Source organism: Streptomyces sp. NPDC048590, assembly GCF_043199535.1.
Classification (GTDB): Bacteria; Actinomycetota; Actinomycetes; order Streptomycetales; family Streptomycetaceae; genus Streptomyces.
On the sequence record NZ_JBICWC010000009.1, the window covers coordinates 167548 to 224850 of the forward strand.

47 protein-coding genes (1 of these 47 only partly in view) are annotated in these 57303 nt (G+C 71.5%); 18 read left to right on the plus strand and 29 right to left on the minus strand.

Features of this window, described 5'->3' with window-relative positions:
* From secG to uvrA, 10 genes are all read right to left on the minus strand, one after another.
* Positions 1-127 carry the 5' portion of a preprotein translocase subunit SecG gene (secG, locus tag ACGFNN_RS25760; RefSeq protein ID WP_031094498.1) on the minus strand. Its footprint begins 110 nt before the window's first position, so the window shows 127 of its 237 coding nt (coding positions 1-127); it begins with the start codon at positions 125-127; its stop codon lies off the left edge, out of view.
* 138 nt (positions 128-265) lie between these two features.
* A complete protein-coding gene (gene tpiA / locus ACGFNN_RS25765; protein WP_362542859.1) occupies positions 266-1042 on the minus strand; it encodes a triose-phosphate isomerase in 777 nt (258 codons plus the stop codon).
* 6 nt (positions 1043-1048) lie between these two features.
* Positions 1049-2260 carry a phosphoglycerate kinase gene (locus tag ACGFNN_RS25770; RefSeq protein WP_362542862.1) on the minus strand — a complete coding sequence of 404 codons (1212 nt, stop codon included), beginning with the start codon at positions 2258-2260 and terminating at the stop codon, positions 1049-1051.
* 112 nt (positions 2261-2372) lie between these two features.
* Positions 2373-3383 carry a type I glyceraldehyde-3-phosphate dehydrogenase gene (gap, locus tag ACGFNN_RS25775; RefSeq protein ID WP_362542866.1) on the minus strand — a complete coding sequence of 337 codons (1011 nt, stop codon included), beginning with the start codon at positions 3381-3383 and terminating at the stop codon, positions 2373-2375.
* A 606-nt stretch (positions 3384-3989) separates the two neighbouring features.
* Positions 3990-4979, minus strand: a complete 990-nt coding sequence (gene whiA / locus ACGFNN_RS25780) for a DNA-binding protein WhiA (RefSeq protein WP_362542869.1) — start codon at positions 4977-4979, stop codon at positions 3990-3992.
* Positions 4970-6004: a uridine diphosphate-N-acetylglucosamine-binding protein YvcK gene (gene yvcK, locus ACGFNN_RS25785; protein ID WP_362542872.1), complete on the minus strand. Its 1035-nt coding sequence runs from the start codon at positions 6002-6004 to the stop codon at positions 4970-4972. Before yvcK ends, whiA begins: the two co-directional genes overlap by 10 nt.
* Positions 6001-6966 (minus strand): RNase adapter RapZ, encoded by a 966-nt coding sequence (gene rapZ / locus ACGFNN_RS25790; protein WP_393559332.1) that lies wholly within the window; start codon positions 6964-6966, stop codon positions 6001-6003. Before rapZ ends, yvcK begins: the two co-directional genes overlap by 4 nt.
* Positions 6963-9026: an excinuclease ABC subunit UvrC gene (gene uvrC / locus ACGFNN_RS25795; protein ID WP_393559334.1), complete on the minus strand. Its 2064-nt coding sequence runs from the start codon at positions 9024-9026 to the stop codon at positions 6963-6965. Before uvrC ends, rapZ begins: the two co-directional genes overlap by 4 nt.
* A gap of 119 nt (positions 9027-9145) precedes the next feature.
* The gene (locus ACGFNN_RS25800; RefSeq protein WP_393559336.1) at positions 9146-9574 is read right to left on the minus strand and encodes a Rieske (2Fe-2S) protein; all 429 of its coding nucleotides are present in this window, start codon (positions 9572-9574) and stop codon (positions 9146-9148) included.
* Between the two features lie 235 nt (positions 9575-9809).
* A complete protein-coding gene (uvrA, locus tag ACGFNN_RS25805; protein WP_393559338.1) occupies positions 9810-12827 on the minus strand; it encodes an excinuclease ABC subunit UvrA in 3018 nt (1005 codons plus the stop codon).
* Positions 12828-13002: 175 nt separating this feature from the next.
* On the opposite strand from uvrA, the gene ACGFNN_RS25810 reads away from it, so the two are divergent.
* Positions 13003-13689: a maleylpyruvate isomerase family mycothiol-dependent enzyme gene (locus ACGFNN_RS25810; protein WP_393559340.1), complete on the plus strand. Its 687-nt coding sequence runs from the start codon at positions 13003-13005 to the stop codon at positions 13687-13689.
* A 10-nt stretch (positions 13690-13699) separates the two neighbouring features.
* Entirely contained in the window at positions 13700-14356 is a 657-nt protein-coding gene (locus ACGFNN_RS25815; RefSeq protein ID WP_393559342.1) for an MBL fold metallo-hydrolase, read from the plus strand.
* Positions 14357-14424: 68 nt separating this feature from the next.
* Here the strand turns inward: ACGFNN_RS25815 and ACGFNN_RS25820 are convergent, their stop codons facing one another.
* The 5 genes from ACGFNN_RS25820 to ACGFNN_RS25840 form a co-directional block, all read right to left on the minus strand.
* Positions 14425-15435, minus strand: a complete 1011-nt coding sequence (locus tag ACGFNN_RS25820) for a TerC family protein (protein WP_393559344.1) — start codon at positions 15433-15435, stop codon at positions 14425-14427.
* Between the two features lie 265 nt (positions 15436-15700).
* Positions 15701-17638 carry a TerD family protein gene (locus tag ACGFNN_RS25825; RefSeq protein ID WP_393559345.1) on the minus strand — a complete coding sequence of 646 codons (1938 nt, stop codon included), beginning with the start codon at positions 17636-17638 and terminating at the stop codon, positions 15701-15703.
* A 118-nt stretch (positions 17639-17756) separates the two neighbouring features.
* Complete coding sequence (locus ACGFNN_RS25830; protein ID WP_362542899.1) at positions 17757-18335, minus strand: TerD family protein; 579 nt, start codon at positions 18333-18335, stop codon at positions 17757-17759.
* Between the two features lie 131 nt (positions 18336-18466).
* Positions 18467-20590: an excinuclease ABC subunit UvrB gene (uvrB, locus tag ACGFNN_RS25835; RefSeq protein ID WP_393559347.1), complete on the minus strand. Its 2124-nt coding sequence runs from the start codon at positions 20588-20590 to the stop codon at positions 18467-18469.
* 38 nt (positions 20591-20628) lie between these two features.
* Positions 20629-21504 carry an MHYT domain-containing protein gene (locus ACGFNN_RS25840; protein WP_393559349.1) on the minus strand — a complete coding sequence of 292 codons (876 nt, stop codon included), beginning with the start codon at positions 21502-21504 and terminating at the stop codon, positions 20629-20631.
* Between the two features lie 214 nt (positions 21505-21718).
* Between ACGFNN_RS25840 and ACGFNN_RS25845 the strand changes: the two genes are divergently transcribed.
* The 5 genes from ACGFNN_RS25845 (at position 21719) to ACGFNN_RS25865 (ending at position 26487) form a co-directional block, all read left to right on the plus strand.
* Positions 21719-22591 (plus strand): glycerophosphodiester phosphodiesterase, encoded by an 873-nt coding sequence (locus ACGFNN_RS25845; RefSeq protein ID WP_393559350.1) that lies wholly within the window; start codon positions 21719-21721, stop codon positions 22589-22591.
* A 47-nt stretch (positions 22592-22638) separates the two neighbouring features.
* Positions 22639-23184 carry a methylated-DNA--[protein]-cysteine S-methyltransferase gene (locus ACGFNN_RS25850; RefSeq protein ID WP_393559351.1) on the plus strand — a complete coding sequence of 182 codons (546 nt, stop codon included), beginning with the start codon at positions 22639-22641 and terminating at the stop codon, positions 23182-23184.
* 104 nt (positions 23185-23288) lie between these two features.
* The gene (locus ACGFNN_RS25855) at positions 23289-24575 is read left to right on the plus strand and encodes an MFS transporter (RefSeq protein ID WP_393559352.1); all 1287 of its coding nucleotides are present in this window, start codon (positions 23289-23291) and stop codon (positions 24573-24575) included.
* A 68-nt stretch (positions 24576-24643) separates the two neighbouring features.
* The gene (locus ACGFNN_RS25860) at positions 24644-25597 is read left to right on the plus strand and encodes a pseudouridine-5'-phosphate glycosidase (RefSeq protein WP_393559353.1); all 954 of its coding nucleotides are present in this window, start codon (positions 24644-24646) and stop codon (positions 25595-25597) included.
* On the plus strand, positions 25591-26487 hold the full coding sequence (locus ACGFNN_RS25865; RefSeq protein WP_393559355.1) for a carbohydrate kinase family protein: 897 nt from the start codon (positions 25591-25593) through the stop codon (positions 26485-26487). The genes ACGFNN_RS25860 and ACGFNN_RS25865 overlap by 7 nt, the downstream gene beginning before the upstream one ends.
* 134 nt (positions 26488-26621) lie before the next feature.
* Here the strand turns inward: ACGFNN_RS25865 and ACGFNN_RS25870 are convergent, their stop codons facing one another.
* Positions 26622-27260, minus strand: coding sequence for a uridine kinase (locus ACGFNN_RS25870; protein WP_393559357.1), 639 nt, complete (start codon positions 27258-27260; stop codon positions 26622-26624).
* A 34-nt stretch (positions 27261-27294) separates the two neighbouring features.
* On the opposite strand from ACGFNN_RS25870, the gene ACGFNN_RS25875 reads away from it, so the two are divergent.
* Entirely contained in the window at positions 27295-27660 is a 366-nt protein-coding gene (locus ACGFNN_RS25875) for a nuclear transport factor 2 family protein (RefSeq protein ID WP_365522622.1), read from the plus strand.
* 100 nt (positions 27661-27760) lie between these two features.
* On the opposite strand, the gene ACGFNN_RS25880 is transcribed toward ACGFNN_RS25875, so the two are convergent.
* Positions 27761-28429, minus strand: a complete 669-nt coding sequence (locus ACGFNN_RS25880) for a winged helix-turn-helix transcriptional regulator (protein WP_393559359.1) — start codon at positions 28427-28429, stop codon at positions 27761-27763.
* Between the two features lie 84 nt (positions 28430-28513).
* Between ACGFNN_RS25880 and ACGFNN_RS25885 the strand changes: the two genes are divergently transcribed.
* The 3 genes from ACGFNN_RS25885 (at position 28514) to ACGFNN_RS25895 (ending at position 30794) form a co-directional block, all read left to right on the plus strand.
* The gene (locus ACGFNN_RS25885) at positions 28514-29725 is read left to right on the plus strand and encodes a pyridoxal phosphate-dependent aminotransferase (RefSeq protein WP_393559361.1); all 1212 of its coding nucleotides are present in this window, start codon (positions 28514-28516) and stop codon (positions 29723-29725) included.
* Positions 29722-30342, plus strand: a complete 621-nt coding sequence (locus ACGFNN_RS25890; protein WP_393559363.1) for a peptidase — start codon at positions 29722-29724, stop codon at positions 30340-30342. Before ACGFNN_RS25885 ends, ACGFNN_RS25890 begins: the two co-directional genes overlap by 4 nt.
* Before the next feature lie 143 nt (positions 30343-30485).
* Positions 30486-30794 carry a hypothetical protein gene (locus ACGFNN_RS25895; RefSeq protein WP_393559365.1) on the plus strand — a complete coding sequence of 103 codons (309 nt, stop codon included), beginning with the start codon at positions 30486-30488 and terminating at the stop codon, positions 30792-30794.
* Positions 30795-30812: 18 nt separating this feature from the next.
* Here ACGFNN_RS25895 and ACGFNN_RS25900 read toward each other — a convergent pair whose 3' ends face one another.
* The 3 genes from ACGFNN_RS25900 to ACGFNN_RS25910 all read right to left on the minus strand — a co-directional run bounded on the left by ACGFNN_RS25900 (position 30813) and on the right by ACGFNN_RS25910 (position 36496).
* Entirely contained in the window at positions 30813-32084 is a 1272-nt protein-coding gene (locus ACGFNN_RS25900) for an SWIM zinc finger family protein (RefSeq protein ID WP_393559367.1), read from the minus strand.
* Positions 32081-34966, minus strand: coding sequence for a DEAD/DEAH box helicase (locus tag ACGFNN_RS25905; protein WP_393559369.1), 2886 nt, complete (start codon positions 34964-34966; stop codon positions 32081-32083). Before ACGFNN_RS25905 ends, ACGFNN_RS25900 begins: the two co-directional genes overlap by 4 nt.
* A gap of 363 nt (positions 34967-35329) precedes the next feature.
* Positions 35330-36496, minus strand: a complete 1167-nt coding sequence (locus ACGFNN_RS25910; protein ID WP_393559371.1) for an SPFH domain-containing protein — start codon at positions 36494-36496, stop codon at positions 35330-35332.
* 241 nt (positions 36497-36737) lie between these two features.
* On the opposite strand from ACGFNN_RS25910, the gene ACGFNN_RS25915 reads away from it, so the two are divergent.
* The gene (locus ACGFNN_RS25915) at positions 36738-37097 is read left to right on the plus strand and encodes a hypothetical protein (RefSeq protein ID WP_393559373.1); all 360 of its coding nucleotides are present in this window, start codon (positions 36738-36740) and stop codon (positions 37095-37097) included.
* Here the strand turns inward: ACGFNN_RS25915 and ACGFNN_RS25920 are convergent.
* Both ACGFNN_RS25920 and ACGFNN_RS25925 read right to left on the minus strand, forming a co-directional pair.
* Complete coding sequence (locus tag ACGFNN_RS25920; RefSeq protein ID WP_393559375.1) at positions 37079-37546, minus strand: DoxX family protein; 468 nt, start codon at positions 37544-37546, stop codon at positions 37079-37081. The two genes, ACGFNN_RS25915 and ACGFNN_RS25920, sit on opposite strands and share 19 nt — an antisense overlap.
* A gap of 144 nt (positions 37547-37690) precedes the next feature.
* On the minus strand, positions 37691-38413 hold the full coding sequence (locus ACGFNN_RS25925; protein WP_393559377.1) for a class I SAM-dependent methyltransferase: 723 nt from the start codon (positions 38411-38413) through the stop codon (positions 37691-37693).
* A gap of 164 nt (positions 38414-38577) precedes the next feature.
* On the opposite strand from ACGFNN_RS25925, the gene ACGFNN_RS25930 reads away from it, so the two are divergent.
* On the plus strand, positions 38578-38877 hold the full coding sequence (locus ACGFNN_RS25930; protein WP_393559379.1) for a DUF6343 family protein: 300 nt from the start codon (positions 38578-38580) through the stop codon (positions 38875-38877).
* Positions 38878-38892: 15 nt separating this feature from the next.
* Here the strand turns inward: ACGFNN_RS25930 and ACGFNN_RS25935 are convergent, their stop codons facing one another.
* The 4 genes from ACGFNN_RS25935 to ACGFNN_RS25950 all read right to left on the minus strand — a co-directional run bounded on the left by ACGFNN_RS25935 (position 38893) and on the right by ACGFNN_RS25950 (position 42536).
* Positions 38893-39261 (minus strand): tetratricopeptide repeat protein, encoded by a 369-nt coding sequence (locus ACGFNN_RS25935; RefSeq protein ID WP_362542959.1) that lies wholly within the window; start codon positions 39259-39261, stop codon positions 38893-38895.
* Positions 39262-39332: 71 nt separating this feature from the next.
* Positions 39333-39935: a dephospho-CoA kinase gene (gene coaE, locus ACGFNN_RS25940; protein WP_393559380.1), complete on the minus strand. Its 603-nt coding sequence runs from the start codon at positions 39933-39935 to the stop codon at positions 39333-39335.
* Positions 39936-39992: 57 nt separating this feature from the next.
* Entirely contained in the window at positions 39993-40931 is a 939-nt protein-coding gene (locus ACGFNN_RS25945; RefSeq protein WP_393559382.1) for a PAC2 family protein, read from the minus strand.
* Between the two features lie 81 nt (positions 40932-41012).
* The gene (locus tag ACGFNN_RS25950) at positions 41013-42536 is read right to left on the minus strand and encodes a flavin monoamine oxidase family protein (protein ID WP_393559612.1); all 1524 of its coding nucleotides are present in this window, start codon (positions 42534-42536) and stop codon (positions 41013-41015) included.
* 427 nt (positions 42537-42963) lie between these two features.
* On the opposite strand from ACGFNN_RS25950, the gene ACGFNN_RS25955 reads away from it, so the two are divergent.
* Entirely contained in the window at positions 42964-43926 is a 963-nt protein-coding gene (locus ACGFNN_RS25955; protein WP_393559384.1) for a right-handed parallel beta-helix repeat-containing protein, read from the plus strand.
* Between the two features lie 117 nt (positions 43927-44043).
* Here the strand turns inward: ACGFNN_RS25955 and rpsA are convergent, their stop codons facing one another.
* Positions 44044-45555, minus strand: a complete 1512-nt coding sequence (gene rpsA / locus ACGFNN_RS25960) for a 30S ribosomal protein S1 (protein WP_014156844.1) — start codon at positions 45553-45555, stop codon at positions 44044-44046.
* A 400-nt stretch (positions 45556-45955) separates the two neighbouring features.
* Here rpsA and ACGFNN_RS25965 point away from each other — a divergent pair, with 400 nt between their 5' ends.
* Both ACGFNN_RS25965 and hrpB read left to right on the plus strand, forming a co-directional pair.
* Positions 45956-46768 (plus strand): class I SAM-dependent methyltransferase, encoded by an 813-nt coding sequence (locus ACGFNN_RS25965; protein WP_393559386.1) that lies wholly within the window; start codon positions 45956-45958, stop codon positions 46766-46768.
* 103 nt (positions 46769-46871) lie between these two features.
* Positions 46872-49373 (plus strand): ATP-dependent helicase HrpB, encoded by a 2502-nt coding sequence (hrpB, locus tag ACGFNN_RS25970; RefSeq protein ID WP_393559387.1) that lies wholly within the window; start codon positions 46872-46874, stop codon positions 49371-49373.
* Positions 49374-49471: 98 nt separating this feature from the next.
* On the opposite strand, the gene ACGFNN_RS25975 is transcribed toward hrpB, so the two are convergent.
* Both ACGFNN_RS25975 and polA read right to left on the minus strand, forming a co-directional pair.
* A complete protein-coding gene (locus tag ACGFNN_RS25975; RefSeq protein WP_393559389.1) occupies positions 49472-51136 on the minus strand; it encodes a lytic transglycosylase domain-containing protein in 1665 nt (554 codons plus the stop codon).
* Positions 51137-51445: 309 nt separating this feature from the next.
* Complete coding sequence (polA, locus tag ACGFNN_RS25980; RefSeq protein WP_393559391.1) at positions 51446-54157, minus strand: DNA polymerase I; 2712 nt, start codon at positions 54155-54157, stop codon at positions 51446-51448.
* A gap of 215 nt (positions 54158-54372) precedes the next feature.
* On the opposite strand from polA, the gene ACGFNN_RS25985 reads away from it, so the two are divergent.
* Both ACGFNN_RS25985 and ACGFNN_RS25990 read left to right on the plus strand, forming a co-directional pair.
* Positions 54373-56652: an FdhF/YdeP family oxidoreductase gene (locus ACGFNN_RS25985; protein WP_393559392.1), complete on the plus strand. Its 2280-nt coding sequence runs from the start codon at positions 54373-54375 to the stop codon at positions 56650-56652.
* A gap of 73 nt (positions 56653-56725) precedes the next feature.
* Complete coding sequence (locus tag ACGFNN_RS25990) at positions 56726-57196, plus strand: PaaI family thioesterase (protein WP_393559393.1); 471 nt, start codon at positions 56726-56728, stop codon at positions 57194-57196.
* Positions 57197-57303: the final 107 nt, after the last annotated feature.

Here is a 57303-nt window from a genome sequence, read left to right on the forward strand (position 1 = left end):
CGACGGACGACTGCATCCCGCCGCCGAACATGTCGGAGAGGCCGCCGCCCTTCCCCTTGTGCATCAGCACCAGCAGCATCAGCAGCAGGCTGAAGACGATCAGGGCGATCTCGAACGCCAAAACCACGGCTGGTCCCTACTTTCCGGAATTCCTAGGACTGCATGTACGAACGGCGGGGGCCCGGGGGTCACCCCCCTCGGCCCCCGCAAGGGTACGACGGATCCGCGTCACCGCATACTCACCCGGTGACGGGAACGGACGATCCTACTGGTCGCGGAAGCGGACGATCTTGACGAACTCGTCGGCGTCGAGCGCCGCGCCGCCGATCAGCGCACCGTCCACATCGGGCTGGGCCATGATCGCCGCGACGTTGCCGGACTTGACCGAGCCTCCGTACTGGATGCGCACGGCGTCGGCCAGCTCCTGCGAGTACAGCTCGGCGAGCCGGCGGCGGATCGCGCCGCAGACCTCCTGCGCGTCCTCGGGGGTGGCGACCTCGCCGGTGCCGATGGCCCAGACCGGCTCGTAGGCGATCACGATGGTCTCGGCCTGCTCGGCCGGGATGTCCTTGAGCGCGCCGTCGAGCTGCGCCAGCGTGTAGGAGACCTGGTCACCGGCCTTGCGGATGTCCAGGCCCTCGCCGACGCAGAGGATCGGGGTCAGGCCGTGCTTGAACGCGGCCTTCACCTTGGCATTGCAGATCTCGTCGTTCTCACCGTGGTACTGACGGCGCTCGCTGTGGCCGACGGCCACGAAGGAGCACTTCAGCTTGGCGAGCATCGGGCCGGAGATCTCTCCGGTGTACGCGCCGGAGTCCTGCGCCGAGATGTCCTGGGCGCCGTACTTGATCTTCAGCTTGTCGCCGTCGACCAGCGTCTGGACGGAGCGCAGGTCGGTGAAGGGCGGCAGGACGGCGACCTCGACCGCGTCGTAGTCCTTGTCGGCCAGGGCGAAGGCGAGCTTCTGGACGTGGGCGATGGCCTCGAGGTGGTTGAGGTTCATCTTCCAGTTGCCCGCCATCAGCGGGGTGCGGGTGGTCATGAAAGGTCAGTCCTCCAGTGCGGCGAGTCCGGGAAGCGTCTTGCCCTCGAGGTATTCGAGGCTGGCGCCGCCGCCGGTCGAGATGTGTCCGAACGCGTTCTCGTCGAAGCCCAGGATGCGGACGGCGGCGGCGGAGTCGCCGCCACCGACGACGCTGAAGGCCGGGGAGTCGACGAGCGCCTGGGCGACGGCCTTGGTGCCCTCGGCGTAATCGGGGTGCTCGAAGACGCCCATCGGTCCGTTCCAGAAGACGGTGGCCGCGTCGGCGAGCTTCGCCGCGTACAGCTTGCGGGTCTCGGGCCCGATGTCCAGGCCCTCCTGGTCGGCGGGGATGGCGTCGGCGGCGACCGTCGTCGGGTTGGCCGGAGCCTTGGTCTTCAGGTCCGGGAACTCACGCGAGACCAGGACGTCGACGGGGAGCACGAACTCCACACCGAGCTCCTCGGCACGCTTGAGGTATCCCTGGACGGCCGGAACCTGGTCCTCCTGGAGCAGCGAGATACCGACCTCGTGGCCCTTGGCCTTGAGGAAGGTGTACGCCATGCCGCCACCGATCAGGATGCGGTCGGCCTTCTCCAGCAGGTGGTCGATGACTCCGAGCTTGTCGGAGACCTTGGCACCGCCGAGCACGACGGCGTAGGGGCGCGCGACGTCCTCGGTGAGCTTCTTCAGGACGCCGACCTCGGTGGCGATGAGGCCTCCCGCCGCGTGCGGCAGCCGGGCCGGGAGGTCGAAGACCGAGGCGTGCTTGCGGTGGACGGCACCGAAGCCGTCGCCCACGTAGACGTCGGCGAGCTCGGCGAGCTGGTCGGCGAAGGCTCCGCGCTCGGCGTCGTCCTTGGACGTCTCGCCGGCGTTGAAGCGGAGGTTCTCGATGACGGCGACCTGGCCGTCGGTGAGGGCGGCGACCGTGGCGCGGGCGGACTCGCCGACCGTGTCGGTCGCGAAGGCGACCTCGGTGCCGAGCAGTTCACCCAGCCGGGCCGCGGCCGGGGCCAGCGAGAACGCCGGGTCCGGGGCACCCTTGGGGCGGCCCAGGTGCGAGGCGACGATGACCCGCGCGCCGGCGGCGGCGAGCTCGGCCACCGTCGGCCGGACGGCGCGGATGCGGCCGTCGTCGGTGATCGTGGTGCCGTCGAGCGGCACGTTGAGGTCGGCGCGGACGAATACCCGCTTACCCGCGACCCCTTCGGCGAGAAGTTCGTCGATCGTCTTCATCTGTTCCCATACTCCTTGGAAGGACGGATGAGCATGCGAGGGGGCTCGGACGGCGCCCCGTCGCGCCGTCCGAGCCCCTCACATCACACCTGGATGCCTGTCGATCCTAGGATCAGAGCTGGCCACCGACGAAGACGGTCAGGTCGACGAGGCGGTTGGAGTAACCCCACTCGTTGTCGTACCAGCCGAGGATCTTCACCGAGTTGCCCTCCTGGACCATGGTCAGGGAGGAGTCGAAGGTGCAGGACGCCGGGTCGCTGACGATGTCCGACGACACGATCGGGTCCTCGGTGTAGGCCAGGAAGCCCTTCAGGTCGCCGTCCTCGGAGGCCTTCTTGAACGCGGCGTTGACCTCGTCCTTGGTGACCTCGCGCTCCAGGGTGACGACGAGGTCGGTGGCGGAGCCGGTGGGGACCGGGACGCGCATCGCGATGCCGTCGAGCTTGCCCTTGAGCTGCGGGAGGACCAGGGCGGTCGCCTTGGCGGCGCCCGTCGTGGTCGGGATGATGTTCTCGGCGGCGGCGCGGGCGCGGCGCAGGTCCGAGTGCGGGAAGTCCAGGATGCGCTGGTCGTTCGTGTACGCGTGGACCGTCGTCATCAGACCCTTGACGATGCCGAAGTTCTCGTCGAGGACCTTGGCCATCGGCGCCACGCAGTTGGTGGTGCAGGAGGCGTTGGAGATGACGTGGTGGTTGGCCGCGTCGTACTTGTCCTGGTTGACGCCCATCACGATGGTGATGTCCTCGTCCTTGGCCGGAGCCGAGATGAGGACCTTCTTGGCGCCACCGGCGATGTGCTTCTCGGCGTCGGCCTTCTTCGTGAAGATGCCGGTCGACTCGATGACGATGTCGACGCCCAGCTGACCCCAGGGGATGTCGGCCGGGTTGCGCTCGGAGAGCACCTTGATGGTGTGGCCGTCGACGGTGATGGTGTCGGCGGTGTGGCTGACCTCGGCCTTGAGACGACCCAGGATGGTGTCGTACTTCAGCAGGTGCGCCGTGGTCGCGGTGTCACCCAGGTCGTTGACAGCCACGATCTCGATGTCCGCACCCTGCTCCAGCAGCGCGCGGAAGTAGTTACGACCGATGCGGCCAAAGCCGTTGATGCCTACGCGGATCGTCACGAACCGATCTCCTCGTTAGGAACGCCGGTTTCGATGCCGGCGAGTTTTATTAGGGATGTCCCCGACCGCCTCCGACCCTACCTCTCCGAAGGCCCCGGAGTGACATCGAGAGGGGAGCCCTGAAGAGGTATCTCCCTACTCCCGAGTAGGACTGCCGTATTCCGGCAGCGGGGCGGACACCGGCCGCCTTCCCCCTCGGCACCGTCACCACGCGTCAACACCCGCCACCACCCGGCCCCTTGCGCGGAAAGGGGAGCCTCCCGTGATGTCACCGGGAGTCACCGACGTGCCTTCCCTCCGTCCGCTTCCGGCCATGGCACGCCCGCCGGGAATCTCCCTGCCCGCACACGTCCGGGGTGTACGGACGATGAACCGCAGGGGCACGCTCAATTGTGCGGATCAGTACTCAATCGATAAAAGCACCCGGTCGCCCGCTGTTTTCGGTCGTACCCACGGTGAACTTCGGAAGCCGGGCCCGCTCATTCGTGCGGCCACGGAGCGCCCGGGCCATTCCGGAAACCTTTCGCCAAATTCGGGAATGGCCCCGCCCCACCGGGTTTACCCGGTGGGGCGGGGCCTCTCCTGTGGCACGGTGCCGGCCGGCTCTCAGCCCACCAGGCCGTCGGCCATCTCCTCGCTGAGGGTGGACTCCGTACCGGGGATGCCGAGGTCCTGGGCCCGCTTGTCGGCCATGGCCAGCAGCCGCCTGATCCGGCCCGCCACCGCGTCCTTGGTCAGCGGAGGGTCGGCGAGCGCTCCCAGCTCTTCCAGGGATGCCTGCTTGTGCTCCATGCGCAGCCGTCCGGCCGCGGCGAGGTGCTCCGGGACCTCGTCCCCGAGGATCTCCAGGGCGCGCCCCACACGGGCGCCTGCGGCCACCGCGGCACGGGCGGAGCGGCGGAGGTTGGCGTCGTCGAAGTTGGCGAGCCTGTTGGCGGTGGCGCGTACCTCCCGCCGCATCCTGCGCTCCTCCCACGCGAGCACCGCGTCATGGGCGCCGAGACGGGTGAGCAGGGCGCCGATGGCGTCGCCGTCACGCACGACCACCCGGTCCACGCCACGCACCTCGCGCGCCTTGGCGGCGATGGAGAGCCTGCGGGCCGCGCCTACGAGCGCCAGGGCGGCCTCGGGGCCTGGGCAGGTCACTTCGAGCGAGGAGGAGCGGCCGGGCTCGGTCAGCGAGCCGTGGGCCAGGAAGGCGCCCCGCCAGGCGGCCTCCGCGTCGCACGTGGCCCCCGAGACCACCTGCGGGGGAAGACCCCGGATGGGGCGGCCGCGGCCGTCCACGAGACCGGTCTGCCGGGCCAGCTGGTCGCCGCCCGCCACCACTCGTACGACGAAGCGGGAGCCCCGGCGCAGCCCTCCGGGCGCCATCACGATCAGCTCAGAGCTGTGCCCGAAGATCTCCAGGATGTCCCGCTTCAGCCGGCGAGCGGCGCTCCCCGTGTCCAGCTCGGCCTCGATCACGATCCGGCCGCTCACCAGGTGGAGCCCGCCCGCGAACCGGAGAATCGCCGAGACCTCCGCCTTTCTGCAGCAGGTCCGGGTGACGGGAAGCCGAGAGATTTCGTCCTTCACCGCTGGCGTCATCGCCATGGGCCGATCCTTCCATGCATCCGAAAAATACGGTCGTACGCGGCGGCCAACAGCTCCGGATCATGAATCGGAACGCCGTCGGGTGAGGCCACGGGGGCCAGCTCGACCGCGGCTCCGATCCGCTGGGCGGCATCGGCGAGGGACTCACGGTCAGGCACAGCGGCCTCGTCGGCCAGCACCACGTCCATGGCGAGTTTAGGGGCGTGTCGTCCCAAAACCTCCAAATGACGCTGCGGTGAGAAGCCATCTGTTTCGCCGGGCTGGGGTGCGAGGTTCAGCGAGAGCACCTTGCGCGCCTTCGTGGTCACCAGAGCATCGAGCAGCTCGGGCACCAGAAGGTGCGGGATCACGGACGAGAACCAGGAGCCGGGGCCCAGCACCACCCAGTCTGCGTCGAGGACGGCCGCCACCGCCTCGGGGACCGCCGGCGGATCCGCGGGGACGACGTGGACGGACTGCACCTCGCCCGGTGTGAGCGCCACCGTCGCCTGACCGCGCACGGTGACCGTGTCGCCGGGACGGCGCGGGTCATGCCCCCGGACGAGCGCCTGGAGCTCCAGGGGGACTGCGGACATCGGCAGTACCCTGCCGTGCGCCCCGAGCAGCTTCCCGACGAGATCGAGCGCCTGGACGTGGTCGCCGAGCTGCTCCCACAGGGCGACGATGAGCAGGTTGCCCACCGCGTGCTCGTGGAGGTCGCCCTTGGACTCGAAGCGGTGCTGGATAACCTGGGCCCAGGTCTGGCCCCATTCGTCGTCGCCGCAGAGGGCGGCGAGCGCCTTGCGCAGATCGCCCGGCGGGAGGACGCCGAGCTCTTCGCGGAGCCTGCCGCTGGAGCCTCCGTCGTCGGCGACGGTGACCACGGCCGTGAGGTCGCCGGTGATCCGGCGCAGCGCCGTGAGCGAGGCGGACAGGCCCATGCCGCCGCCGAGCGCGACGACCTTGGGCTGTGCGCCGCGCTTGCGGCCGGAGAGCGCGGCGGTGGCCCTGCTCAGTCGGCGCTGGCGCAGATTGCGGTTGGTCACTCGCGCCCCATGTCCCGGTGTACGAGGACGGTCTCGATCCCTTCGGTCGCCAGCCTGCGGGAGAGCTTCTCCGACATGGCGACGGAACGGTGCTTGCCGCCCGTGCAGCCCACCGCGATGGTCACGTAGCGCTTGCCCTCCCGGCGGTAACCCGCGGCGATCAGCTGGAGCAGCTCCGTGTACTGGTTGAGGAACTCCTTGGCGCCCGGCTGGTCGAAGACGTAGTCGGACACCTCTTCGTTGAGGCCGGTGAAGGGGCGGAGTTCCGGGACCCAGTGCGGGTTGGGCAGGAAGCGGCAGTCGACGACCAGGTCGGCGTCGACCGGGAGTCCGTACTTGAAGCCGAAGGACATCACCGTGGCACGGAGCTCCGGCTCCTCGTCCCCGGCGAACTGCGCGTCCATCTTGGCCCGCAGTTCGTGCACGTTGAGGCTGGAGGTGTCGATGACCAGGTCGGCGTCGCCCCGCAGCTCCCTCAGGAGGTCTCGCTCGGCCGCGATGCCGTCGACGATGCGCCCGTCGCCCTGGAGCGGGTGCGGGCGGCGGACCGACTCGAAGCGGCGCACGAGCGCGTCGTCCGAGGACTCCAGGAAGACGATCCGGCGGGTGACGTGCTTGGCCTCCAGGTCCGCCAGGGACTCCCGGAGGTTGTCGAAGAAGCGGCGCCCCCGTACGTCGACGACGACGGCGATCCGGGCGACATTGCCCTGGGACCGGGCGCCGAGCTCGACCATGGTGGGGATGAGCGCGGGCGGCAGGTTGTCCACGACGAACCAGCCGAGGTCCTCCAGGCACTTGGCCGCCGTGCTGCGCCCGGCACCCGACATGCCGGAGATGATCACCAGTTCGGGGATGGCGGGCGGGGTGGCCTCGGCCTTCTCCGTGGTGCTTGCCGTACTCACGTCTGCTGCTCCGTCTGCTCGACCGCGTTCGTCCTGCTGTTCATGCGGCTGTCCGGTCATGTCGTGCTGCCCCCGTCGTCCTCTTCGATGATCTCTCCTGTGGCCGTGTTCACGGCGGGTGCGGCCGGGGCTGCCGCGGCGAAGGCCGCGGCCACCGATTCCGCGGTCTTGCGCCCTATGCCCGGCACCTCGCGGATCTCGTCGATTGTCGCCTGCCTCAGCTTCTTCACGGAGCCGAAATGCTTGATCAGTGCCTGCTTGCGGGTCTCGCCCAGGCCCGGGACGTCGTCCAGGGGGCTGGTGCGGATGCGCTTGGCACGCTTGGCGCGCTGGTAGGTGATGGCGAAGCGGTGGGCCTCGTCCCGGATCCTCTGGAGGAGGTAGAGGCCTTCGCTGGAGCGCGGCAGCACCACGGGATCGTCGTCGTCGGGGAGCCAGACCTCCTCCAGGCGCTTGGCGAGGCCGCAGACGGCGATGTCGTCGATGCCCAGCTCGTCCAGGGCCCGCTTGGCGGCGGCGACCTGGGGCTGTCCTCCGTCGACGACGACGAGCTGCGGGGGGTAGGCGAACCGCCTCGGCCGGCCGTCGTCCTCGCGGGGCCCGTCCCCCGGGTCCGGCGTGGCGGGTTCCGCCGGTGCGGACGCCCCGGGGGAGGCGGCGTCCGAGGGGCCGGGGACGGGGCCGGTGGGGGCCGGGGTGTCCTCCCACTCCCCCGTGCGCTCCTTCTCCTGGAGGTAGCGCTTGAAGCGGCGGCCGATGACCTCGTGCATCGACCGGACGTCGTCCTGGCCCTCGAAGCCCTTGATCTGGAAGCGGCGGTACTCGCTCTTGCGGGCCAGACCGTCCTCGAAGACGACCATGGAGGCGACCACGTCGTCCCCCTGGAGGTGCGAGATGTCGAAGCACTCCACGCGCAGCGGCGCGGTGTCCAGGCCGAGTGCCTCGGCGATCTCCTCCAGGGCGCGCGAGCGCGTGGTGAGGTCGGAGGCGCGCTTGGTCTTGTGCAGCCCGAGCGCCTGCTGGGCGTTGCGCTGGACCGTGACCATCAGGTCCTTCTTGTCGCCCCGCTGCGGGATGCGCAGGCTGACCTGCGAACCCCTGCGGCCTGCGAGCCACTGGGAGACCGCGTCGGGATCCTCGGGCAGCGCGGGGACCAGCACCTCCTTGGGTACGGCGTCCCCCGCCTCCTCCCCGTACAGCTGCTGGAGGGCGTGTTCCACCAGGCCGGAGGTGTCCACGGCCTCGACCTTGTCGGTGACCCAGCCGCGCTGGCCGCGCACCCGGCCGCCGCGGACGTGGAAGATCTGGACCGCCGCCTCCAGTTCGTCCTCCGCGACCGCGATGAGGTCGGCGTCCGTCGCGTCGGCGAGGACCACGGCGCTCTTCTCCATGGCCCGCTTCAGCGCCTCCGCGTCGTCGCGGAGGCGGGCGGCGCGCTCGTACTCCATCTCCTCGGCCGCCTGCATCATGTCCTTCTCCAGGCGGCGGATGTACGTCCCGGTGCGGCCGGCCATGAAGTCGCAGAAGTCCTCGGCCAGTTCGCGGTGTTCCTCGGGGGTGACCCGTCCGACGCAGGGGGCGGAGCACTTGCCGATGTACCCCAGGAGGCAGGGCCTGCCGGTCCGCTCGGCGTTCTTGAAGACGCCCGCGGAGCAGGTGCGCACGGGGAAGACCCGGAGCATCAGGTCGACGGTCTCGCGGATCGCCCAGGCATGCCCGTACGGACCGAAGTAGCGCACGCCCTTCTTCTTGGCGCCGCGCATCACCTGGACGCGGGGGAAGTCCTCGTTCAGCGTCACGGCGAGATAGGGATAGCTCTTGTCGTCGCGGTACTTGACGTTGAACCGGGGGTCGAACTCCTTGATCCAGGAGTACTCCAGCTGAAGTGCCTCGACCTCGGTGGCGACGACCGTCCACTCCACGGAGGCGGCCGTGGTGACCATCGTGCGGGTGCGCGGGTGAAGACCGGCCAGGTCCTGGAAGTAGTTGGCCAGGCGCTGGCGGAGGTTCTTCGCCTTCCCGACGTAGATCACCCGACGGTGCTCGTCGCGGAACTTGTAGACCCCCGGGGAGTCGGGGATCTGTCCCGGCTTGGGGCGGTAGCTGGAGGGGTCTGCCATGTCTCACACCCTACTTGCGGGCGCTGACGGAGCGGGATCTCCGTGGCTGCCCGGACCGGGGACGGGCTCCCGCCGGGCGGTGCCACCGCGGGAGCCGCGACCGGGGCCGGGGCGCGCGGTCAGGCCCCGGGGCCTGCGACGAGTTTGCCGTTCTCGAGCTTCAGGGGGACCGAGGGGAGCGGCACGGTGGCGGGCCCCTGGACGGCCTTCCCGGTGGTCACGTCGAAGCGGCTGCCGTGGCAGGGGCAGTTGCCCTCCGTCCCCTCGACCTTGTCCAGGACGCAGCCCGCGTGGGTGCACTGGGCGCTGAACGCCTTGTACTGACCGGCGGCGGGGCAGCTGACCACCAGCCTCTGCTCCCGGAAGAGCTTCGCCCCTCCGACCGGCACCTCGTCCGCGGGGCCGAGCTCCACGGGCGCGGTGGGCGTCGGTGTCTGCGCGTGACCGAGCTTCGACTCGGTGGAACAGGCTGCCGCTCCCAGGCCGGCGACGCCGGCGAGTGCGGCGCCCTTCAGGACGGTACGGCGGGCGGCGGGCAGGCCGGACATGCGGTCTCCACTGGTCGGGGGCGGTCGGCCGCCGTCTCCGTCCGGGGCGGGTGCCTCGGAGGCGGGACACGGGCCGCACGGGACGGCAGGGGCGACAGACCCGACCATACCGGCGGAGAACACCGGGCCATCGACCGGCCCCGTCCGAGCAAGTGGGCGGTACCCGGTGCCGTGCGGGGCGGTCTCGGCGTCGTGCGGGTGCGCACGTGCCGGGGAGCCCCCCGCACGGTCGTGGTCAGGCCTTCCGCGCGCGGGTGGCCTTCTTCGCGGCGGGCTTCTCCGCCGCCTTCCCGGCCGTCCTGGCCGTCGCCGTCCTGCGGGCCGTGGTGGCCTTCGCGGCGACGGCCGCCTTCTTCGCCGGAGCCTTCCGGGCCTTGCGGGCCGCCGGGACGGCCGCCCCGCCGATCCGCTCCGCGCCCAGGACGTCCTGGAGGAACTTCCCGGTGTGGCTGGCTGGTACCGCGGCGATCTCCTCCGGGGTGCCCTCGGCGACGACGAGACCGCCGCCGCTGCCGCCTTCGGGACCCATGTCGACGACCCAGTCGGCGGTCTTGATGACATCGAGGTTGTGCTCGATGACGATCACGGTGTTGCCCTTGTCGACCAGGCCCGACAGCACCGAGATGAGCTTGCTGATGTCCTCGAAGTGCAGACCGGTCGTCGGCTCGTCCAGGACGTAGACGGTGCGGCCGGTGGAGCGCTTCTGGAGCTCGCTCGCCAGCTTCACCCGCTGCGCCTCACCGCCGGAGAGCGTCGGCGCGGACTGCCCGAGCCTGACGTACCCGAGGCCCACCTCGTTGAGCGTGCGCAGGTGGCGGGCGATCGTCGGCACGGCCTCGAAGAATTCGAGACCCTCCTCGATCGGCATGTCCAGCACCTCGGCGATGGACTTGCCCTTGTAGTGGACCTCCAGCGTCTCCCGGTTGTAGCGCGCGCCGTGGCAGACCTCGCACGGGACGTACACGTCGGGCAGGAAGTTCATCTCGATCTTGATCGTGCCGTCGCCGGAGCAGTTCTCGCAGCGGCCGCCCTTGACGTTGAAGGAGAAGCGGCCCGGCAGGTAGCCGCGCACCTTCGCCTCCATCGTCTCGGCGAACAGCCGGCGCACGTGGTCGAAGACCCCGGTGTAGGTGGCCGGGTTGGACCGGGGCGTGCGCCCGATCGGCGACTGGTCGACGTGGACGACCTTGTCGACGAGGTCGTCGCCGTCGACCCGGGTGTGCCGCCCTGGGACCGACTTGGCGCCGTTGAGCTCACGCGCCAGGTGCGTGTAGAGGATGTCGTTGACCAGCGTCGACTTACCGGAACCGGAGACACCGGTGACGGCGGTGAGCACACCGAGCGGGAAGGAGACGTCGATGTCCTGGAGGTTGTTCTCGCGCGCTCCGTGCACCGTGAGACGGCGCTTCGGGTCGACGGGGCGCCGGATCTCGGGCGTGCCGATCGACCTGCGGCCCGAGAGGTACTGCCCGGTGATGGACTCCTCGTTGCCCAGGAGTTCCTTGAGTGAGCCGGAGTGGACGACCTTGCCGCCGTGCTCACCCGCGCCGGGGCCGATGTCGACGACCCAGTCGGCCACCTTGATGGTGTCCTCGTCGTGCTCGACGACGATGAGCGTGTTGCCCATGTCCCGGAGCCTGACGAGGGTCTCGATCAGCCGGTGGTTGTCACGCTGGTGCAGGCCGATGGACGGCTCGTCCAGGACGTAGAGCACGCCGACGAGACCGGAGCCGATCTGGGTGGCGAGCCGGATGCGCTGGGCCTCACCGCCGGAGAGCGTGCCTGCCGCGCGGTTGAGCGAGAGGTAGTCGAGGCCGACGTCGACGAGGAACTTCAGCCGCTCGTTGACCTCCTTCAGCACCCGTTCGGCGATCTTCTTGTCGCGTGCGTTGAGCTTGAGACGGCCGAGGAATTCGGCGCACTCGCTGATGGACATCGCCGCGACCTCGGCGATGGACCTCTCCATCACCGTCACCGCGAGGACCAGCGGCTTGAGACGGGTGCCCTCGCAGGTCGGGCAGGCCACCTCGCGCATGTACCCCTCGAAGCGCTCCCGGCTGGAGTCGCTCTCGGCCTCCGAGTGGCGCCGCTTGACGAACTGGACGGCTCCCTCGAAGCGGGGGGTGGTGTAGGCGCGCTCGCGTCCGTACCGGTTGCGGTAGCGGACCTCGGTCTGGATCTTGTGGCCGTGGAGCAGGGCCTTCCTGGCCCGCTGGGGCAGCCCCGCCCACGGGATGTCAGTGCGGAATCCCAGGGCCTCGGCCAGGGCGTCGATCTGGCGCCCGAAGTACTCCTTGGTGTGCCCGTGCGACCAGGGGTGGATCGCACCCTCGTCCAGGGACTTGTCCTCGTCCGGGACGATCAGCTCCGGGTCGACCTCCATGCGCGTGCCGATGCCCGTGCAGTCGGGGCAGGCGCCGAAGGGCGAGTTGAAGGAGAAGGAGCGCGGCTCCAGCTCCTCGAAGGAGAGGTCGTCGTACGGGCAGTAGAGGTGCTCGGAGTACATCCGCTCACGCTCGGGGTCGTCCGCGTCGAGGTCGACGAAGTCGAGCACGACCATGCCTCCGGAGAGGCCGAGGGCCGTCTCGACGGAGTCGGTCAGCCGGCGCTTGGCGCTGTCCTTGACGGTGAGGCGATCGATGACCACCTCGATGGTGTGCTTCTCCTGCTTCTTGAGCTTGGGCGGCTCGGACAGCTGGATCGTCTCGCCGTCGACCCGGGCCCTGCTGTATCCCTTGGTCTGGAGATCGGCGAAGAGGTCGACGAACTCCCCCTTGCGCTCGCGCACCAGCGGGGAGAGGACCTGGAACCGGCTGCCCTCGGGCAGGCCGAGCACCTTGTCGACGATGGCCTGCGGCGACTGGCGCGCGATGGGCCTGGAGCACTCGGGACAGTGCGGCTTGCCGATCCTGGCGAAGAGCAGCCGGAGGTAGTCGTAGACCTCGGTGATGGTGCCGACCGTCGAGCGCGGGTTGCGCGAGGTCGACTTCTGGTCGATGGAGACGGCGGGCGAGAGGCCTTCGATGAAGTCCACGTCCGGCTTGTCCATCTGGCCGAGGAACTGGCGCGCGTACGAGGAGAGCGACTCGACGTAGCGGCGCTGGCCCTCGGCGAAGATCGTGTCGAACGCGAGCGAGGACTTGCCCGATCCGGAGAGCCCGGTGAAGACGATGAGGGAGTCACGGGGGAGATCGAGCGAGACGTTCTTCAGGTTGTGCTCGCGCGCGCCACGGACGATGAGACGGTCGGCCACGCCGGTCCGCACCTTTCTGGAGAGAAGTGGGGGAACTGAGCCCCTCTCCCAGGGTATGGGGGGCGCCACAGCGATGTACGAAGCTTTCGACTCCGAGCGTATAGCACGCACATTCGATTTACGTCGGGCTGAAGACTCCATCACCCGAAAGAGTGGCGGAGGCTACGCTCTGCCCATGACTGATCATGTGCGCGACCTGGAAGCTGTACGTGAAGCGACCGATCGACTGCTCGGTGCCATGGGCAAGTCCGACGACGGCGCCGTCGCGGAACCGTCGCTGCTCCCCGGTTGGAGCCGGGGTCATGTTCTCGCCCACCTGTCACGTAACGCCGACGCGCTCGTAAATGTTCTCCAGGGCCGCCCGATGTACGCGAGCAGCGAAACCCGGGACGCCGACATCGAGCGCGACGCGCCCCGCCCCCTGGCCACGCAGCTCGACGATGTGCGCGAGAGCGGGGCGGCCTTCCTGGCCGCGGCCACCGAGCCGGCCGACTGGTCCCGCACGGTGACGCTGCGCAACGGCGTGACGGACTCCGCCTCCCGGCTCCCCTTCCGCCGCCTGGTGGAGGTCGAGCTGCACCACGTCGACCTGGGGGTGGGGTACACCCTGGAGGACCTTCCGGACGAGTTCGTGACCCGGGAGAACGACTTCCTGGCCGAGCGCTTCGCCGGGCACCCCTCAGTCGCTCCCACGACCGCGGTCGCCCCGGACGGCCGGGTGTGGACCACAGGCGGCGGCGAGGGCGCCCCGGTCACCGTCCGGGGTACCGCCCCGGAGATCCTCGGCTGGCTCTGCGGCCGGCGCGACGGATCGGCACTCGCCGTGGAAGGCGGCACCCTTCCCGCGCTGCCCCCGCTATAGGCTCGGTGACATGACGTACAGCGGAACGGTCAAGGTCGGCGGACCCGCGGATGTGCACGAGCTGACGGATCTGATGATCTCCAAGGTCGCCGTCGGGCCGATGAACAACAACGCCTATCTGCTGCGCTGCCGGGCCACCGGCGAGCAGCTGCTCATCGATGCGGCGGCCGAGGCCCCGACCTTGCTGCGGCTGATCGGCGACGACAGCATCAGGTCGGTCGTCACGACGCACCGGCACGGTGACCACTGGCAGGCACTCGCCGAGGTCGTGGCGGCCACCGGGGCGCGGACGTACGCCGGGAGGTACGACGCCGAGGGCATCGGGGTGCCCACCGACGAGCCCGTGGATGACGGGGGCACGATCCGGGTGGGCGAGGTCTCCCTGACCGCCCGGCATCTGACCGGTCACACCCCGGGGTCCGTCGCCCTGGTCTACGACGACCCGCACGGCGCGCCGCACGTGTTCACCGGGGACTGCCTCTTCCCCGGCGGGGTGGGCAACACGCACGACGACCCGGAGGCGTTCGCGAGCCTGCTCCACGACGTGGAGACCAAGCTCTTCGAGCCGCTGCCGGACGAGACCTGGGTCTATCCCGGCCATGGTCACGACACCACGCTCGGGGCTGAGCGCCCTGAGCTGCCCCGGTGGCGCGAACGCGGCTGGTGAGCCGGCGAACGGCCGACGGCCGGGTGCCCCCCCCTTCGGGGCCCCGGCCGTCGCCGTGTGCGCCGGCGCTACTTCTGCGCGCCGACGTTCTCGCTTCCGTCCTTGCTGTCGCCGTCCTGCTCGGCCTTCTCCCGCTCGGACTGCTTCTTGCTGGCCATCAGGCTGGTGATCGTGGTGATCACCAGGACGGCGCAGATGAAGGAGAGGGAGAACGGGATGGAGATCTCCGGGACGTGCACCCCGGACTCGTGCAGGGCGTGCAGCACGAGCTTGACCCCGATGAAGCCGAGGATCACCGAGAGCCCGTAGCTGAGGTGGACCAGCTTCTTCAGCAGGCCGCCGATGAGGAAGTACAGCTGCCGCAGCCCCATCAGCGCGAACGCGTTGGCGGTGAAGACGATGTACGGGTCCTGGGTCAGGCCGAAGATCGCCGGGATGGAGTCCAGCGCGAACAGCACATCGGTGGTGCCGATGGCGAGCATGACCACCATCAGCGGGGTCATCACGCGCTTGCCGTTGTTCCGGATGAAGAGCTTGGTCCCGTGGTACCGGTCTGAGACACCGAAGCGGTGCTCGATCGACTTCAGGAGGCGGTTCTCCTCGAACTCCTCCTCGTCCTCGTCGGCCCGGGCCTCCTGGATCAGCTTCCACGCGGTATAGATCAGGAACGCGCCGAAGATGTAGAAGATCCACGAGAAGTTCGCGATGACCGCGGCACCGGCGGCGATGAAGATCGCCCGGAGCACCAGCGCGATCAGCACACCGATCAGCAGCACCCGCTGCTGCAGGTGGGACGGGACCGAGAACTTCGCCATGATCAGGACGAAGACGAAGAGGTTGTCGACACTCAGCGACTTCTCGGTGATGAAGCCGGCGAAGAACTCGCCCGAGGCCTGGCTCTCCCCGAAGAGGAGCAGGCCCAGCCCGAAGAGCACGGCGAGCGCGATCCAGACGACGGTCCAGATTCCGGCTTCCTTGGTCGACACGTCATGGGGCTTGCGCCCGATGAAGAAGTCGACGGCGATGAGGGCACACAGACCGAGAATGGTCAGTACCCAGAGAGTCCATGAAACGTCCACTGCGCCTCCGGCAGTTCGCTACGGCTATGGATCAGCGTCGTCGCTGCCGGAGGTCTCTTCCACCCGGGAGCGCGGGATGCGCGCCGGGCCGGCGCCCCGGGACCGGTCACAGTCCGTACTGACGGGCACGCCGCGATCGGGAGTACTCCCCTCCGCACCAAGAACAGTACAGGAAACACCAAGAGAAGGTAAAGCGCCTGCCAAGAGAGGCCCAAGGCCCCAGGTGGGTCCGGATGTGCGGCTGATCCGAACGGGTGTCACCCGGTCAGTGAGCACCCCCGCGCCGCGCCGCCGCCACCAGCGCGAGGACCTGCTCCAGGACGCGGCTCCCGCGAGGCGCCCGTAGCGGCTCGTACGTCCAGGCGTGACCCACCCAGGGGTCCGCGAGGTGGTCGTCCGCCACCGGGGTGATCCGCAGCAGTGACCGCCAGAGCGGGTCGAGCACGGGTCCGTAGGCGCGGGCGTCCTCCCGGTCGGCCACCATCAGCAGGTGCACACCGACGGCCGGCCCCTCGTCGGCGAGGTACCGCAGCTGGGTGACGGCCCTGTCGTCGAAGCCGTGCGGGAAGTCGTTGACGATCAGCAACTGCTCACCCGTGTCGAGGTCCGGCGGCAGGGCGTCGGAGGCGCGTGCCCTGACCGCCATCTGCACGAGGTCGACGCGCCGGGTGAGGCCGGCCAGGACCGAGGACACGCCCTCCGCGCCGGCGGCGGGCGGGCCGGCGAGCGCGCCGGAGGCGACCAGGGGCGCCAGGGCGCCCGCGGCGGACCCGGCCGGGTCGATGACGTGTACGGAGAACTCGTCGGCCGGATACACGGCGAGCAGGCGCGTGGCGAGCGCGACCGCGGTCTCCATCGCCAGTCGGCGCAGTTGGTCCCCGGACGTCTCGGCGGCCGCCTCGGATGCGGTACGGCCGCTGTCCAGCCAGATCCCGCGTTCCAGGGGAAGGCGCACCAGCAGGGGGATGCGCAGGCCCGCGTCCTCCGGCAGGTGGAGGTCGCCGATGCGCATGGCCATCGGGATCTCCATCGGGACCCGGTACCCGTGCCAGACGGGGTTGTCCCAGGCCGCGTACGCGGCGGGCAGGGCCGGCTCGACCACGGCGGACTCCGCGGCGAGCTGGGCGAGATCGCGGTCGAGCGCCTCGCGTGCGCGGCCGGTCAGCTCGTCCCGCTTGGCCCTCGCCTCCTCGCGGGCCCGGTCGCCGGCCCCGCCGATACGGCTGCGGGGGTCGGAGAGGGTCCGGTCGAGTTCCTGGTCCATCCGGGACTCGGCGAAGTCCACCGCGCTGCGGTAGGCGGCCACCGCGCGGGCGAGATCCTCGAACATGCCCCAGATCTGGTTGTAGAGGCGCTCGTCCATGGACCAGCCGGTGGCGTCACCAGCCACGGGCTGCGCCGGCTGCCCGGGGGCGGCCGGCGGGGCCGTGGGAGGCGGCGGGGGCGGGGCGGTGGTCTGGCGGCGGGGGTGCGCGTAGTCGATCGGCCCTCCCGGCGTGACCCCCGGGGGCACGGGCGCCGGGTCGCCCGGCGGCTGCGGGGACGGCGCGGGTGGCATGCCGTCCCCGGCGGCGGTGGAGCCCGCCGGGGTCGCGGGGTTGCGTGCCCGGTCCAGCTCGGGGGTGCGGGGCGGGGGCGTCACGGCGCGGGCCTGTCCGGCGGCGACGGCCTCCTGTATCGAGGCGGCCACCTCCACGGCACGCACCACGCCCTGGTCGGCCAGCATCCCGGCGAGCCCGCCGGCGTACCCCTGGCCGACGGCGCGGACCTTCCAGGCACCCTGCCGCCGGTAGAGCTCCAGGGCCGACACGGCGGTTTCGGTGTCCAGGCCGGTGAGTGTGAAGGTGGCGATCTCGGTGCCGTCGAGCCCGGTCACGGCGACGAAGGGCGCGGCGACCGCGCCGAACCGGACCGGCCTGCCCGCCCCCGTGGGCAGCGCGAGGAGCACGGTGACGCGGTGCACCTCCTCGGGCAGGGCGTCCAGGTCCACGGCGAGGCGGTGGTCGGCCGCGGCCTGGCGGGACACCTCGAGGCCGGGCAGGCGGGGGGATCCGGGATGGGCGACCCACTCCTCGCCACGGACGGCGCCCCGCTCGTCCCCGAGGGTGGCGCCGGCCACGACGGGAGAGCCCGCCGAGACCCTGATCCCCAGACGGGTCTGGGGCAAGGCGTGGTTCTGCCCCCGGACCAGCTCGGCCGTCATCGCCCTGTCCCCTCGTTCGGTGTGGTGCCCTGTCCATGGACGCAGCTCCCGGCGGCCGTGCCTCCGGGAGCTGCTCGTGCGGTGGTGCGGACCCGGGGGTGCCCCGGGTCCCGTGTGCCTACAGGTGCGGCAGGATCGCCGGCATCAGGTCCTGGAAGGTCCTGCCGTTGGCCGGGTTGCCGAGGGCCGTCATCTGCCATCCGCCGCCGGAGCGGTGCACCTTCGCCATGATCTGCGCGGTGTACTGCCCGCCGCCGTCCAGCGTGTACCGGGCGAGCTCCTGGCCGTTGGTCTCGTCGACGATGCGGCAGAAGGCGTTCTGCACCTCCTGGAACGTCTGGCCGGTGAAGGAGTTCACCGTGAAGACGATCTGGTCGATGTGGACCGGGACGCGCTGCAGGTCGACGAGGATCGCCTCGTCGTCGCCGCCCGAGCCGGCGCCGCCGACCAGGTTGTCGCCGGTGTGCTTGACCGAGCCGTCGTCGCTGACGAGGTGGCGGAAGAACACGACGTCCACGGGCTGCTTGTCGGCGAAGAGGACCGCCGAGGCGTCCAGGTCGATCTCCCGGGTGCGCGAGCCGAACAGCCCGCGACGCGGAGCCGCCTGCCAGCCGAGTCCCATCCGTACCGCGGTCAGGGTCCCCCCGTCGCTCTTCTGCAGGCTGATGGCCTGGCCCTTGGTCATGTTGACCGTCACGCGCTGTCCCCTCTCCGCTTGCCCCGCAACCATCGGTGTGCGGTTTCCCCGCACCCTACGCAGTCCCCGGAGCCGGGAAGGAGTGATGGGCCCATTTTGTGTCGGTCCTGCAACACTGCGCGCCCCACGGGTCAGGCGAGCCCCGCCTCCCGCATCTGACGCAGTTCCTTCTTGAGCTCCCCCACCTCGTCGCGGAGCCGTGCGGCCACCTCGAACTGCAGGTCGGCCGCGGCCGCCCGCATGCGGTCGGTCATCTCCTCGATGATCCCCGCGAGCTCCGCGGCCGGCCGGTCCGTGACCGCCACGGCGCCCTTCTTCTTCCCCTTGGCCGCCGGGGCGGCCTGGGCCCCCAGGGAGGGGACGGGCGCCTTGGTGTCCTTGCCCTGCCGGTAGCCGGTGCCGAGCAGCTGCTCGGTGTCGACCTCCTCACGGGCGATGGAGGCGACGATGTCGTTGATCTTCTTGCGGAGCGGCTGCGGGTCGACCCCCCGCTCGGTGTTGTAGGCGATCTGCTTCTCACGGCGGCGGTTGGTCTCGTCGATCGCCTGGGCCATCGCCGGGGTGACCTTGTCGGCGTACATGTGGACCTGACCGGAGACGTTACGGGCGGCACGTCCGATGGTCTGGATCAGAGAGGTGCCCGAACGCAGGAAGCCCTGCTTGTCGGCGTCGAGGATGGCCACCAGCGAGACCTCCGGGAGGTCGAGGCCCTCACGCAGCAGGTTGATGCCGACCAGGACGTCGTACTCACCGGAGCGCAGCTCACGCAGCAGCTCGATGCGGCGCAGGGTGTCGACGTCGCTGTGGAGGTAGCGGACCTGGATGCCGAGCTCGAGGAAGTAGTCCGTGAGGTCCTCGGCCATCTTCTTGGTGAGGGTGGTGACCAGGACGCGCTCGTCCTTCTCCGTCCGCTCGCGGATCTCGTGGACCAGGTCGTCGATCTGGCCCTCCGTCGGCTTGACGACGACCTCCGGGTCGACGAGCCCGGTGGGCCGGATGATCTGCTCGACGAAGCCGTCGCCGCGCGACATCTCGTACTTGCCGGGTGTGGCGGAGAGGTAGACCGTCTGGCCGATCCGCCCCAGGAACTCCTCCCACTTCAGCGGGCGGTTGTCCAGGGCGGAGGGGAGCCGGAAGCCGTGGTCGACGAGGGTCCGCTTCCGGGAGGCGTCGCCCTCGTACATCGCGCCGATCTGGGGCACGGTCACATGCGACTCGTCGAGGACGAGCAGGAAGTCCTCGGGGAAGTAGTCGAGGAGGGTGTTGGGCGCGGTACCGGGCGAGCGGCCGTCGAAGTGCATCGAGTAGTTCTCGACACCGGAGCAGGTGCCGATCTGGCGGAGCATCTCGATGTCGTACGTGGTGCGCATGCGCAGCCGCTGGGCCTCCAGCATCTTGCCCTGCTTCTCCAGCTCGGCCAGGCGCTGCTCCAGCTCCTTCTCGATGCCGCTGACCGCCTTCTCCATGCGCTCCGGCCCGGCGACGTAGTGGCTGGCCGGGAAGACGTGGAGCGCGGGGTCCTCGCTGATGACCTCGCCGGTGAGCGGGTGGAGGGTCGACAGCGCCTCGATCTCGTCGCCGAACATCTCGATGCGGACGGCGAGCTCCTCGTAGACCGGGAAGATCTCGATGGTGTCGCCCCGGACCCTGAAGGTGCCACGGGTGAACGCCAGGTCGTTGCGGGTGTACTGGATCTCGACGAACCGGCGCAGCAGCTGGTCGCGGTCGATCTCGTCGCCGACCTTGAGCTGGACCATGCGGTCCACGTACTCCTGGGGGGTGCCCAGGCCGTAGATGCAGGAGACGGAGGCGACCACGACGACGTCGCGCCGGGTGAGCAGGGAGTTCGTCGCGGAGTGCCTGAGCCGCTCGACCTCCTCGTTGATCGAGGAGTCCTTCTCGATGTAGGTGTCCGACTGCGGGACGTACGCCTCGGGCTGGTAGTAGTCGTAGTACGAGACGAAGTACTCGACGGCGTTGTTCGGGAGGAGCTCGCGGAACTCGTTGGCCAGCTGGGCGGCGAGCGTCTTGTTCGGCGCCATCACGAGGGTCGGGCGCTGCAGCTTCTCGATCATCCAGGCGGTCGTCGCCGACTTGCCCGTACCGGTGGCGCCGAGCAGGACGACGTCCTTCTCACCCGCGCGGACACGCCGGTCCAGCTCGGCGATCGCCGTGGGCTGGTCGCCGCTGGGCTGGTAGGGACTGATGACCTCGAAAGGCGCCACCGAACGTTCGATCTTCGAGACTGGCCGCATGCAACCACGGTACGGCCACCCACTGACAACGGCGTCGGTCAGCGGTCCCGGGGCTGCCTGTAAGCCCTGCGCGAGGCGGTCTCGTAGAGCGGCGCGTGCCCGCCGCGCACGGGGATCGAGGTCATCCGCCCTCCCCCGCGCCGGGGGTCGTGGCCCGGACGCCGGCCCGCCCCTTCCGGGGAGCCGGTCACCATCAGGGGGTCGATCATCAGGACCACGGCGGCGAGGAGCAGGAAGCAGCCGGGGCCGATCATCAACGGCAGCAGGAGCGAGGTGGGTTCCTCGGCGGGCGGTGCCGGGGCGGTGTCGGGGTGGATGTGCACCTGGAGGGCGGCCATGCCCGTGTAGTGCATCCCGCTCACCGCCACCCCCATGACCACGCTGGCGCAGAGGCTGGGCAGGAAGCCGTGGACGGAGACGGCGGCCCAGAGCGCGGCGGTCGCGGCCACCACGGCGATGACGACGGAGAAGGCGACGGTGAGCGTGTCGTACTCGAACCTTCCGTCGAAGGTCATCCCCGCCATGCCGAGGTAGTGCATGGACGCGATGCCGAGACCGGTGATGGTCCCGCCGGTGACGAGCGCCATGCGGGTCGCGCCGCGGTAGCCGACGAGGAAGATGCCGATGCCGACCATCAGCACGGCCACGCCGAGGCTCGCGTAGGTCAGCGGCCTGTCGTAGCCCACGGGTGCCTCGCGGACGGTGAAGCCCAGCATCGCGATGAAGTGCATCGTCCAGATGCCGGATCCGATGGAGGTCGCCCCCAGGCCCAGCCAGCCGGCTCTGGACGCCCCGCGCGTACGGAGGGACCGCCTGGTGCACCGGAGACCGAGAGCGGCACCGAGGCACGCCATCAGAAAGGCCGTGACGGGTGTCACGAGGCCGTAGGTGAAACCGTCGACTGTGCCCTGCATGCTGGTATGCCCTTCGCGGTGTGCCCGGGTTCGGGGTGACCCTAAGGGGCAAGGCCCGGCAAGCAAACGTACGAACGGCATTTTATCCGCCTTCGGGCCCTCCTCCGCCCAGGTCGCCGACAGTCCGTTCACAACATGGCCACCATCGTCCACCCCCGCGTTGGGCATCGGATGCGAACCTCTCCGTGTCCGTATCCCGATGCCAGGAGTACACGTGTCCGTACGCACAGCATCCGTCTCCGTCGCCGTCGCCATCCTCGTCGGCGCCTGCGTGTCCGCCCCCGCCGCCCAGGCGCAGGCCCGGCCCTCCCAGGACTCCCCCGTGGTCTACGCCCACCGCGGCGCCTCCGCCTACGCGCCGGAGAACACCCTGGCGGCGGTGGACGCCGCCGACGACCTGGGCATCGACTGGGTGGAGAACGACGTGCAGCTCACCAGGGACGGTGTGCTGGTCGTCGTGCACGACACCACTCTCGGCCGGACCACCGACGCCGAGGAGGTCTTCCCCGACCGGGCTCCCTGGGCGGTGAAGGACTTCACCGCGGCGGAGATCGCGAAGCTGGACGCGGGCAGCTGGTTCGACGCGCGGTTCGCCGGTGCCCGGGTCCCGACCCTCACGCAGTACGTGCACCGCCTGGAGCGCAACCACCAGAAGCTGCTCCTGGAGATCAAGAGCCCGGAGATCTACCCCGGGATCGAGAAGGAGACGCTGCGCGTCCTTCGTGAGGAGGGGTGGCTCGACCGGAATCACGTCAGGCGCGGCCTGATCGTCCAGAGCTTCGGTGCAGAGAGTGTGAAAACTGTCCACGCCCTGCGTCCGGACGTCGTGACGGGCTTCCTCGGCACCCCGGCGGTGGCCGACCTCCCGACGTACGCGGCGTTCACGGACCAGATCAATCCGTCGTACACGTCGATCGACGCGGACTACGTCGCGGCGGTGCGGAAGCTGAAGGGCGCACACGGAAAGCCGCTCCAGGTGAACACCTGGACGGTGAACACCGCGGCGGACGCCTCCCGGGTGGCCGGCTTCGGCGTGGACGGCATCATCACCAACACCCCCGACGTCGTCCGGGACGCCACCCGCTGAGAGCTCGCGGGTGCGGCGTTGTCGGTGGGCCGCCGTACGGTGGTCGCATGGGGAACGGTGAACTGGTCGTGGAGTGGTCCGTGGTGCAGGGCGCCATCGGCCCCCTGCTGCTGGCCGCGACGCCCACCGGGCTGGTGAACGTGGTCTTCCACGCGCGCCCCGCGGTCCGGGACCGGGCTCTGGGACGGCTGCGCGACCGGCTGGGCGCGGAGCCGGTGGAGGCTCCGGGCTCCACCCTGCTGGCCACACCCGAGCAGCAGGTCGCGGCGTACCTCGCCGGGGAGCTGCGGGAGTTCTCCCTCGCTCTGGACTGGTCGCTGATCTCCGGCTTCCACCGCGCGGTGCTCCGTGAGCTGGCCGCGGGGGTCCCCTTCGGGACGGTCGTGGGCTACGGGGACCTGGCGCGCCGTGTGGGCCGGCCGGACGGGGCCCAGGCCGTTGGGGCGGCCATGGGTTCCAATCCGCTGCCCGTGGTCGTCCCCTGCCACCGGGTGGTGGAGAGCGACGGCGGGCTCGGCGGGTTCGGCGGCGGGCTGGAGACCAAGCGGCAGCTGTTGGCGCTGGAGGGGATACTCCCGCAGCCGCTGTTCTGAGCACCGCCGGCTTCCCGGGCGCGTCCCGGGAGCCGCCGGCGGAGGCCGGGAACGACTGAAAAGGCCCCGTTCCGTACGGGCGTGCGAGCTGGCACACTGCGCCGGTGACGAATGCCCTCCCCGCCTCCCGTCTCACCGCCGCGGACCTTCCGGCGCTCCGGCGCAGGACCTCCGCCGTGCTCATCGGCAGCCAGATCCTCGGCGGGCTCGGGGTGGCGATCGGTATCGCCCTCGCACCCGTCCTGGCCGCCGAGGTGAGCGGCTCCGAGGCCCTGTCAGGGCTCGCCCCCACCGCCTCGGTGACGGGCACGGCGCTGCTCTCCCTGCCGCTCGCCGCGCTGATGACCTCGCGCGGCAGGCGCCCGGGTCTGGTCCTCGCCTACCTGATCGGGGCCCTGGGCGCCTCCCTGGTGGTGACGGCGACCGTGGTGGACAGCTTCCCGCTGCTCCTCCTCGGGATGGCGGGGTTCGGCGCGGGTTCGTCGGCCAACCTCCAGGCCCGGTTCGCCGCGGCCGACCTCGCCGAACCGGACCGGCGGGCACGGGCCATCTCGACCGTCGTCTGGGCCACCACCATCGGTTCGGTGCTCGGCCCCAACATCGCCTCCCCGGCGAGCCGGCTCTTCCGGGGAACCGCCGTCCCCGAGACCGCGGGACCGTTCGCCTGGGCGGCCGGCATCTTCCTGCTCACCGGTGTCCTGGTCTCCGTACTGCTGCGCCCCGATCCGCTCCTCACCGCGCGCGCCCTCTCACCCGAGGACACCACGACCGCCTCGAAGCGTTCACTGAGGGCGGGTCTGGAGGCCGTGCGAAGCTCGCCCATGGCCCGGCTGGCGCTGGTGACCGTCACCGTGTGCCACACCGCGATGGTCTCCGTCATGGTGATGACCCCCGTCCATCTGGGGCACCACGGAGCCGGCATCCAGCTGATCGGGCTGGTCATCAGCGGGCATATCGCGGGCATGTACGCCTTCTCCCCGCTGATGGGCCGGATCGCCGACAAGGCGGGCCGGCTCACCGTCATCGGGCTCGCCGCGGGGCTGATGTGCTGCGCCGCCGTGCTCGCGGGCACGTCGGGTGGCGCGCACGCGAGGACCGCCGCGGGCCTGTTCGTCCTGGGGCTCGGCTGGTCGGCGGGTCTGGTAGGCGGTTCGGCCCTGCTCACCGAGTCGGTCCCCCAGTCCTCCCGGGCCGCCGCGCAGGGGCTGTCCGACCTGGCGATGAACACGGCCGCGGGGGTCGGCGGGGCGATGGCCGGGGTGATCGTCTCCCATCTCGGCTACGGGTGGCTCAACGCGTCGGCGGCCTGCCTGCTGCTGCCGATGGCCGCGCTGGCCCTGCGCCGGTCACTCGCCCGCCCCGCGCCCGGCAAGGACGCCGCGGGCGTCTGAGGGGGCGGTGTCCCGTCCCGGCGCGGCCTCCGGGTTTGGGGGCGGTGCGCCGGCGACAGGGATGGGGCATGCCTCAGAATCCATCGGCACGTCCGTCATGGGAAACCGGTCGCCACCCAACCGTTGTCTCCGAGGAGGTGCGGGAGGCCCTCGAAGAGCAACGGCCCCTCGTGGCACTGGAGTCGACGATCATCTCGCACGGCCTGCCACGGCCCCGCAACCTCGATACCGCCCGGGAACTGGAGGAGCTCGTACGGAAGGCGGGGGCCACCCCCGCGACGATCGCGGTGCTCGACGGGCGTGCCCATGTGGGCCTGTCGGCCGACCAGTTGGAACGTGTCGCCGAGGATCCGGGGATGCGCAAGCTGGGCCACCGGGATCTCGCGCCCGCCCTGGCCCTGGGCGCCAGCGGGGCCACCACCGTGTCCGCGACCGCCTTCCTCGCCGCACGGTCCGGTCTGGAGGTCTTCGCCACCGGCGGGCTCGGCGGCGTGCACCGCGGGTGGACCACGACGCAGGACGAGTCGGCGGACCTCCGGCTCCTCGCGCGGACCGGGATCACGGTGGTGTGCGCCGGCGTGAAGTCGATCCTCGACGTGCCCGCGACCCTGCAGCGGCTGGAGACGCTCGGTGTCGGTGTGCTCGGTTACGGCACGGACCGTTTCCCGGGCTTCTACCTCAGCAGTTCGGGCGAACCGGTCGACTGGACGGTCCGTACGCCGCGGGAGGTCGCCGCCGTGATCCGGGCCCGGCGGGAACTGGACGGACCGCCCTCGGCGCTGATCGTCGCCAACCCGGTACCCGAGGACGAGCAACTCGATCCCGCGCTGCACGACCGTGCACTCGCCGGAGCCCTGGAGGCGTGCCGGGAGAACGGCGTCACCGGCCAGGCCGTCACCCCCTTCCTGCTGGAGCACCTGACGCGGGAGACCGGCGGCGCGTCGCTGGAGGCCAATCTCGCGGCCGTACGCGGAAACGTGCGCCTCGCGGCTCTGATCGCCGCGGAGTGGGCCCGGTGGTGAACCGGGGCGGCCTTCTCGTGGTCGGGGAGGTGGTCACCGACGTGGTCGTACGGCACGGAGCGGCGCCCGCGCATGGCACGGACACGCCCGCGAGGATCACCACGACGCCGGGCGGTTCGGGCGCCAACGTGGCGTGCTGGGCGGCGCGTTCGGGCTGCGCGGACGTGCGGCTGCTGGCCAGGGCGGGGGCGGACTCCGCGGCGTGGCACCACGAGGCGCTGGTCCGGGCGGGGGTGCGGCCGCTGCTGCCGGTGGACGGGACCGCCGCCACGGGCACGGTGGTGGCGCTGGTCGACGCCTCCGCGGAGCGGACGTTCCTGACCGACAGCGGGGCGGTCCTGCGTCTGGCCCCGGAAGACTGGTCACCCGCCCTGCTCCGGGGCGTGGCACGCCTGCACCTGTCCGGCTACCTCCTCTTCGGTCCGGTGAGCAGACGGACTGCGTCGATCGCGTTGCGGGAGGCTCGGCAGCGGGGAGTCGCGGTGAGCGTGGATCCCGCCTCGGCCGGTTTCCTCTCCGGGATGGGCGCCGGCCCCTTCCTCGACCTCGTCGAGGGGGCCGATCTCCTGCTGCCCAACGCGGACGAGGCGGTCGAACTGACCGGCCTGCCGGATCCGGCCGACGCGGCGGCGAAGCTGAGCCGGCACGTCGCCGGAGTCGCTGTCACGCTCGGGGACCGGGGGGTCGTGCTGGCGGCGGGCGGCACGGTGACCGCCCGCCTGCCCGCCGTGCCGGTCCCCGCCCCGGTCGACTCGACGGGTGCCGGTGACGCCTTCACCGGCGCCTTCCTCGCGGCGCTCCTGGCGGGCGCGGACGAGGTCGCGGCCGCGGAGGCGGGCTGCAGGGCCGGCGCGGAGGCGGTCGCCACGGTCGGCGCCCGGCCGGCCTGACGACGGCGGGGTCCCGTGGCGCCCGCTGTGCGGCACGGGGCGTCCGGCGCACGAGGCCGGTGCAGGTCGCTGCGTTCGGTGGCAGCCCGGCCTGACGGCTGCGTGCCCCTCGCGTCCGCCGATCCGCGAGCCCGTCAGCCGAGCCCGGTCCAGGCCGGATGGCGCGGGTCGTCGGCCCGGACGACCGTGTCCGCGCGTTCGGCGGGCGCGACCTCGTCCTCGTACCGGGCGAAGGCGGGTAGTGTCCAGCGCTCGCCCTCCTCCGTACGCCGCCGTAGCGCGCCCGGCGAGAGGCTCAGATGGACGCCGAGGTCGAACGGGAACCAGTGCCCGAGGAGCAGCGGGCCGTGCAGGATCAGCACACCTCCTTCGGGGAGCTCCTGGTAGGGGCTGCGGGTCGCCCGGTCGGTGCGGGGGTTCCAGAGGTCCGGCAGGACTCGTCCGCTTCCGCCCGGCTCCAGCGGCCGGAAGACCTCGCGCCACAGGGCTCCGGTGTCGAACCAGCTGTCGGCGTAGGAGTCCGGGTCCTCCTTGCCGTATTCGTAGCGGAGGCTGGCCGGTTTCAGGAATCCGCCGGTGGAGACGGTGAGCACCGCACGGCCCCGGGCCCGCAGGGCTTCGGCGAGCCGCTCGGCGGGCTCTGCCGGACGGGCCGCGGGGGCCCCGTCGATGCCGATCTTCAGCCAGGCGCCGCCGTCCGCGGGTTCGAGGCCGTCGGCATGGGCGGCGAGGGCACGGACCAGCCGGTCCCAGGTGATGGGTTCGAAACGCACCCGTCCATCATCGCCCTGCCGCATCATGATCCGCATGGACCTCGAATTCGCGCGAAGCTTCGCCGCCCGGTGGCAGGAAGACTGGAACTCCCACGACCTGGACCGCATCCTGGCTCACTACCACGACGATGTGACCTTCAGTTCGCCCATGATCGCCCGGCTGACGGGTGATCCGGCCGGCACGGTGCACGGCAAGGACGCCCTGCGCGCCTACTGGGCGGCGGGCCTGGAGAAGATCCCCGACCTGAGGTTCGAGGTGATGGACGTACGGGCGAGTGTGGACGCGCTGGTGATCGACTACCTCAACCAGATCGGCGGCAGGGTGAGCGAGGTGCTGACCCTCCGGGACGGCCTGGTGGTGTCGGGCTTCGGCGCGTACGGCGACACTCCCGCCAACTGACCCTTTCCCGGGGCCGTTTCGCGGGGCCGCCTCGCCGAACCCCTCTCTCCGGGGGCCCTTCACAGGGCCGTTCCGCCCGCACGCCGCCACGCGCGGGCTCTCAGCTCCCGCCGCGGAGCGCGGCGGCGAGCGGCCCCTCGCCCTGCACCCGCGCCCGCCCCGTCCCGACCAGATCCGCCAGGGCGCACGCCCCGCGGGCCAGGTCCAGGGCCGCGTCCTCGCCCAGCACCAGGCACACGTCGGGACGGTCGGCGGGACCGTACCCGTAGACGTCCCGCCCCTCCGCCTCGACGCCGGTACGCAGGTGGAACGCCCCTTCCGGGAGCCTGACCTCGACGACCCCGGCCTCGGTGAGTGCTTCGACCGAGCGCAGCAGCGGCAGTGCGAACCAGTGCGCCCTGAGCGCGTCCGTGGGGCGGCGCTCGCCGAGCGCGGGCGCACCCCATCCGGCGAGCGCGGTGAGTACCGGGAGGAGTCCGCGGCCGCGTTCGGTCAACTCGTAGACGGAGGCGGCTGCGGGCGGCGGCAGGCGGCGGCGCACCGCGAGTCCTCCCTGTTCCATGTCCTTGAGCCGGGAGGCCAGTACGTCGGTGCTGACTCCCGGCAGGTCGGCGTGCAGATCCGTGTAACGGCGCGGCCCGGCCAGCAGTTCACGGACGATCAGCAGGGTCCACCGGTCGCCGACGGCGTCCAGGGCGCGGGCGGTGGCGCAGAACTGGTCGTAACTCCGGCGGCGGGCAGGGCGGGCGGGCTGCTGCTGACGTGGCATGAGCCGCAGTCTAGACATGTTGTTGGACTTTCCAAGCCCGAGCTTGGTAAAACCAAGTATCGCAATCGGGTCGGGGAGGCACGCATGGAGTTCCGGCAGTCCAGCAAGCTCAACGAGGTCTGTTACGAGATCCGGGGCCCGGTCATCGAGCAGGCCAACGCGCTTGAGGAGGCGGGTCACAGTGTGCTCCGCCTCAACACGGGCAATCCCGCGCTCTTCGGCTTCGAGGCGCCCGAGGAGATCGTCCAGGACATGATCCGGATGCTGCCGCGGGCTCACGGGTACACCGACTCGCGCGGCATCCTGTCCGCGCGCCGCGCCGTCGCCCAGCGCTACCAGGCGATGGGCCTGGCCGATGTCGACGTGGACGACGTCTTCCTCGGCAACGGGGTGTCCGAGCTCATCTCCATGGCCGTACAGGGGCTGCTCGAGGACGGCGACGAGATCCTCGTCCCGAGCCCGGACTATCCGCTCTGGACCGCGGTCACCACGCTGGCGGGCGGGAAGGCCGTGCACTACACCTGCGACGAGGCGGCGGACTGGAACCCCGACCTCGCCGACATGGCGGCCAAGATCACCGATCGCACCCGGGCGATGGTGATCATCAACCCGAACAACCCGACGGGCGCGGTCTACCCCCGCGAGGTCCTCGAAGGCATGCTCGACCTCGCTCGCAGGCACGGCCTCATGGTCTTCGCCGACGAGATCTACGACCAGATCCTTTACGACGACGCCGAGCACCACAGTGCGGCCGTCCTGGCTCCCGACCTGCTCTGCCTCACCTTCAGCGGGCTGTCCAAGACGTACCGCGTCGCCGGGTTCCGTTCGGGCTGGATGGTGGTGTCGGGGCCGCGGCAGCACGCCGCGAGCTATCTGGAGGGGCTGACCATGCTCGCCTCGATGCGACTGTGCCCCAACGCCCCCGCGCAGTACGCCATCCAGGCCGCGCTCGGCGGGCGGCAGTCCATCCGGGAACTCACGGCCCCCGGGGGCCGGCTCCACGAACAGCGCGACCGGGCCTGGGAGCGTCTGAACGAGATCCCCGGAATCTCCTGCGTGAAGCCCAAGGGTGCGCTGTACGCCTTCCCGCGCATCGACCCGAAGGTCCATCACATCGTCGACGACGAGCGGTTCGTCCTCGACCTGCTGCTGCGGGAGAAGATCCAGGTGGTGCAGGGCACCGGCTTCAACTGGCCGCGTCCGGACCACTTCCGTATCCTCACCCTTCCGCACGCCGACGATCTGGACGCGGCGATCAGCCGCATCGGCCGCTTCCTGGACGGATATCGTCAGTGACCTGTACCGCCTGCCCCGCCCCAGTGCACACGCAGTTCGTCTCGCCCGGTCTGGTGGAGGCGATCGTGGAGGGCGGACTCGATCCGGCGGGTGACCCCCGCTGGGCGGAGTCAGGTGCGAAGTCCCCGGAGGAGTACGCCCGCTGGGCAGGCCATCTGTGCGGTATGGCCTGTCTGCGGATGGCGCTCGGCTCCGGGGCGCCGTCGCTGTTCGCCCTGCGGGACGGGACGCTGGCGTACGGCGGGTACACGGAGGACGGCGACGGCGTGATCAAGGGGCTCGTCTACGCGCCGTTCGCCCGGTACGTGGCCGAGACCCACGGTCTCGACGCGGTCGTCCACCCGCGCCTCTCCCCCGCCGGGATCCTGGAACTGCTGGACCAGGGGCGGACGGTGATGGCATCCGTGCACTACGGCATCCGGCACCCGGAGCGGCCCGCTCCTGGCAGAGGGGGCCACCTCGTGCTGGTCACCTCCCGTACGGCGGACGGCGCCGGCGTCCACTTCCACAACCCGTCGGGTACGACCGCGGTGACCCGCGCGGCCACCCTCCCCCTGCCCGTCTTCGAACGCTTCTTCGCCGGTCGCGGGGTCTGCCTCCCGGGTGTCCCGGGATAGCGCGGACGGTCCTCCCGTCGCCGGGCAGGCCCGAGCGGCCGTCGCCGATCGGCTACGGTTCCGCTGCCGGGCCGCGGATGTCCGGCAGCGTTGCCCGGTGTCAGGGCACGCTCTCGGACGGACACGAGCAGGGAGCGACCTCCATGGGGGCGGCGATACGCCACCTGACCGCCATCGGCCCCGGTGACCAGGTGTTCACGGTGAACGTCGAGCGCGACTTCCGGTACGCCCCCTACCGCGACTTCCTGGTCTGCGCGCACTGCGGCTGGTCGCCGTCCCTGCTGACCACACGGAGGATCGACGCCATGGCGTGGGAGCACCTGGCATCCGCCCACGGAGCCGACCGCGGGATGGCCGACCGCGAGAACGAGTCCGTCGGCAGGGCCCGTTGGGTGGTGCTCCCACTCTGCGCGGTCCTGATCATCGCGCTCCTGGTCTTCGCGGGGAGCTGACGGGCCGGCGGACGGGGCTCAGCCGCGCAGCGCGGTGAGCGCGGCCACGGGGTCGGCGTCCGGCGTGGCCCTGGGCCACCAGTCGTCCTCGCCCGGGTCGGACTCGTAGCCGTACCAGCGGTGGTCGCGGCCGAAGCGGAGCTGCAGGGTGCCGGAGGTGTTGGTCATCCGGTTGCGCCATGGCTGGAAGCGGGGGAAGCCGGCCGCGACGAGGGCCGGCCTGGCCCGGTCGAACGGGCCCGCCGGGGGGTCCCACGGGGTCTGGAGCGTCTCCAGTCCTTCGGCTCCGCCCTGCCGCCAGGCCGCCACGGCGCGGGCCAGGTCGGTCGTGCTGCGGCCGGTGGCGTAGGCCAGCTCGCGGTAGAGCGCCCTGGTCGTGGCGGTGAGTCCCGCGGTGGGCCGGGACGCGGCGATGCGTACGGCGTCGTGCCAGACGTCGGTGCCGGCGAGCGGGTCCTCCCCCGTGGTGAGCAGCGTGTGGGCGCGGGCCGCAGCGTCCGTGGCCAGGTGGTCCAGGCCGAGCGGATCGCGCGCGCCGGGAAGCTCCGGGTAGGACGGCGGCTCACCGGGATACGGCGGTACGGGGAGCGGTGGTGGCAGCGGCGGCAGGAAGCGCTCCGCCAGGGCCTCGTCGGCCGCGACCGAGGGCACGGCGGGTGTTCCGGGCCGCTCGCGGGCGGAGTGTTCGGCGTTGCGGCGGCCCAGCTCGTCGAGGAGCTCGCGCTCTCCCCGGCCGCGCATCAGCAGGAGGACGAACGGGTCGCTGTCCAGCAGCCGTGCCGTCTGGTAGCAGAGCGCGGCGACGTGCTTGCAGGGCAGGCCGCGGTCCGGGCAGGAGCAGTCCGGGTCGAGATCGCCGGAGGCGGGCAGGAGCCGGATGCCAGCCTCGCCGGCCGTGTCGACCAGGGAGTGGGGCATCTCCTTGTCGAGCAGCGCGGAGAGGTGGCCAGGCCGGGCCGCGACTGCGTCCAGGAAGCTGTCCCAGTCGGTGGCGGGGAACGTCCGCAGGCGCAGCTCCGCGCGGTAGGGGCGGGGGCGGCTGCCGTGGACGTATGCGATGACCCTGCCGGGGGTGACGGTGATCGCCGCGACATGGCCGCCGTCCGCGTACGTACGGCCGCGGGCGAGCCGGCCTTCGTCCATCGACAGGGATTCCAGGGCCTGGACCCAGGCGCGGCCCCACCAGCTGTCGGCAAAGGGGCCTTCGGCGTCGGCGGCTCGGGCGGGAACCGCTTCGAAGGTACGCCGGAGGTCGTCGGGGCCCGGGCGGGCCGTGGGACCCGCGCTCATGGCGTCCGCCTCAGCGAGACGAGGTCGGCCAGGTCACGGTCGCTGAGTTCGGTCAGGGCCGCTTCGCCGGATCCGAGGACCGCGTCGGCGAGGACCCTCTTGGACTCGAGGAGTTCACCGATCCGGTCCTCGACCGTCCCTTCGGCGATCAGCCGGTGGACCTGGACGGGCTGTGTCTGCCCGATGCGGTAGGCGCGGTCGGTGGCCTGTTCCTCGACCGCCGGGTTCCACCACCGGTCGTAGTGGATGACGTGTGCGGCCCGGGTGAGGTTCAGCCCGGTGCCCGCGGCCTTGAGGGAGAGGAGGAAGACCGGTACCTCGCCCGACTGGAAATCCCGCACCATGCGCTCGCGCTCGGGCACCGGCGTGCCTCCGTGCAGCAGCTGGGAGTGGACGGCGCGGGAGGCGAGGTGGGCCGAGAGCAGCCGGGCCATGGAGACGTACTGCGTGAAGATCAGGACGGAACCGTCCTCGGCCAGGATGGTGTCGAGGAGTTCGTCGAGCAGGGCCAGCTTGCCGGAGCGGCCGGCGAGCCGGGTCGGCTCCTCCTTCAGGTACTGCGCGGGGTGGTTGCAGATCTGCTTGAGCGACCCGAGCAGCTTCATGATCAGCCCTCGTCGGGCGATGCCTTCCGACTGCTCGATGTGGGTCATCGTCTCGCGGACCGCCGCCTCGTAGAGCGTGGCCTGCTCCCGGGTGAGGAAGACGGGGTGGTCGGTCTCCGTCTTGGGCGGCAGTTCGGGGGCGATGCCCGGGTCGGACTTCTTGCGGCGCAGCAGGAAGGGACGGACCAGCCGGGAGAGCCTCTCGACCGCCTCCTCGTTGCCCAGGCCCGCGGCGGTGCCGGTGTTCTCGACGATCCTGGCGTGCCGGGCGCGGAAGGCCTTGAGCGGTCCGAGCAGCCCGGGCGTGGTCCAGTCGAGCAGCGCCCACAGCTCGGAGAGGTTGTTCTCGACGGGGGTGCCGGTCAGGGCGACCCGGGCCGGGGCGGGGATGGTGCGCAGTGCCCTGGCCGTGGAGGAGTGAGGATTCTTCACGTGCTGGGCCTCGTCGGCGACGACCAGCCCCCAGGTGTGGGCGGCGAGCTGCTCCGCGCCGGAGCGCATCGTGCCGTAGGTGGTGAGGACGAATCCGCCGTCCTGGCCGCCGAGGTCGCGGTCGGTCCCGTGGAAGCGCCGCACGGGCACGCCGGGGGCGAAGCGGTTGATCTCGCGGTGCCAGTTGCCGAGGAGGGAGGCCGGACAGACGACGAGGGTGGGGGCGTCGTGGGCTCGGTGGAGGTGGAGTGCGATGACGGTGATCGTCTTCCCCAGGCCCATGTCGTCGGCGAGACAGCCGCCGAGACCGAGCGACGTCATGCGGTCCAGCCAGGCCAGGCCCCGGAGCTGGTAGTCGCGGAGGGTGGCGTGGAGGCCTGGTGGTGCCGGGAGGGTGGCGTCCTCGTCGAGGATGCGGGTGCGCAGCGCGGCGAGGGTGCCGGCGGGCACGGCCTCGACCTGCTCGCCGTCGACCTCGGCGCTTCCGGTGAGGGCCACGGCGAGGGCGTCCACCGGGTCGAGGAGGCCGAGCTGCCGCTTGCGGGCCTTGCGCACGAGAGCGGGGTCGACGACGACCCACTGGTCACGCAGCCTCACCACCGGCCGGTGGGCCTCGGCCAGGGTGTCCATCTCCGCCTCGGTGAGCCGGTCCTCCCCGAGCGAGAGCTGCCAGTCGAACGCGAAGAGATGCTCGGCGTCGAAGAACGAGGTGCCGTCCGTCGCCGACCCCGGCGCGGGCCGGACCACGGCAGTCGCGGTGAGGGACCGGGCCAGCTCCCGCGGCCAGTGGACCGCGACGCCCGCCGCCGCGAGCCGCGCACCGGCCGCGCCGATCAGCTCGAGGAGCTCGTCCTCGGTGACGGCGAGCACGTCGGGGACGGGCTGGTCCAGCAGCCGCTCGAGGGGCGGCCAGACGCGGGCGGCGCGGCGCAGCGCGAGCACGGCGTCGATCCGGGCCCTGGGACCGAAGGGCTCGCCGGCCTCTCCGGCCCAGAGGGTGGCCGCGTCGGTGACGTATGTCGGGTCGGCCAGGCTGTGCACCTGGGTGATGGCCGCCGCCGCCTGGCGCGCGGCGGGCGCGTCCACGGCCGCCGGCTCATGCGTGTCGAAGAGTTCGTACGCGGAGAGGTCGAGCCGGAGGGAGACACGGACCCCGGCGTCGAGGCCCGACGCCACCTCCACCGCCCAGGCCCGGGCGTCGGGGAGGTACTGGGGCTCACGGGCGGCGAAGGGGGCGCCCATGGCGTGGGCGGCGGCGGGGGTCCGCGGCAGGGTGTCGGCCACCGCGTCCAGGAACGCACCGAGCAGAGCGCGGGGTTCGGGGAGCCGCAGGGGCGTGCCGTCCAGCGGGACGGCGTGCCCCTCGACGGGCATGGCGGCGGCCACGGCCCGCAGATGGGCGATGTCCTCCGCGTCGCGCGGCCCGGCCCGCCAGGCGTCGTGGCCGTCAGGGGTGAGCCCGGGCAGGAGCCTGCCGCGGGCCACGAGGGTGAGTGCGTGCAGGGCTGCCGCCCCCCAGGCCCTGGTCGCCGGGTGCGCCGAGGCGCGGTGCCGGGCAGCGGCGAGCAGGGGCACCGCCTCCATGAGGGGGAGCTCCGCACCGGGCACGGTGCGGGTGCTGACGCCGTCCGTACCGCGACCGCCGACGACGGTGAGCTCGGTGGCCGTCAGGTCCGGTCCGCCCGCTTCCTCGGGGGAGCCCACGGCATCGCTGTCGGGGAGGCCGACGGTCCCGTCCGGGTCCCAGAAGACGATGCGCCCGTCCCGCGGGATCGGGGCGGGGAGGAAGACTGCCGCGCATCTCAGCAGCCGGTCGACGATGGCGTCGGGCGTCCGCCGTTCCACTTCACCCACCCCCTCCCGCTCCGGTCCGTCGCACTTGTCCTGTTCCCGCGAGTCTAGGCGCGGGGTGTGACACCACCCGCCCCGGCCACCTCACGGCGGGCTGGGGGCGGGCCGACGGACACGGACGCCGGGGCAGGTGCGGTGCGGGCGGGAGGCATGGGTGCGGTGCGGGCTGCGGCTGCCCGTCGACGGCGCGACAGGGCGAGAGGGCGAGAGGGCGACGGGCAGGGGTGCCAGGGCCGGCGCGGGCGGAGCAGCCCCCGCATGCGCCGACGGCACCGATACGGGTCAGGCCGTACGGGCCGGGTCAGGCCGTCCGTGCCGGGCGCCGGAGCGGGCACCACCCCGACGCCCCGGCCCGGCTCAGTGGCGGGTCAGCGGCCCCTTGCGGGCACGGCCCCGTGGCCGGCCGGGACCGGTTTCCGGCGGCCTCCCGGGGTCGGGGTCCGGGTCCGCCTCGGGTTCCGCCCCAGCCACTGGGAGAGGCGCGTCGGGGAAGGGCTGGTCCGTGAAGGTCTGTTCCGTGACCGACGGGTCCAGGGCGGACGGGTCCAGGGCGGACCGGCCCGCGACGCCCGTCCCGGCCGGGTCCATGGCTGGGTCGACGAGGTCCGCGCCGGTGCGGTCCATGGCCGGGTCCACGAGGTCGACGCCGGTGCCCCCATCCGTCCCGGACGACTCCGGTACGGGCTCCGTGGCGGCCCCCGCGTTCTCGGGCGGAGGGCTCACAGGCTCCGGGGCGGCGGGCTCCGACGCCTGGGCCTGCTGCCCCTGCTGAGCACGCTCCAGGAAGCGCAGCAGCTCCACCGGGAAGGGCAGGACCAGGGTGGAGTTCTTCTCGGCCGCGACCGCGACCACGGTCTGCAGCAGCCTCAGCTGGAGCGCCGCGGGCTGCGTGGACATCTGCTGGGCGGCCTGGGCGAGCTTCTTCGACGCCTGCAGCTCCGCGTCGGCGTTGATCACCCTCGCGCGCCGCTCACGGTCGGCCTCGGCCTGCCGCGCCATCGACCGTTTCATGGTCTCCGGCAGGGAGACGTCCTTGATCTCCACCCGGTCGATCTGCACGCCCCAGCCCACCGCGGGGCTGTCGATCATGAGCTCCAGCCCCTGGTTCAGCTTCTCGCGGTCGGACAGCAGATCGTCCAGATCGCTCTTGCCGATGATCGAACGCAGTGAGGTCTGAGCCATCTGGGAGACCGCGAAGCGGTAGTCCTCCACCTGGATCACGGCACTCGCCGGGTCCACCACCTTGAAGTAGATCACCGCGTCCACACGAACCGTGACGTTGTCCCGCGTGATCCCGTCCTGGGCCGGCACGGGCATCGTCACGATCTGCATGTTCACCTTCCGCAGCCGGTCGATGCCCGGGACGATCATCGTGAACCCCGGTGGGCGCACCGCGTCGTGGAGTCGGCCGAGCCGGAGCACCACACCGCGTTCGTACTGCTTCACCACCCGGGCCGCGGCCATGGCATAGACCATGCCGCCCAGAAGGACGACCACCACTGCGATCAACAGAACCTGGACCATCACGGCCCCCTGCCTACCGGGTGCACACGGCACCCACCTGTCACGCCCTATTAACACGATATGCCCGATTGGCCCATTCTCGAACCCCCGTCCGGGTGCCAGAGCCCCCGGCCGGCCGCGTACCGGGTGCCCGCGCCGGCCGGACCGGGCAGGGTGGCCAGCGCCAGCACGTCCCTGTGACGTACCGACGAGCCGGACGTGACGCACTGACGAGCCGGACGAGCAGACGAGGATCCCGCCCATGCCCGTCACCGCAGCCCCCGCCGTACTCCGCCGACGTACCGGCATCGCCGCCGGTGCGGCCCTGGTGCTCTGCCTGACCGCCACGGGCTGCTCGGGGCTCGGGCGTACGGCGGTCGGCCCCGTCGAGTACCGGACCGCCGAGGACGAGGTCGTCAGCGTGAACAGCCCGTCGGTCAAGGGCTGCCACGAGATGGAGGGCGACGGTGCGCGCGAGGTCGTCAACGAGACCAAGATCGACATGATCCTCTACCCGACCCCCGACTGCTCCGGCGGGGGGACGACCTATGTCGCCACCACCTTCACCGACATCAACTCCCCGCGCAACGCCCCTTGGCGCAGCTACCGCTTCGTCCACTGACCCGCGCCGGGGGCGCGGCCACCGCGCCCGCCGAGCAGCGCGAACAGCTCCCCGGTGGCGTCCCGGCGGTCCCTGGCGATCAGCACGACGAGGACGACGAGCAGTGCGGGCATGACGGCGTTCGGCGGGTCGAGCAGCGTGAGCTGCACGACGGACGCACCGGCCAGCAGTCCGGCGAGGGCGACGGCCGCGACACCGGCGAGGAGTGGCACCAGCAGACCCAGCGCTCCGGCCAGTTCCAGGCAGCCGATCGTGTACATGGCCCCGTCGCCCCAGCCCATGCGGCCGAAGGACTCGACCGCCGACTCGTGGGCGACGAGTTTGGCCGCCGCGCTGAAGCCGAGGAACAGCGCGAGCAGCACCCGTGCCCCGGTCAGGGCGGCGGATGCCCGCCCACGGCGCGGTGCGGCGGGGGCGGCGAGCGGGGTGGGTGCGGTGGTCTCGGACACGGCTGTCTCCTCGGGAGCGTCACGGATGACGTGCGCCGGTGCGGCCGGCGGCTCCTGCCGCCGCACCTCCCGGCGTTCACAGATGGTCGGACCGTGCGCCGCTCCGAAACTCATCGCCCCGTGAGGCCCGTTCCACGAACTCGCTCAGGCGGTCCCGGTGTCGCGGGACGCCCCGGGGCGCGCCAGCACCCACACACCGTCCGGCGTGAGGTAGCGGTCCACGGGCAGACCGGCCCCGGCCAGATGCGCCTCGAAGAGCTCGACGCTCAGCTCCCGGGACCGGAAGGTCTGGGTCCAGCGGGCGTCCTCGAAGACGTACTCCGCCCGCACCTCGTCCACCCCGTCCCCCAGGGGCTGGGCCGAAAGGATCCGGATGACGCATCCCGCTTCCCGGTCCTCCCGCTCCCTGGGCAGATCGCGGTGGTAGTCGGCGCCCTCCCGCTGGACGAGTACGGCACCGCCGTCCTTCACATATCTGCGGCAGGTGGCGAGCAGCCCGTCCCTGACCCGGTGATCTGCCGTGTGCACCAGGAACGAGCCGAGCACCACCGCGTCGAACCGCTCCCGGCCCAGGTCGAGGGTCTCGATGGAGCTCAGGACCGTACGGGCGCCGCGGACACGCTCCAGCATCCCCTCGGACTCGTCCACCGCCGTCACCTCGAAGCCCCGCTCCACCAGCCGGTGCGTCACCCTGCCCGCCCCGCAGCCCAGTTCGAGCACGGTGGCCCCGGGGTCCAGCACCGAGGCGATCACCTCCGGCTCGGCGCCGGCGGACAGCCGTGAGTACAACTCGACCGCGCAGCCGTCCGGTGTGATCGACCCGGGTCCCGTACCTGTGTGCCCCTCGCGTACCAGCCGTCCGCTCATACCTGACGGAACGTACGGACCGAAAGGCGCGTTCCCCGGCACGACGGGGAGAGCGGCCGGACGGTCGGAGCGGCCGGAAGGGCGGGCACCGGCGCTGCGCCCACGCCGCTATTTCCCACCGGTTTCCGTACGCCCCACCGCGGGGTGATGCTGGAGGGGAGGAGATGGCGATGCGTACCGGAAGTGAACCGTCCACCGCTCGCAGCCCCCTGCGGATGCGACTCTGGCTGAGTCTGTGGGGCACCCTCTGGGCGGCCCTCGGCCTGGCGGCCTTCGTGACCGTCGGACGCACCGGCTGGGCGGTGGCCTGCGGGGTGCTGCTGCTGATCGCGGTCACGGACCTGTGCGTCGTCGTCCGGCGCGTGCGCCAGGGCCCGCACTACCAGCCCGGCCGGGACGTGCCGCCGTACGAACCCGACCGGCGCGGGCGGCCGGGGCCCGGGGACACGCCCGGCGGCCGCTGAGCCGGCCGGGGCCGGTCAGGGCCGGTCGTCGAAGCGTGCGGCCCGGAGGTACTCCGGATTCGGGTCGAGCGCGGCGGCCAGCCGGAAGTGGCGGGTGGCCTGTTCGGGGCGGCCGGCGCGCTGGAAGGTGCGGGCCAGGGCGAAGTGGGCGAAGGCGTTGTCCGGCTCACGCTCCAGTACCAGCTCGAACTCGAGCTCGGCAGGGCGCAGTTGGGCTGCGGCGAAGAACGCCCGGGCCCGCAGGAGCCGGGCCGCGGTGTTCTCCGGGTGGGCGGCGATCACGGAGTCGAGCAGCTTGACCGCGCCCTGCGGGTCCCGCGCGGCCAGCAGTTGCTCCGCCGCACGGAAGTCGATCACATGGGTTTCCGGATTCCTCTCGGGCACGCCCCTGTCCTTCCCTTCGCGGTCGGCCTTGCAACATCCGGGCGGGTGCGCGTATTCCGGCGGGGTGTCGCTCACCCCTCGGCGGCGCGCGCGGTGAGCCGCGACCAGACTTCCTGGACCTGCGGTTCCAGCTTCTCCAGCGGTCCGTCGTTGTCGATGACGATGCCCGCGACGGCCAGCCGTTCCTCGCGGGTGGCCTGCGCCGCCATCCTGGCGCGTGCGTCGGACTCCGTCATGCCGCGCAGCCGTACGAGCCGGTCGAGCTGGGTGTCGGGGTGCGCGTCCACGACGACGACGAGGTCGTAGAGCGGCGCGAGGCCGTTCTCCGTGAGCAGCGGGACGTCGTGGACGACGACCGCACCGGCCCCGGCGGCGCGCTCCAGCTCGGCGGAACGAGCGGCGACCAGCGGATGGACGATGGCGTTGAGCCTGGCGAGGGCAGCCGGATCGGAGAAGACGACCGAGCCGAGGGCCGGCCGGTCCAGGGAGCCGTCGGGCTTCAGGACCGAGGGCCCGAACGCCTCGACGACGGCCGTGAGCCCCGGGGTCCGGGGCTCCACGACCTCCCGTGCGATCCGGTCGGCGTCGATCACCACGGCTCCGTACCGCGCGAGAAGCCGGGACACTTCGCTCTTGCCGGCGCCGATTCCGCCGGTCAGGCCCACTTTCAGCATGCGCCGAGCCTAAGGGATGCCCTGAAGGCCTCCGGCCGGGTCCGGCCGGAGGCCCGGTCAGGCGTCGCCTTCACGCTCGGCGAGAAAGCGTTCGAATTCAAGACCGATCTCGTCCGCCGAGGGGAGGTCGGCCGGTTCGGCGACGAGGTTGCCCCGCGTCTCGGCGCCGGCGACCGCGTCGTACTGGTGCTCCAGCCCCTCGACGAGCGACACGAGCTCCTCGTCGCCCTGGCCGACCTGCCGGTCGATCTCGGTCTGGGTTCGGTGCGCCTCCGTGCGCAGGGTGTGCGCGACACTCGGCAGGACCAGTCCGGTGGCCGCGGTGACCGCCTCCAGCGCGGTCAGCGCGGCGTCCGGGTAGGCGGACCTGGCGACGTAGTGCGGCACATGGGCGGCCACACCGAGGACGTCGTGCCCGGCCTCCATCAGCCGGTACTCGACGAGCGCCTCGGCGGAGCCGGGAACCTGCGCCTCGTCGAACGGGCTTCGGTGCCCGGGCATCAGGTCGGTGCGGTTTCCGTGCGGGGTGAGGCCGACGGGCCGGGTGTGCGGGACGCCCATGGGGATGCCGTGGAAGTTGACCGCGAGGCGGACACCGAGCCGCTCGACGATCTGCTCCACGGCGGCGGCGAACCTCTCCCACTCCACGTCCGGCTCGGGTCCGGACAGCAGGAGGAAGGGCGCTCCCGTGGCGTCCTGCACGACCCGGACGTCGAGGGTGGGTGCCTCGAACGCCGTCCACCGGTCGCGCTTGAAGGTCAGCAGCGGGCGGCGCGCCCGGTAGTCGACGAGCCGGTCGTGGTCGAAACGGGCCACGATCTGGTGCGGCAGCGTGTCGAGCAGGCCGTCGACGATCTGCTCACCGGTCTCACCCGCGTCGATGTATCCGTCGAAGTGGTAGAGCATGACCAGGCCGGCCGACTCCTGGGCCAGGGCCATGTCTACGACGGCCAGGCCCTTCGGTTCCCATTCGTACAAACTCTGCGGATCAGGCACGGTTACCGCTCCTCCTCGTGTTCCTCGACAAGAACACCCCGCCCGGCCCCGGCATTCCCGGCCGCGCCGCTTTCCCCGTGGTCAGGCGAGGACCCGGCTGTGCAGTTCCGTCACCACCTTCCGGGCGGAGGTGAACGCCCCGTGCTGCCAGGCGTCGGTGTGGCTGAGGTAGTCACCGGCGAAGTACACATGCCCGGCCGGGCTGTTGAGCGGTGCGAAGGCGGGGGCGTCGGGGCCGCCCGACAGGGAGTGCCAGGACGCCTCCAGGTAGGGGGTCTGACGCCAGTGGTGGGAGAAGGACGTCGCGAGTTCCGTGCGGTACTTCTCACCGTGGATCTTGACGCCCTGGGCGAGGGCCCTGGCCTCCCGCTCGCGGGGGGTGAGGGCGGCGTAGGCGTCCGCGTTGGAGCCGGTGTTGTAGTACCCGATCACGGTGCCGCGCTCGCCCAGGTGTCCGTAGGACGGGTACCAGATGTGCGAGAGGTCCATGTCGGTCTCCGTGATTCCGCCGAAGATCCGGTGGTCGCTCTCCCACCAGCGGCTCCGGTACTCCAGTCCGATCTTGCCCGCGGAGGAGGGCTTGCATGCCTCCAGGGCGCCCTGGACGGCCGGGCCGAGGTTGTGGGAGGTCTTGGCGAGGATGTTGGGCGGGAGCGCGGCGATGCAGTAGTCCGCCTCGAGCCGCCGGGTGCGGCCGCCCTGGGTGTAGGTGACCTGGACTCCGTGGGCCGTGTTCGTGATGTCGGTGACGGCCGCCCCGGTACGGATCCTGCGCTCGCCCACCGCCTTGGTGAGCGCGGCCGGTATCCGGTCCATCCCGCCGACCGGCTGGAACATCAGCATCGCCTGGTCGTACTCGAACTCGAAGGAGAAGTAGCGGCCCACCCCGCTCGCGAAGACCTCGGAGGCGGTCGGTACGGAGCCGAGCACCTCACCGGGGGTGCCCGCGGCGGCCGGGTCGACGCGGTAGCCGCGCCGGGAGCTTCCGGTGTAGTCGAGGGTGTCCCCGATGTCGCCGAACTCCTTGAGGAACTCCAGGAGCCGCTCGCGGTCATCGGCGGTGATCTGCCGGTCGAGCGCGCCCATGTCGTCGGCCTTGGCGAGGAGCTCGGCCACGTAGCCGTACATGTCGGCCTTGGCGGTGCGGTAGCGGACCGGCGCCTTCATGCCGGCCTTCTCGTTGAAGATGTAGGCGTTGGCGTTCTCGTTCGTGAACACCTCGACCGGCACGCCGAGTTCGCGGCAGTAGTCGAGGGTGACCATCCACTGCGGGATCCGGCCGGGGCCCGCGTTCATGTACTGGCCCTCGCTGAACCGGGCGGTCTGCCGGTTGCCGTAGGTGTCGGTGGTCGAGTCACCGCCGCGGACGGTGAAGTTGCGTCCGCCGGTGCGCCCGCGGGCCTCCAGGACCGTGCAGTCGTAGCCCGCCTTGCCCAGCTCGTAGGCGGCGGTGAGGCCGGCTATGCCTCCGCCCACGACGACCACCTTCGCGGCCGCCCTCCCCTTCAGCGAGAAGTCGCCCGTGCTCGGGGCGCGGAAGGCGGGCTCGCGGGACGCGGCCTGGGCGGTGGGGGCGAGCCCGAGCGCCCCCATGGTGGCGAACATGGCGCCCGCGCCGCTGGTGAGTCCGACGTTGCGGAGGAAGGTCCGGCGGCTGGCACCCCCGGCGACGGAAGGGTCGTGCGAGGCGTTCGAGGCGTGTGTCATCCCTGGCTCCCCTGGTGTTCCTGACGTTGCGGGGATCCTGGCAAGCACGTGTTACGAGCCGTCAGTTACTCGTGTATCCCACACGTTTCCTCTGTCCGGCGCCGCGACGGGCGCATTGGTCCAGACCTTGACGTGCTCACGCTTACACCTCTAGCGTCACGGTCAGTTTCAGAGCCTCGCCCCGCATTCACGTACGAGGACCCCTCCCGGGTGTCCGAGACCCGCCTTCCGTGTGCGCGAAGCGCTCCGCCGCACACGCGGAACCGCCTCCGCCCACGAGCTGCCCGCGTACGAGATCCCCCGACCTCCGACGGGAAGGCCCCCCATGCGCACCCGCACGCACACCCCCGCCCTGCTCACCGCCGCACTCGCCGCGTGCGCCCTGCCCCTGGCCGGCGCCGGCGGGGCGCACGCGGCGACGGTCGTCGACGTGGGTACCGCCGCCCAGCTCAAGGCGGCGCTCGCCGCCGCGGCGCCCGGTGACACCATCCGCCTCGCCGACGGCACCTACACCGGCAACTTCAAGGTGACCGTCCCGGGTACCCCGGGCGCGCGGATCACCCTCACCGGCTCCCCGGCCGCCGTCCTGACCGCGGGCGGTGGCTACGGACTGCACCTGAACGGCGCGTCCTACTGGACGGTGCGGGGCGTGACGGTCACGGGCGGCCAGAAGGGCATCGTGACCGACGCGGCGGCCGGAGTGGTCATCGACTCCGTGACCGTGCACGACCTCGACATGGAGGGCGTCCACTTCCGGACGTCCAGCGTCGACGGGGTGCTGAAGAACTCCCGGATCTTCGACACCGGCCTGAACGGCCGCGGCATGGGCGAGGGCGTGTACGTCGGATCGGCCGGCGATCTCACCGACCGCAGCGACAGGGCACTGATCACGGGCAACACCATCGGCCCGGGGGTCGGCGGGGAGAACGTCGACATCAAGGAGGGCACCACCGGCGCGAGGATCATCGGCAACACCTTCGACGGCGGCGGCCTCACCGGCGCCAACTACGACGACTCCTGGGTCGACGTGAAGGGCAACGACGTGCTGGTCGAGAACAACAAGGGCACGCGCACCACGAACAACGGATACGAGACCCACACCCAGCAGAGCGGATGGGGGTGCGGCACGGTCTTCCGCGGCAACACCTCGGACCTGACCGGCGCCACCGGCCCCGCCCGGCTCGCCGTCAATGTCACCAACCTCGGCGACAGCTGCCGCACCACCGTGTACAGCAGCAACACGGTGACCGGCGGCAACGGACTGACCAACATCACCGTGACGCCCTGACTCCCGCCTGCGCGGACCAGCACCCCCGCACACGAGTGAGGCCCGCCCCCCGAAGGGGACGGGCCTCACCTACAGCTCTTCAGCTACCGGAGCCGATGAGCGGCTGGGACCGGAGCGTCAGCTCTGGCCGCCGGCCAGCTTCTCGCGCAGGGCAGCCAGGGCCTCGTCCGACGCCAGGGCGCCGGAGTTGTCCGCCGACTCCGAGGAGTACGAGCCGCCACCGCTGCCACCGGAGGCAGCCGGGGCCGCGCCGGCCGGGGCGGCAGCGCCCTCGGCAGCGGCGGCCTCGTCGGCCTCGCGGGACTTGATGACCTGAGCCTGGTGCTGCTCGAAGCGCTGCTGCGCCTCGGCGTACTGGGTCTCCCAGACCTCGCGCTGCGCCTCGAAGCCCTCGAGCCAGTCGTTGGTCTCGGGGTCGAAGCCCTCGGGGTAGATGTAGTTGCCCTGGTCGTCGTAGGACGCGGCCATGCCGTACAGGGTCGGGTCGAACTCGACCGAGGCCGGGTCGCCACCGAAGGCCTCGTTGGCCTGCTTCAGCGAGAGGCTGATGCGACGGCGCTCGAGGTCGATGTCGATGACCTTGACGAAGATCTCGTCGTTGACCTGGACGACCTGCTCCGGGATCTCCACGTGGCGCTCGGCCAGCTCGGAGATGTGGACCAGACCCTCGATGCCCTCGTCGACGCGCACGAACGCACCGAAGGGAACGAGCTTGGTGACCTTACCGGGAACGACCTGCCCGATCTGGTGCGTGCGGGCGAACTGCTGCCACGGGTCTTCCTGCGTCGCCTTGAGCGACAGCGAGACGCGCTCGCGGTCCATGTCGACGTCCAGGACCTCGACCGTGACCTCCTGGCCGACCTCGACGACCTCGGAGGGGTGGTCGATGTGCTTCCAGGACAGCTCGGAGACGTGCACGAGACCGTCGACGCCACCCAGGTCCACGAAGGCACCGAAGTTGACGATCGAGGAGACGACGCCGGAGCGGACCTGACCCTTCTGCAGGGTCGTGAGGAACGTCTGGCGCACCTCGGACTGGGTCTGCTCGAGCCAGGCACGGCGGGACAGGACCACGTTGTTGCGGTTCTTGTCCAGCTCGATGATCTTGGCCTCGAGCTCCTTGCCCACGTAGGGCTGGAGGTCGCGGACACGACGCATCTCGACGAGCGACGCCGGCAGGAAGCCACGGAGGCCGATGTCGAGGATGAGACCACCCTTGACGACCTCGATGACGGTACCGGTGACGATGCCGTCCTCTTCCTTGATCTTCTCGATGGTGCCCCAGGCACGCTCGTACTGAGCGCGCTTCTTCGAGAGGATCAGGCGGCCTTCCTTGTCCTCCTTCTGGAGAACCAGGGCCTCGATCTCGTCGCCGACCTTGACGACCTCGTTCGGGTCGACGTCGTGCTTGATCGAGAGCTCGCGGCTCGGGATGACGCCTTCGGTCTTGTAACCGATGTCGAGGAGGACCTCGTCCCGGTCGACCTTGACGATGACACCGTCAACGATGTCGCCGTCGTTGAAGTACTTGATCGTCTCGTCGATCGCCGCGAGGAACGCGTCCGCGTCGCCGATGTCGTTGACCGCAACCTGCGGAGTGGTGGCGGTGGTCTCGGTGCTGCTCGTCATGTGGGAAAGGGCTCCGGTACGGACAGTGAGTCGTAGGTACTGCTACGCCGAAAGCCCGTATCGCCTCTGCAGAAGCCGGACAGCCTGGAAAGCGCCGACCCGGGGAACCGGGAGGCGCCTCGACAACCGAGGGGACATGCAACAGACGCGAGCGCGGCCTGCTAGGTCTGAAGCGCGCAGGCTCGCAGCGCAACTTGTAGCATACGTGGGCAGCCGGACAGGGTCAATGCGCGAAGGCGCACACCCGGGGCGGAACGCCCCAATCCCGGCACAACTCACGTACGCCGAGGCCACATCGGCCACACCGGTGTGTCGCGCGCACACGGCCGTACGACACGCGTACGGCCCCGTGGAGGCACCCGCGCGAAGCGGGTGAAGGCAAACTACAACGACGGGCACGATGAGCCAAGAGACCTACGACCCGGAACCCGAGGCGACCCGGCGGGAAGCCGGTGAGGCGGAGAGCAGCCGCGCGAGCCGCGGCTGGTGGGACCGGAACGCCGACGAGTACCAGAGCGACCACGGCGCCTTCCTCGGCGACGACCGCTTCGTCTGGGGCCCGGAGGGCCTCGACGAGGCCGAGGCGGCCCTGCTGGGCCCCGCCGCGGACCTGAAGGGCCTGGACGTCCTGGAGATCGGCGCCGGCGCCGCCCAGTGCTCCCGCTGGCTCGCCGGCCAGGGCGCGCGCCCGGTCGCGCTGGACCTCTCCCACCGCCAGCTCCAGCACGCCCGGCGCATCGGCGGCGGGGTGCCGCTGGTGGAGGCCGACGCCGGGCGGCTCCCCTTCCGCGACGGCGCCTTCGACCTGGCCTGCTCCGCGTACGGCGCGGTGCCCTTCGTCGCCGACCCCGTCCAGGTCTTCCGCGAGGTCCACCGGGTCCTGCGGCCCGGGGGCCGCTGGGTCTTCTCGGTGACGCACCCGATCCGCTGGGCGTTCCCCGACGAACCGGGCCCCGAGGGCCTCTCGGTCTCCGCCTCGTACTTCGACCGCGTGCCGTACGTGGAACAGGACGAGCGCGGCGACGCCGTGTACGTGGAGCACCACAGGACGCTCGGCGACCGGGTGCGGGACGTCGTGGCGGGCGGCTTCCGCCTGGTCGACCTTGTCGAGCCGGAGTGGCCGGCCTGGAACACCCAGGAGTGGGGCGGCTGGTCCCCGCTGCGCGGGAACCTCATCCCGGGCACGGCGGTCTTCGTCTGCGAACGGGACTGAATCCCTCCCGGGGCGCCCGAAGGCCTGACGGCCTCCCCGGCCGCCCCGGCTGGACGCGGGTCCCGCGGCCCTGCCCGTCCCGCCGTCGTACGAGACTGGGGGCGTGATCCGTACCGACGCCCTGGACCAGTTGCCCGTACGCACCGCCGTGCCCGCCCTGGAGCGGGCGCTCGAGGAAGGCGGGACGGCGGTGCTGTGCGCGCCGCCCGGGACCGGCAAGACCACCCTCGTGCCGCTCGCCCTGGCCGGGCTGACCGGCGACGGCCCGGTCCGCCGGGTGCTGGTGGCCGAGCCCCGGCGTATCGCGGCGCGGGCCGCCGCCCGGCGCATGGCGTGGCTGCTCGGTGAGCGGACCGGGGAGCGCGTCGGCTTCACCGTGCGCGGGGAGCGGTCGGTGGGCCCGTCCACGGTCGTGGAGGTGGTGACCACCGGTGTGCTGCTCCAGCGGCTGCAGCGCGACCAGGAGCTCGCCGGGGCCGACGTGGTGATCATCGACGAGTGCCACGAGCGCCACCTCGACGCGGACACCGCCGCCGCCTTCCTCCTCGACGTACGGGCCGCGCTCCGGCCCGGTCTGCGCCTGGTCGCCGCCTCCGCGACGACGGACGCGGAGGGATGGTCACGGCTGCTGGACGACGCACCGGTGATCGAGGCGGAGGGCGTCTCGCACACCGTGGACGTGGTGTGGGCGCCGCCGCCCGGCACGGTGCGCCCCCCGCACGGGATGCGGGTCGATCCCGCGCTGCTGACGCACGTGGCCGCCACGGTGCGCCGGGCACTGGCCGAGCGGGAAGGCGACGTGCTGTGCTTCCTGCCCGGCGTCGGCGAGATCGGCAGGGTCGCCGCACAGCTCGCGGGGGCGGACGCCGAGGTGCTCCAGGTCCACGGCCGCGCCCCGGCGGCCGTACAGGACGCGGTCCTCGCGGGCTCCTCCGGCCGGCGCCGGGTGGTGCTGGCTACGTCCGTGGCGGAGTCTTCGCTGACGGTGCCCGGGGTCCGCGTCGTGGTGGACTCGGGGCTGGCGAGGGAACCCCGCACGGACCACGCGCGAGGCCTCGGCGCCCTGACGACGGTACGGGCGTCACGGGCGGCGGGCCGCCAGCGCGCGGGCCGCGCCGGGCGTGAGGCACCGGGCGCCGTCTACCGCTGCTGGGACCAGGCGGAGGACGGACGTCTGGCGGCTTTCCCCTCCCCCGAGATCAAGGTGGCCGACCTCGCCGCGTTCGCCCTGCAGGCGGCGTGCTGGGGCGATCCGGACGCCTCGGGGCTCGCCCTCCTGGACCCTCCGCCCGCAGGGGCGATGGCCGCGGCCCGGGAGGTCCTGGGCGCGGTGGGCGCCGTAGGCACCGGAGGACGGGCGACCGACCGGGGTGTACGCATGTCCCGGCTCGGCCTGCATCCCCGGCTCGCCCGCGCGCTGCTGGACGGCGCCGACGAGGTGGGCGGGCGGCGGGCCGCGGAGGTCGTGGCCCTGCTCAGCGAGGAACCGCCCCGGGAGTACGGCGACGACCTCGCGCACGCGCTGCGCACGGCGCGGCGTGGCGGCGAGGGCTACGCGGCGCGCTGGCGGCAGGAGGTGCGGCGGCTGACACAGGCCCTCGGATCCGCGGGGAGGGGAGGCGGCGGCACCGACGACGCGGCCGTCGGCCTCGTCGTCGCCCTCGCCTTCCCCGAGCGGGTGGCGCGCGCCCGTGGCGAGGGGGCGTTCCTCATGGCCTCGGGCACCGGTGCGGAGCTGGGGGACGGCTCCCGGCTGCGCAGCGCGCCCTGGCTGGCGGTCGCCGTCGCCGACCGCCCGGCCCACTCCGCGTCCGCCAGGGTGCGGCTGGCGGCCGCCGTCGACGAGGCCACCGCACGGTCGGCAGCCGGGCATCTGCTGTTCTCGGGCGACGAGGTCCGATGGTCCGGCGGTGACGTGGTGGCGCGTTCGGTGGACCGTCTCGGCGCCGTCGAGCTGTCCGTGCGCCCGCTGCGCGAACCCGCCCCGGATCTGGTGCGCGGCGCGCTGCTGGAGGGCCTGCGCCGTGAGGGCCCGGGCATGCTGCGGTGGAACCGGGACGCCGGACAGCTGCGACTGCGGCTCGCCTTCCTGCACCGGGTGCTGGGCGACCCGTGGCCCGACGTGTCGGACACGGCGCTGCTGGACCGTGCCGGGGACTGGCTGGAGCCCGAGCTGTCGCGCGCCCGCCGCCGCTCCGATCTGGCGCGGATCGACGCCGGAGGGGCCCTGCGGCGTCTGCTGCCCTGGTCGACGGGCGACGCGGCCCGCCTGGACGAGCTCGCCCCGGAGCGCATCGAGGTACCGAGCGGGTCCAGGATCCGGCTGGAGTACGGCGGTGACCAGCCGGTGCTCGCGGTGAAGCTCCAGGAACTCTTCGGTATGGGCGAGACGCCGCGGGTGGCCGGGGTGCCCGTCCTGGTCCACCTGCTGTCCCCGGCCGGCCGGCCGGCGGCGGTCACCGCGGACCTGGCGTCGTTCTGGCGGGAGGGCTACAAGGGCGTACGGGCGGAGCTGCGCGGCCGCTACCCCAAGCACCCGTGGCCCGAGGATCCGACGACGACGCAGGCCACCCGCTTCACCTCGGCCAGGCTGCGCAGAGGCTGAGACGCAGGGCGCCTGTGCCGGTCGGGGCGCGGAGGGCCGGTGCCGTGCGGGACGCGGGGCCCTGACCGGCCCCGCGTCCCGACGCGCGTACGTACGGCTCAGGCCTCGGGGGCGGTCTCCGGGGCGGCCTCGACCTTGAGCTCGACGGTGAGCGTGGCACCGCTCGCGGTGGTGAGCCGCAGCTTGTAGGTGCCCGCCGTGTCGCCGGCCTTGATCTCCGGGAGCTGCAGGAGCCCGTCGTCGCCGGTCGTCAGCGCCAGCGTGCGGACGGCCTTGCCGTCGGCGTCCGTGAAGTACGGCCCCTTGTCGTTCTCGGCGGGGGTCTCCGCGTCGGTGATCATCGTCGCGGTGACGGCGGTACCCGCCACTCCCGTGCCCTTGTACGTCGTCGTGACGGTGACCCGGTCGGCGAACGCCTCGCCGGCTACGGCCGTCAGGGCCTTGCCGTCCGTACGGGTGAGGGTGTCCGCGACCCGTGCGGTGACGCTGGCGGTGTAGGTGAGGGTGCGCGGCTTGGTGGTGCCGGCGACGGCCGTCACCTTGAAGGAGCCGGTCTTCTCGCCGGCGGTCAGGGCGGGCGCGGACGCGGTGCCGTCGGCGGCCGTGGCCACGGTCGCCGTGGTCCGCCCGCCGGCGAAGCGGGCATCGGTGTCACCGACGACGGTGAAGGTGACCTGCACCTTCGCGAGCAGGGCGCCCTGGGTGTTCCGCGCACGTACGGCGATGCGCCGGTCGAACTCCTCACCGGCGGTGGCCTGGAGTGTGCCGGTGCCGGCGTTCTCGAGGCTGCCGAACACATCGGGCCTGGGGGTCGGAGGCGGAGTGGTCGGCGGGACCGACGGGTCCGGCGTGGGCGTCGGGGACGGTGTGCCGGACGGCTTGGGAGACGGGCTCGGGCTCGGCGAGTTCGTGCTCGGCGAGGGCGTGGGCGACGAGGAGGAGCCGCCGCCGGAGCCGGCCGGGAGGACCCCGGTGCCGTCCGGGACCTCGTGGGTGCCGCGCTTGTAGTACTCGAACCAGGAGCGCACCGTGCGCAGGTACTCCGTCGAGTGGTTGTAGCTCAGCACCGCCCGGTCGAGGTCGGTGGCCAGCGACAGGTCGCGGGTCCCGGCGCAGAGGTAGCGCCCGGCGGCCAGCGCCGCGTCGTAGATGTTGTTGGGGTCCTTGCGGCCGTCGCCGTTGCCGTCCTGGCCCCAGGTCGCCCAGGTCGACGGGATGAACTGCATCGGGCCGACCGCCCGGTCGTGGGTCGCGTCGCTGTCGTACGCCCCGCCGTCGGTGTCCTTGATGAGGGCGAAACCCTGGCCGTTGAGGGCGGGACCGAGGATCGGGGAGAGAGTCGTGCCGTTCGCGTCGACCTTGCCGCCGCGCGCCTGGCCGGACTCGACCTTGCCGATCGCTGCGAGGAGCTGCCACGGCAGCCGGCACGCGGCGTCGGTGCCCGCGAGTTCCTGCTCGGCCTTCTTGTACGCGGCCAGGACGGACGCAGGTATCCCCGCCTCGGCACTGCCGGTCACGGGCAGATTCACCGACGCGCCGGGTTTGTTCGGTGTGGCGAGCGGCGGAAGGTCGGTGTAGTAGGGCGAGTTGCCGGTGGCCGCTTCGTCGGACGGGGTCGCCCCGGCCGCCGCCCGGTCACCCGCCCCGCCGTCGGCCTGTGGCGCCGCGGGGGCCTGGGATGCCGAGAGAGCCGCTACGGCTGCCGCCGCCACGGCGGCTGTGGTCGCTCCCCTGCGCAGTCTGTGGCCGAATTGCGCTGCCATACGAACTGGTCCCTCCCCGTCGACGGCGCCCGCGCTCCCCAGCGCGAGGACTCAGGAGACCCTACGGCAACTCCCCCCGCGCGAACACCGGCCCCTGACCGCTTCTCACGGATTCCTCAGCTTCCGGGGCCTTGCGGCCGTGCCCGGACGAACGGCTCCACGGACTCTCGGACACCTGCCGCCACGGCCGTCCACACGGCAGGGCGGGAGGTCTCCGACACGGCCGCAGTCGGGGCAACGGGCCACCGACAAGTCGGCCCGGTCACCGGATTCCGGTGACCGGGCCGACCCACAGCGCGCGCCGACACCTCAGTGCGCGGCGGTCTCCCAGTCCCTGCCCACACCGACCGAGACGTCCAGCGGCGCACGGAGCTCGACCGCCGTCGACATCTCCCGGCGCAGGATCTCCTCCACCTGCTCCCGCTCGCCCCCGGCGATCTCCAGCACGATTTCGTCGTGGACCTGGAGCAGCATCCGCGACGACAGCTCCGCCTCCGTCAGCGCCCGGTCCACCTTCAGCATCGCGACCTTCACGATGTCGGCGGCCGTGCCCTGGATCGGCGCGTTCAGCGCCATCCGCTCGGCGGCCTCGCGCCGCTGACGGTTGTCGCTGTTCAGATCCGGGAGGTAACGGCGACGGCCGAGGATCGTCTCGGTGTACCCGGTGGACCTGGCCTCCTCGACGACCCGGTGCAGGTAGTCGCGCACCCCGCCGAACCGCAGGAAGTACGTGTCCATCAGCGCCCGGGCCTCACCGGCCTCGATGTTCAGCTGCTGCGACAGGCCGAACGCGGAGAGCCCGTAGGCCAGTCCGTAGGACATCGCCTTGATCTTGCGGCGCATCTCCGCGTCCACGGCCGTCTTCTCGACACCGAACACCTGCGAGGCGACCGTGGTGTGCAGGTCCTCCCCCGAGGTGAACGCCTCGATGAGACCGGCGTCCTCGGACAGGTGGGCCATAACCCGCAGTTCGATCTGGCTGTAGTCCGCCGTCATCAGAGTCTCGAAGCCCTCGCCGACGACGAAGCCCCGGCGGATCGCCCGCCCCTCGTCCGTGCGGACCGGGATGTTCTGCAGATTCGGATCGGTCGACGACAACCGGCCCGTCGCCGCGACCGTCTGGTTGAACGTGGTGCGGATGCGGCCGTCCGCACCGATCGTCTTGATCAGGCCCTCGACCGTCACCCGCAGCTTCGCCTGCTCCCGGTGACGCAGCATGATCACCGGCAGCTCGTGCTCGGTCTGCGCCGCCAGCCACGCCAGCGCGTCGGCGTCGGTGGTGTACCCCGTCTTCGTCTTCTTCGTCTTCGGGAGCGCCAGCTCACCGAAGAGCACCTCCTGCAGCTGCTTGGGCGACCCGAGGTTGAACTCACGGCCCACCGAGGCGTGCGCCTCCTTCACCGCCTGCTGAACCGCACCGGCGAACTGCTGCTCCATCGCCTCGAGATGCGACCTGTCGGCGGCGATGCCGTGCCGCTCCAGGCGGGCCAGCATGATCGAGGTCGGCAGCTCCATGTCGTACAGAAGCTCCGTCGCCCCGACCTCCTTCAGCCGCGCCGTGAACGCCTCGCCCAGGTCCAGCACCGCACGGGCCTGCGCCATCAGCGCCTCGGCCTCCGCCCGGTCGTCCGCGCCGAAGGCCAGCTGACCGTCCGACGAGGGAGCCGGGGCCAGCTCACGGCCGAGGTACTCCACGGTCAGCGCGTCCAGCGCGAACGACCTGCGCCCGGGCTTGACGAGATACGCGGCGAGCGCCGTGTCCATCGAGATGCCCTCGAGCCGCCAGCCCTGCTCGGGGAAGACCCGCAGCGCGTTCTTGGCGTTGTGCAGGACCTTGGGCCGTGCCGGGTCCGCGAACCAGTCGGCCAGGGCCCGCTCGTCCGCCTCGTCGAGCTCCGCCGGATCCAGCCAGGCCGCCGCACCGCCGGCCGCGGCGAGCGCGACCTCGGTGACCGCACCGCTGCCCAGCGACCACGTGTCGACCGTCATCACACCGAGCGGCTGACCCCCATGGGCCTCCAGCCACGGCGCGACCTCGCCCGACCCCAGCACGGCGCCGTCCAGCTCGATCCCCGCCGCAGGCTCCGGCGGCCCCGCCTCCTCGGCCCCCGGGTCCACGGCCAGCAGCCGCTCACGGAGACTGGGATTGCGGATCTCCAGCACGTCCAGCACACCGGTCACCGCGGAACGGTCGTACGCCGCCCGCTCCAGCTCACCCGGACCCTTCGGAAGCTCGACGTCCCGGACCATCTCGGTCAGCACACGGTTCATCTTCACCGCGTCCAGATGGTCACGGAAGTTCTGCCCCGCCTTGCCCTTCACCTCTTCGGCACGCTCGACCAGCTCCGCGAACGAACCGAACTGGTTGATCCACTTCGCCGCCGTCTTCTCCCCCACCCCCGGGATACCCGGAAGGTTGTCCGACGGGTCACCCCGCAGCGCCGCGAAGTCCGGGTACTGCGCCGGCGTCAGCCCGTACTTCTCCTGGACCTTCTCCGGAGTGAAACGGGTCAGCTCCGAGACGCCCTTCGTCGGGTACAGCACCGTCACGTTGTCCGTGATCAGCTGGAAGGAATCCCGGTCACCCGTGACGATCAGCACCTCGAAGCCCGCAGCCTCGGCCTGTGTGGCCAGCGTCGCGATGACGTCGTCCGCCTCGAAACCGTCCACCGCGAACCGGTCCGCGCGCATCGCGTCCAGCAGCTCACCGATCAGCTCGACCTGCCCCTTGAACTCGTCAGGGGTCTTCGAACGGTTCGCCTTGTACTCCGGGAACTCCTTCGCGCGCCACGTCTTGCGCGACACGTCGAACGCCACCGCGAAATGCGTCGGCGCCTCATCACGCAACGTGTTCGCAAGCATCGACATGAAGCCGTACACGGCATTCGTCGGCTGCCCCGTCGCCGTCGTGAAGTTCTCCGCGGGCAGGGCGAAGAACGCCCGGTACGCCAGGGAATGCCCGTCCATCAGGAGCAGGCGCGGTCGGTTGTCTGCCGTCTTCTTCGATGCCGTCTCAGCCACGCCCCCGATCCTGCCACGTACCACCGACAATCCGGACCGGCCTCCGCTCGACCCCCGCTGGAGCCCCGCCCCCACAAGCCCGGAACCGGCCCCACCACGCCCCCCTCACCCCCCATGACAGGATCGACGGACAGAGGACGCGTACGAAGACGCCGCAGGACACCACGGGGTGCCCCCGTCCCACGCGCGCCCGCAAGCGCTCGAAGGGGAACACCATGGCCACCAAGCCCCCGACCGGCGACCCGGTCCAGGACGCCCCGCGGATCGACGCGGTCCAGCACTCCGCCGCCGGCCTGCCCGCGGTCGCCCACACCCTGCGCACCGCCCAGCAGCAGATGGGCGTCCGCCGCACCGCGCAGACCCTCCTCAAGGTCAACCAGAAGGACGGCTTCGACTGCCCCGGCTGCGCCTGGCCCGAAGGCGACAAGCGCCACACCGCCGAGTTCTGCGAGAACGGCGCCAAGGCCGTCGCCGAGGAAGCCACCCTGCGCCGCGTCACCCCCGACTTCTTCGCCGCGCACCCCCTCGCCGACCTCGCCGGCCGCAGCGGCTACTGGCTCGGCCAGCAAGGGCGCATCACCCAGCCCGTGTACCTCCCCGAAGGCGCCGACCGGTACGAGGCCGTCACCTGGGAACGCGCCTTCGAGATCATCGCCGAGGAACTCACCGCCCTCACCTCGCCCGACGAAGCCCTCTTCTACACGTCGGGCCGCACCAGCAACGAAGCGGCCTTCCTCCTCCAGCTCCTCGCCCGCGAATACGGCACCAACAACCTGCCCGACTGCTCGAACATGTGCCACGAGTCGTCCGGCTCCGCCCTCACCGAGACCATCGGTGTGGGCAAGGGCAGCGTCAGCCTCGAAGACCTCCACCAGGCCGACCTGATCATCGTCGCCGGCCAGAACCCCGGCACCAACCACCCCCGGATGCTCTCCGCCCTCGAGAAGGCCAAAGCCGGCGGCGCGAAGATCATCTCCGTGAACCCGCTCCCCGAAGCAGGCCTCGAACGGTTCAAGAACCCCCAGACCGCCCGCGGCATGCTCAAGGGCGCCACCCTCACCGACCTCTTCCTCCAGATCCGTATCGGCGGCGACCAGGCACTCTTCCGCCTCCTCAACAAGCTCGTCATCGAAACCGACGGAGCCGTCGACACCGCCTTCGTCGACGAACACACCCACGGCTACGACGACCTCGCCGAAGCGGCCCGCACCACCGACTGGGACGACACCCTCGCCGCCACCGGACTCGACCGCGACGCCATCGAGCAGGCACTCGCGATGATCCTCGCCTCCGAGCGCACCATCGTCTGCTGGGCCATGGGCCTCACCCAGCACAAGCACTCCGTCCCCACCATCCGCGAAGTCGTCAACCTCCTCCTCCTGCGCGGCAGCATCGGCAGGCCCGGCGCCGGCGTATGCCCCGTACGCGGCCACTCCAACGTCCAGGGCGACCGCACCATGGGCATCTTCGAACGCCCCGCCCCCGCCTTCCTCGACGCCCTCGACCGCGAATTCGGCATCACCTCACCCCGCCACCACGGCTACGACGTCGTACGGTCCATCCAGGCACTCCGCGACGGCGACGCCAAGGTCTTCTTCGCCATGGGCGGCAACTTCGTCGCCGCCACCCCCGACACCACCGTCACCGAAGCCGCCATGCGCCGCGCCCGGCTCACCGTCCACGTCTCCACCAAGCTCAACCGCTCCCACGCCGTCACCGGCACCCGCGCCCTGATCCTCCCCACCCTCGGACGCACCGACAAGGACGTCCAGGCCACCGGGAAGCAGTTCGTCACGGTCGAGGACTCCATGGGCATGGTCCACTCCTCACGCGGCAACCTCACCCCCGCGAGCCCCCACCTGCTCTCCGAGCCTGCCATCGTCGCCCGCATGGCCCGCGCCGTCCTCGGACCCTCCTCCACCACCCCCTGGGAGGACTTCGAGAAGGACTACGCCACCATCCGCGACCGCATCTCCCGCGTCGTCCCCGGCTTCGAGGACTTCAACAACCGCGTCGCCCGCCCAGGAGGCTTCACCCTCCCCCACGCCCCCCGCGACGAACGCCGCTTCCCCACCACCACGGGCAAGGCCAACTTCACCGCCGCACCCGTCGAGTACCCCCGGCTCCCCGAAGGCCGCCTGCTCCTGCAGACCCTGCGCTCCCACGACCAGTACAACACCACCATCTACGGCCTCGACGACCGCTACCGCGGCATCAAGGGCGGCCGCCGCATCGTCATGATCAACCCCGACGACGCCCGCACACTCGGCCTCGCCGACGGCACCTACACCGACATCGTCAGCGAATGGAAGGACGGCACCGAACGCCGCGCCCCCGGCTTCCGCGTCGTCCACTACCCCACCGCCCGAGGCTGCGCCGCCGCCTACTACCCGGAGACCAACGTCCTGGTCCCCCTCGACGCCACCGCGGACACCAGCAACACCCCTGCCAGCAAGTCGCTCGTCGTCCGGTTCGAGACGCCCACGGCAGGCTAAGCAACCGCTCAGCGGTCTGATAGGAACAGTGCACACAGCAACGAACACCCGCACACGATCGGAGCCGGACCCCATGGGCGAGCACACCGCACCCACGTTCCCGCAGGAGATCATCGACGAGTACGCGGCACTCGGCGTCGACCTCCCCGCACTCTTCTCCGCCGGACACCTCGGCGAGCGCATGGGCGTAAGGATCACCGAGGCCTCCGCCGACCGCGTCGTCGGCACCATGCCCGTCGAAGGCAACACCCAGCCCTACGGACTCCTGCACGGCGGCGCATCCGCCGTCCTCGCCGAGACCCTCGGCTCCGTCGGCTCCATGCTCCACGGCGGCGCCACCAAGATCGCCGTGGGCGTCGACCTGAACTGCACCCACCACCGCGGTGTCCGCAACGGCCTCGTCACCGGCACCGCCACCCCCGTCCATCGCGGACGCTCCACCGCCACCTACGAGATCGTCATCACCGACGAGCACGACAAGCGGGTCTGCACCGCCCGCCTCACCTGCCTGCTCCGCGACGCCCCCAGCCCCACCGCGAACTGACCGCACCACCCCAACACCCCACTGCCCGGCCGGAAGACGCACCGCATTCCGGACCGGGCAGACCCATATCCGGCCCCTGGCAGCCGAGTTGACGGACACGGACGGTC

Excerpts from the sequence above, each read along its gene's own strand:
- tpiA (WP_362542859.1), bottom strand. The coding sequence starts at position 1,042 with ATGACCACCCGCACCCCGCTGATGGCGGGCAACTGGAAGATGAACCTC.
- ACGFNN_RS25770 (WP_362542862.1), bottom strand. The coding sequence starts at position 2,260 with ATGAAGACGATCGACGAACTTCTCGCCGAAGGGGTCGCGGGTAAGCGG.
- whiA (WP_362542869.1), bottom strand. The coding sequence starts at position 4,979 with ATGGCGATGACGCCAGCGGTGAAGGACGAAATCTCTCGGCTTCCCGTC.
- rapZ (WP_393559332.1), bottom strand. The coding sequence starts at position 6,966 with ATGACCGGACAGCCGCATGAACAGCAGGACGAACGCGGTCGAGCAGAC.
- uvrC (WP_393559334.1), bottom strand. The coding sequence starts at position 9,026 with ATGGCAGACCCCTCCAGCTACCGCCCCAAGCCGGGACAGATCCCCGAC.
- ACGFNN_RS25800 (WP_393559336.1), bottom strand. The coding sequence starts at position 9,574 with ATGTCCGGCCTGCCCGCCGCCCGCCGTACCGTCCTGAAGGGCGCCGCA.
- ACGFNN_RS25810 (WP_393559340.1), top strand. The coding sequence starts at position 13,003 with ATGACTGATCATGTGCGCGACCTGGAAGCTGTACGTGAAGCGACCGAT.
- ACGFNN_RS25815 (WP_393559342.1), top strand. The coding sequence starts at position 13,700 with ATGACGTACAGCGGAACGGTCAAGGTCGGCGGACCCGCGGATGTGCAC.
- ACGFNN_RS25825 (WP_393559345.1), bottom strand. The coding sequence starts at position 17,638 with ATGACGGCCGAGCTGGTCCGGGGGCAGAACCACGCCTTGCCCCAGACC.
- uvrB (WP_393559347.1), bottom strand. The coding sequence starts at position 20,590 with ATGCGGCCAGTCTCGAAGATCGAACGTTCGGTGGCGCCTTTCGAGGTC.
- ACGFNN_RS25840 (WP_393559349.1), bottom strand. The coding sequence starts at position 21,504 with ATGCAGGGCACAGTCGACGGTTTCACCTACGGCCTCGTGACACCCGTC.
- ACGFNN_RS25850 (WP_393559351.1), top strand. The coding sequence starts at position 22,639 with ATGGGGAACGGTGAACTGGTCGTGGAGTGGTCCGTGGTGCAGGGCGCC.
- ACGFNN_RS25860 (WP_393559353.1), top strand. The coding sequence starts at position 24,644 with ATGCCTCAGAATCCATCGGCACGTCCGTCATGGGAAACCGGTCGCCAC.
- ACGFNN_RS25875 (WP_365522622.1), top strand. The coding sequence starts at position 27,295 with ATGGACCTCGAATTCGCGCGAAGCTTCGCCGCCCGGTGGCAGGAAGAC.
- ACGFNN_RS25880 (WP_393559359.1), bottom strand. The coding sequence starts at position 28,429 with ATGCCACGTCAGCAGCAGCCCGCCCGCCCTGCCCGCCGCCGGAGTTAC.
- ACGFNN_RS25885 (WP_393559361.1), top strand. The coding sequence starts at position 28,514 with ATGGAGTTCCGGCAGTCCAGCAAGCTCAACGAGGTCTGTTACGAGATC.
- ACGFNN_RS25895 (WP_393559365.1), top strand. The coding sequence starts at position 30,486 with ATGGGGGCGGCGATACGCCACCTGACCGCCATCGGCCCCGGTGACCAG.
- ACGFNN_RS25900 (WP_393559367.1), bottom strand. The coding sequence starts at position 32,084 with ATGAGCGCGGGTCCCACGGCCCGCCCGGGCCCCGACGACCTCCGGCGT.
- ACGFNN_RS25910 (WP_393559371.1), bottom strand. The coding sequence starts at position 36,496 with ATGGTCCAGGTTCTGTTGATCGCAGTGGTGGTCGTCCTTCTGGGCGGC.
- ACGFNN_RS25915 (WP_393559373.1), top strand. The coding sequence starts at position 36,738 with ATGCCCGTCACCGCAGCCCCCGCCGTACTCCGCCGACGTACCGGCATC.
- ACGFNN_RS25925 (WP_393559377.1), bottom strand. The coding sequence starts at position 38,413 with ATGAGCGGACGGCTGGTACGCGAGGGGCACACAGGTACGGGACCCGGG.
- ACGFNN_RS25930 (WP_393559379.1), top strand. The coding sequence starts at position 38,578 with ATGGCGATGCGTACCGGAAGTGAACCGTCCACCGCTCGCAGCCCCCTG.
- coaE (WP_393559380.1), bottom strand. The coding sequence starts at position 39,935 with ATGCTGAAAGTGGGCCTGACCGGCGGAATCGGCGCCGGCAAGAGCGAA.
- ACGFNN_RS25950 (WP_393559612.1), bottom strand. The coding sequence starts at position 42,536 with ATGTTCGCCACCATGGGGGCGCTCGGGCTCGCCCCCACCGCCCAGGCC.
- ACGFNN_RS25955 (WP_393559384.1), top strand. The coding sequence starts at position 42,964 with ATGCGCACCCGCACGCACACCCCCGCCCTGCTCACCGCCGCACTCGCC.
- rpsA (WP_014156844.1), bottom strand. The coding sequence starts at position 45,555 with ATGACGAGCAGCACCGAGACCACCGCCACCACTCCGCAGGTTGCGGTC.
- ACGFNN_RS25965 (WP_393559386.1), top strand. The coding sequence starts at position 45,956 with ATGAGCCAAGAGACCTACGACCCGGAACCCGAGGCGACCCGGCGGGAA.
- ACGFNN_RS25975 (WP_393559389.1), bottom strand. The coding sequence starts at position 51,136 with ATGGCAGCGCAATTCGGCCACAGACTGCGCAGGGGAGCGACCACAGCC.
- ACGFNN_RS25985 (WP_393559392.1), top strand. The coding sequence starts at position 54,373 with ATGGCCACCAAGCCCCCGACCGGCGACCCGGTCCAGGACGCCCCGCGG.
- ACGFNN_RS25990 (WP_393559393.1), top strand. The coding sequence starts at position 56,726 with ATGGGCGAGCACACCGCACCCACGTTCCCGCAGGAGATCATCGACGAG.